Here is a 57,469-nt window from a genome sequence, read left to right as displayed (position 1 = left end):
GGACCGCACCATCACCGGGCGCGCCCAACTCGACTGGCTGAAGGCCGGGTTGAAGGCCTCCGACACCACCTGGCGGCTGGTCGGCAACTCGGTGATGATCGCGCCGTTCGTCATCGGCTCGCTCACCGCCGACCTGCTGAAGCCGCTGGCGAAGCTGCTGAGCCTCCCGCAGGACGGCCTCGCGGTGAACACCGACCAGTGGGACGGGTACACCGACGACCGCCGTGAACTGCTGGCCCACCTGACCTCGAACGCGATCCGCAACACCGTCTTCCTGACCGGTGACATCCACATGGCGTGGGCCAACGACGTCCCGGTCGACGCCGGCACCTACCCCCTCTCCGCCTCCGCCGCCACGGAGTTCGTCGTCACCTCGGTGACGTCCGACAACCTCGACGACATCGTGAAGGTCCCCGAGGGCACGGTCTCCGCGATCGCCGCACCGATCATCAAGGCCGCCAACCGCCATGTCCACTGGGTCGACACCGACCGCCACGGCTACGGCGTCCTGGACATCACCGCCGACCGCGCCCAGATGGACTACTACGTCCTCTCCGACCGCACGGACAAGAACGCGACATCCTCCTGGGAACGCTCCTACCGCACCCGCACGGGCACCCAGAAGGTCGAGCGGACGTACGACCCCGTATAGGTCACAGCGTCACAGCGTCTCAAGGAAGCCGAGCGCCACCCGCCAGGTGGCCTCGGCGGCCTCCTCGTCCCAGTCCGGGAGTTCGGGGTCGGTGTACAGATGCCCGGCACCCGCGTATCTGTAGATCTCCACGTCCGCCCCCGCTCTGCCGATCTGCAGGTACCAGGCGCTCAGCCAGTCGTCCGTCTCGAACGGGTCCGGCTCGGCCACATGCAGCTGGACCGGCAACTCGTCCACCGAGGCGTTGGCCGCGATGTCCGACGTGCCGTGCAGAAGCAGCAGCCCGCGGGCCTTGTCGTCGCCGAGGGCGAGGGTCTGCGCGATGGAGGCGCCGAGCGAGAACCCGGCGTACACCAGCCCTCTCTCCGAGTAGGGCGCGGCGGCCAGGACCGCCCTCTTCAGCAGCTCGTCCTTGCCGATCTCGTCCTTGAAGGCCATGCCCTCCTCGACCGTCTCGAACGTACGCCCGTCGAAGAGGTCCGGGGTCCACACCTCGTGCCCGGCGCCGCGCAGCCGGTCCGCGGCCTGGCGCACCGCGGGCCTCAGGCCGTAGGTCGAGTGAAAGAGCATGATGTTCATGAGGCCATGGTGCCAGCCGGGACTGACAACGCCCTCCGGCGGCCGTACCCCGTTCCCGCCCGAAGTCACATGTTCATGACCCCCCGGAGCCGGTTAGGTTCGCAGGCATGGAGAACGTGCTCCGCCCGCTGATCGTGATCGGTGGCTCGGTCGTGCTCACGCTGGCCATCGGCTGGCTCACCGACCTGCTGCTGCGCAAGGCCGACGAGCGGCACAGCGAGACCCCGTTGTGGGGCCTGCTGCGCCGCGGTCGCGTGCCCTACCAGCTCGTGCTGTGCGCGGCGATGCTGAGAGGGTCGTACGACCAGGCGCGGCTGCTGGACACGTACCGGGTCGGCATCGGCCAGGCGCTGACGCTGGTGCTGATCGGGGCCACCGCCTGGCTGGTGGTGCGCATCGCGGCCGCGATCGTCGATTCGTCGTACACCCGCTACGCGCGCGCCCACCACGACGCCGCACGGGTCCGCCGGGTGCGCACCCAGGTGTCGCTGATCATGCGGGTGGTCGCCGCGATCGTCGGTGTGGTGGCGGTGGCCGCGATGCTGCTGACCTTCCCGGCGATGCGCGCCGCGGGCGCCTCGCTGCTGGCCTCGGCCGGTGTGCTGGGCATCGTCGCCGGTGTGGCCGCCCAGTCGACGCTGAGCAATATGTTCGCCGGACTGCAGATCGCCTTCGGCGACATGGTGCGCCTCGGCGACACGGTCGTGGTGGACGGCGAGTGGGGCACGGTCGAGGAGATCACCCTGACCTTCCTGACCGTACGGACGTGGGACGAGCGCCGGATCACCATGCCGGTCTCGTACTTCACCTCGAAGCCCTTCGAGAACTGGTCGCGCGGCACCCCACAGATGACCGGCATCGTCTTCTGGCACCTGGACCACTCGGCGCCGATCGAGGCGATGCGCGAGAAGCTCCGCGACATCCTGCGCGAGTGCCCCGCCTGGGACGGCCGCGACTACGGCCTCGCGGTCACCGACTCGACCCCGAACACCATCCAGGTCCGCGCCCTGGTGACGGCCAAGGACGCGGACGACATCTGGACGGTACGGGTCACGGTCCGCGAACAGATGATCCGCTGGCTGTCCGAGCGCCACCCGTCGGCCCTGCCCCGGGTCAACACGGCCGACGCGGCCCTGCCACCGGGCCGCCGCCCGCCCCCGGACAGCTCCCCGGACGGCGCGGCCCGCAGGGCGCCCGAGACGCCCAGGACGGGGCGGGGCTGAGGTCTCACTGCCCGCGCTCGGCACCCCCGTTGACCTGGATCACCTGTGAGGTGACGTGCCCGGCGCCCGGCGACGCCAGCCAGTGCAGGGTTGCGGCTACGTCGCCGGGCGTGCCGGCGCGCTTGTTCAGCGTGTCGTCGATGAGCCGCGCACGCCGGGCCGGATCGATCTGCGGTCCGAAGAACTCGGTGTCCTCGATGTACCCGGGCGCGACCACGTTCGCGGTGATGCCCCGCGGCCCCAACTCCCGTGCCAGATCATGGGCGTACGGATGCAACGCCGCCTTGGCACCCCCGTACGCCCCGCTCCCCGACCCCCGGTAGGCGGCGATGGAGCTGACGAACAGCACCCGTCCGCCGGGAGAGGCCAGCCGGTCCTTCAGTGCCTCTGTAAGAAGCGCCGCGGTGAGAGTGTTGATACGGAAGTTCACGGTCCAGTTGTGCGCGACCCGTTCGAGAGGATCGTCGCTCTCGGCCCCGGGCTCCAGATGCCCGGCCCCACCGGCACTGTGCACCAGCACATCCACGGTCCCGAACTCCCGAGCCACGAAGTCGGCGACCCCGCGCACGGCGGCCGTGTCACTGAGGTCGGCCGCATAGGTCAACGCCCCAGGCACACCCGCCTTCTGCAACACCTCGACCCGCCGCCCGAGCAGAAGAACCTGGTCCCCATCACCGGCGAAAACCCGCGCCGCGGCAAGCCCGATGCCCGTACCGCCACCACTGACCACAACATTACGAGTCATGATCCGACCCTACGCACCACACCGGCCCAGGCACCGCACATTTACCCGCCTGCGCTGTTCGGCGCTGCAAAGGGCAACGCCCCAAGGGGCGCGGGGCCATATCCATTCACGGCACCGCCACGTGGGCGCTGCGCACGGCTACCTCAAACTCCGCACGTCAAGATGCCGGAGCACCCGATCCACCACCTCCGGATCCGCCCCCGGCTCGCTCCGCGCCGCCAGCACCTCGTGCCGCGCCGCACTCAGCAACTCCCCCTGAATCCGCCGCATCCGCTTCAGCCGCCGCACCCGCATCTCATGTGCCTCCCGCCGCTCCTCCTCCCCCATCTCCGGACTGATCCGCACCCCGATCTCGAAGGCCCGCCGCAACATCTGCTCGGCCAGCTCCTCCGGCAGTTCCTCGACCGCCTCGATCTCCCGCAGCCGCCGCTTCGCCGCCTTGGCGGCCCGCACCGCGAGCTCCCTCTCGAACTCCTTCTCGCGCTCCGTGTCGGCCTGCACCCCGAGCTTCTTCACCAGCCACGGCAGGGTCAGCCCCTGCAGGACCAGCGTCCCCATGATCACCCCGAAGGCGATGAACACGATCTCGTCCCGGTCGGGAAAGGCCGACCCGTCGTCCGTCTTCAGCGGAATCGCCAGCGCCAACGCCACCGAAGCCACACCCCGCATCCCCGACCACCACATGACGACGGTCTCCCGCCAGCTCATCGGGATCTCCTCCTCGGAGTCCCGTTTCGCGTGCAGCCGTTTGGTGAGCCAGGTCGCCGGCAGCAGCCACACCAGCCGTACGACGACCACCACGCCCACGATCGCCCCGGCCCAGCCCAGAAGCTCACCCCACCGCCCGGACGCGGTACGAATGGCGTTGTGCAGCTCCAGGCCGATCAGTCCGAAAGCCACGCCCGTGACGAGCGTGTCGACGATGTCCCAGAAGGTGTGCCCGGCGAGCCGCGTGAGCACGTCGTCGGGGTCGGTGGCGTACTCGGCGAGGAACAGGGCGGTGGTGAGCACGGCCAGCACGCCGGAGCCGTGCAGTTCCTCGGCGAGGACGTACGACGCGTACGGCACGAGCAGTGTCAGGCCGACCTGCAGGGTCGCGTCCCCCAGCAGGTCGAGGAGCTTGTTGGCGCCCCAGCCCAGGGCGACCCCGATCGCGACCGCGACCACGGCGGACAGCACCAGGTCGAGCGCGGCCCGCCCCGCGTGGAAGTCACCGCTGACGGCGGCGGCGACCGCGACGTGGTACAGCACGATCGCTGTCACGTCGTTGAACAGGCCCTCGCCCTCCAGGATGGAGATCAGTCGGCGCGGCAAACCGAGTTGGCCCGCCACCGCGGTCGCGGCGACCGGGTCGGGCGGCGCGACCAACGCCCCCAGTGCCACCGCGGCCGCCACCGGCAGCCCCGGCACGATGGCGTGGGCCACCACGGCCACGCACAGGGTGGTGACGAAGACCAGCGCCACCGCCAGCAGGAAGATCGGCCGCCGGTTCGCCGCGAACTGCCGCCAGGAGGTCCGCCGCACCGCCGCGTACAGCAACGGCGGCAGCAGCAGGGGCAGGATCAGATCCGGCGGCACGTTGACGTTGGGCACGAAGTCGGCCACCGCCAGCACGACCCCGAGCAGGGTCATCAACACCGGCGCCGGCAGCCCGAACCGGTCTCCCACCGGGACACTCACCACGGCCCCGAGCAACAGCACGAACAACAGGGCCAACTGATCCACGGTCAGCTCTCCGGGAAGATCGACGTACAGATGGCAGACCTCAAGCCTGCCACGACGCCGATCTCACCTGGACGTCCGGCCCTCCCGGCTACAGAGCGCGCCGCATCGCCCGGTGCGGGATCCCCGCCTCCGGGTACTCCGGTCCGTACGCCTCGTACCCGAGCCGCTCGTAGAAACCCAGCGCATGCGTCTGTGCGTGCAGATCCACCGCTGACAGCCCGCGCGCGCGTGCCGCGTCCTCGATGGCCCGCACCAGCGCCACGCCGACGCCCAGTCCGCGCGCCTCCTTGGCGACCGCGAGCCGCCCCAGCGACCCCACCGACAGGTCACCGTCGACCTTCGCCGCGGCCGCCTCCCCGTACAGCAGCCGCCCGGTGCCGAGCGGCACCCCGTCGTCCCGCACGGCCAGCACATGCACCGCCACGGCGTCGTACTCGTCGTACTCCAGATCCTCCGGCACACCCTGCTCGCCGACGAAGACCTCCTTGCGCACCGCGAAGCACGTCTCCAGGTCGGCGGGGTCTTCGGCGACCCGTACGTCGTAGGCGTGCGTCATCATCCGTACGTCTCCTCGCGGACCTGGTCCAGGGCCTTCTGCAGGTCGGCCGGGTAGTCGCTCTCGAACTCCACCCACTGCCCGTCCCCGGGGTGCTCGAAGCCGAGCCGTACGGCGTGCAGCCACTGGCGGGTCAGGTGCAGCCGCTTGGCGAGCGTCGGGTCGGCGCCGTAGGTGAGGTCGCCGACGCAGGGGTGGCGATGGGCGGCCATGTGCACGCGGATCTGGTGGGTGCGGCCGGTCTCCAGCTTCACGTCCAGCAAGGAGGCCGCGCGGAACGCCTCGATGAGGTCGTAGTGCGTGACGGAGGGCTTGCCGTCGGCCGTGACCGCCCACTTGTAGTCGTGGTTCGGGTGGCGGCCGATGGGCGCGTCGATGGTGCCGCTGGTGGGGTCGGGGTGGCCCTGTACGAGCGTGTGGTAGCGCTTGTCGACCGTGCGCTCCTTGAACTGCCGCTTGAGCGAGGTGTACGCCCGCTCCGACTTGGCGACCGCCATGAGGCCGGAGGTGCCGACGTCGAGCCGGTGCACGATGCCCTGGCGCTCGGCGGCACCGGAGGTGGAGATGCGGTAGCCGGCCGCCGCGAGGCCGCCGATGACCGTCGGCCCGGTCCAGCCCGGCGAGGGATGCGCGGCCACGCCGACCGGCTTGACGATCACGACCACGTCATCGTCGTCGTACACGATCTCCATGCCCTCGACGGGCTCCGCGACGATCTGCACGGGCGCGGGCGCCTGGGGCATCTCGACCTCCAGCCAGGCGCCGCCGTGCACCCGCTCGGACTTCCCGACCACCGAGCCGTCGACCGTGACCTTCCCCGCCGCGGCGAGTTCCGCGGCCTTGGTGCGGGAGAAGCCGAACATGCGGGAGATGGCGGCGTCGACGCGCTCGCCCTCCAGGCCGTCGGGTACGGGCAGGGTACGGATCTCGGGAATCGTGCTCACCCGTCGAGTATGCCGGACCCGGCCGACGGCCCCGAACGAGCCTGTGGAAAACCGGGGCCCGGTCCTGGGGCTCAGTCCTTGTGGACGGTGCCGTCCGGGTCCAGGCCCTTGAAGGACAGCAGCACGATCAGGATGCCGCCGCACACGATCGCCGAGTCGGCCAGGTTGAAGACCGCGAAGCCCTTGGGGGCGATGAAGTCGACGACCGCGCCCTCGAAGACGCCCGGCGAGCGGAAGATCCGGTCGGTGAGGTTGCCGAGCGCGCCGCCGAGGAGCAGGCCGAGCGCGATCGCCCAGGGCAGGCTGTAGAGCTTGCGGGCGAGCCGGGCGATCACCACGATCACGGCCGCCGCGATCACGGTGAAGATCACGGTGAAGGCCTCGCCGAAGCCGAAGGCCGCGCCCGCGTTGCGGATCGCCTCGAACTTCAGCCAGTCACCGATGATCTGGATCGGCGCGTGGTGCTCCAGCTTGGCGACCACGAGCAGCTTGCTGCCCAGGTCGAGGAGGTACGCGAAGGCGGCGACCGCGAACAGCACGGCGATCCGGCGCTTGCCCCTGGGCCCTACGGCCGCGTCCTGCCCCGGCTCGGTCCCCGCCGCCTCTGGGGTATCCGGCGTACCGATGATGCGCTCCGCCTCTGCCACGTGAGTCCCTCAACCTAGGTACCTGACTGAGGACGAGGGTACGGCACGCGTGCGTACGCCCTCAGTACCGGCGTTCCTGCTTCTGCTTGCACTCCACGCACAGGGTGGCCCGCGGGAACGCCTGCATACGGGCCTTGCCGATCGGGTTGCCGCAGTTCTCGCACAGGCCGTACGTGCCCTCGTCGAGGCGCACCAGGGCGTGCTCGGTCTGCGTGAGCATCTCGCGCGCGTTGGCCGCGAGGGCCAGCTCGTGCTCGCGCGTGATGTTCTTGGTGCCGGTGTCCGCCTGGTCGTCGCCCGCGCCGTCCCCGGAGTCCCGCATCAGGCCCTGGAGCGCGTCCTCGGACGACGTGATCTCGGCGCGCAGCCGCAGCGCCTCCGACTGCAGCTCGGCGCGCGCCTCCTCGACCTCCTCCGGGGTCCAGGGGTCCTCGCCGGGGCGCACCGCCAGCTCGCCCGGCTCCACCGCCGCGGCGAGCCGTGCCTTGGGTACGGCGGTCTTCGCCGCCGTGGCCGTGCCAGGAGTCTTCTTCGCAACCACCGTCGTGGCTCCCGTCTGCTCCGCGGCCTGCGCCGCGCCCGCCTTCTTGGCCGTGCTCTTGCTCTTCGCGACCGCCGACTCCTTGGCCGCGGTCTTCTTGGCCGCCGACTTCTTGGCCGCCGACTTCTTGGCCGCCGACTTCTTGGCCGCGCTCTCCTTGACCACGGTCTCCTTGACCACGGTCTTCGTGGCTGCCGCCTTCGTAGCTGCCGACTCCGTGGCCGCCGACTTCTTGGCCGCCGACTCCTTGGCTGCGGTCTCCTTGACCACGGTCTTCGTGGCTGCCGCCTTCGTGGCCCCGGACTTCGTAGCTGCCGTCTTCGTAGCTGCCGTCTTCGTAGCCGCCGCCTCCGTGGCCGCCGCCTCCGTGGCCGCCGCCTCCGTAGAGGTGCCCCTCGCGACCGCGCCCTTCTTGGCAGCGCCCTTCTTGGCCACGCCTTTCGCGGCCGCGGCCCCGTCGGCCGCCCCCTTCTCGGCACCCGCCGGTTCGGCGGCACGGGCGGAGGCGACGCTCTTGCGGGCTGCGGCCTTCTTGGCGACCGCCTTCTTCGCGGTCTTCGTCCCGGCCGTCTCCCTCACCGCCGCCTTCTTGCCGGCCGCCTTCTTGCCGGCCGCCTTTCTCCCGACCGCCGCCTCCGTGCCCGGAGGTCTCTCCGGGCCCTCTTCGGTGGCCTTCCTCGCGGGGGCCTTCTTGGCAGCCGCTGTCTTCTGGGCGGCGCTCCTTCCCGTACCCCTGGGCCCCGCGGCGGCCTTCGTCGCGCCCGTCTTCTTCGCGGCCCCGGCGGCAGCCGCCCGTACCGTCTTCACCGGCTTCGCGGTCGTCTCCCCCTCAGGCGCCCTCCCCGCCCGCGCACCGGCCGCTCCCCGCGCGCTCTTCTTGCCGCTCACATCCTTGGCCGCACCGCCGGAGGCACGGGTGGACCTGCCGGACGCCGACTGCTGTACGGCGGTCTTCTTCGCCACCATGGCCGCGGCCCCTTCACATATTGTGATCTTGCACGCGAATCGTGCTGGGACGATAAATCGACTTGAGCCCCGCGGCAACGGGGCGCACCGCCCGATTCGCCCGGCTCGCGCATGCCGCTCCACAAGCCTGCATCCGTTGTGCCCAGCTCCTCGCGGCATAATCCGCCGGACCGTGCGTCCCAGAATCCGAACACGCGTACCGCTCCATTCGGGTCATCTCCACCCCTACGGCACCCGGTCCCCGGGGGCCCCGAAAACCGGTCCGCCGCTGTCCGTGCGGCGCCGTACACTGGGCGGAGCGAGAAGCGAGGATGGGGACGAGTAGCGGCGTACGCAGCCCAGAGCGACCCGGGGACGGTGGAAGCCCGGGGGCGAGCGCGACGTGAAGATCACCCCGGAGCCGCCGGAAGAAAGCCGCGGCCGAAAGGCAGCGGCCGGTAGACCCGGCATCGCGACCCCAATGAGGGGGCTCACCGGAGCGTAGGGCGCACCGGGGAGCCAAGGAGGGTGGTACCGCGGGAGCGCGCCGAAAGCGGCGTACAGAAGACAGCTCTCGTCCCTCCGGACGGAAGGCAGCAAGTCCGCCGGAGGAAGCTCGCTGATGACAACGCCGACATACCGCCAGGTGCCCGCCCAGGTCGACCTGCCCGCGCTCGAGCACGCCGTGCTCGACTTCTGGCGCGAGCAGAAGATCTTCGCCAAGACCCTGGAGCAGTCCGAGGGCCGCCCCGAGTGGGTGTTCTACGAGGGCCCGCCCACCGCCAACGGCATGCCCGGCGCCCACCACATCGAGGCCCGCGTCTTCAAGGACGTCTTCCCTCGCTTCCGCACCATGCGCGGCTACCACGTGGCCCGCAAGGCCGGCTGGGACTGTCACGGCCTCCCGGTGGAGCTCGCGGTCGAGAAGGAGCTCGGCTTCAGCGGCAAGCAGGACATCGAGGCGTATGGCATCGCCGAGTTCAACGCCAAGTGCCGCGAGTCGGTGACCCGCCACACCGACGCCTTCGAGGCGCTCACGACCCGCATGGGTTACTGGACCGACCTGAACGACCCGTACCGCACCATGGACCCCGAGTACATCGAGTCGGTCTGGTGGTCGCTCAAGGAGATCTTCAACAAGGGTCTGCTGGTCCAGGACCACCGCGTCGCCCCCTGGTGCCCCCGCTGCGGCACCGGTCTCTCGGACCACGAGCTGGCGCAGGGCTACGAGACGGTCGTCGACCCGTCCGTGTACGTCCGTTTCCCGCTCACCTCCGGTCCGCTGGCCGGCCAGGCCGCGCTCCTGGTGTGGACGACGACCCCCTGGACGCTGGTATCCAACACGGCGGTCGCCGCGCACCCCGAGGTCACCTACGTCGTCGCGACGAACGGCCAGGAGAAGCTGGTCGTCGCCGAGCCGCTCGTCGGCAAGGCGCTCGGCGAGGGCTGGGAGACCACCGGGGAGTCCTTCACCGGCGCCGAGATGGAGCGCTGGACGTATCAACGTCCGTTCGAGCTGGTGGAGTTCCCGGAGCCCGCCCACTACGTGGTGAACGCCGAATACGTCACGACCGAGGACGGCACGGGTCTGGTCCACCAGTCCCCCGCCTTCGGTGAGGACGACCTCAAGGTCTGCCGCGCGTACGGGCTGCCGGTGGTGAACCCGGTGCGCCCGGACGGCACGTTCGAGGAGGACGTCCCCCTGGTCGGCGGCGTCTTCTTCAAGAAGGCGGACGAAAAGCTCACCGAGGACCTCCAGCAGCGCGGCCTCCTCTTCAAGCACATCCCGTACGAGCACAGCTACCCGCACTGCTGGCGCTGCCACACCGCGCTCCTCTACTACGCGCAGCCGTCCTGGTACATCCGCACCACCGCCATCAAGGACCGCCTCCTCCAGGAGAACGAGAACACCAACTGGTTCCCGGACACGGTCAAGCACGGCCGGTACGGCGACTGGCTGAACAACAACATCGACTGGGCGCTGTCCCGCAACCGCTACTGGGGCACCCCGCTGCCGATCTGGCGCTGCGAGGACGACCACCTCACCGTGGTCGGCGCCCGCGCCGAGCTCACCGAGCTGACGGGCACGGACCAGTCCGAGCTGGACCCGCACCGCCCGTACATCGACGACGTCACCTTCGCCTGCCCGAAGTGCCGGAAGACGGCCACGCGCGTGCCGGAGGTCATCGACGCCTGGTACGACTCGGGTTCGATGCCGTTCGCCCAGTGGGGATACCCGTACAAGAACAAGGAGTTGTTCGAGAGCCGGTACCCGGCGCAGTTCATCTCCGAGGCGATCGACCAGACGCGCGGCTGGTTCTACACGCTGATGGCCGTCGGCACCCTGGTCTTCGACAAGTCGTCGTACGAGAACGTGGTCTGTCTCGGCCACATCCTCGCCGAGGACGGCCGCAAGATGTCCAAGCACCTGGGCAACATCCTGCAGCCGATCCCACTGATGGACCAGCACGGGGCGGACGCGGTGCGCTGGTTCATGGCGGCCGGCGGCTCGCCGTGGGCGGCCCGCCGGGTCGGCCACGGCACGATCCAGGAGGTCGTCCGCAAGACGCTCCTCACGTACTGGAACACGGTCGCCTTCCAGGCCCTGTACGCCCGCACCTCCAACTGGGCGCCCAGCGAGGCCGATCCCGCCCCGGCGGACCGTCCGCTCCTGGACCGCTGGCTGCTGTCCGAGCTCCACGCGCTCACCGACCAGGTGACCCAGGCTCTGGAGGCGTACGACACCCAGCGCGCCGGCAAGCTGCTCTCGGCGTTCGTCGACGACCTGTCCAACTGGTACGTCCGCCGGTCCCGTCGCCGCTTCTGGCAGGGCGACAAGGCGGCGCTGCGCACCCTGCACGAGGTCGTCGAGACGGTCACCAAGCTGATGGCCCCGCTGACCCCGTTCATCACCGAGCGGGTCTGGCAGGACCTGATCGCGCCGGTGACCCCGGGCGCCCCGGAGTCGGTGCACCTGTCCTCCTGGCCGGAGGCGGACCTGACGACGATCGACCCCGAGCTGTCGAAGCAGATGGTCCTGGTACGGCGCCTCGTCGAACTGGGCCGGGCCACGCGCGCGGAGTCGGGCGTGAAGACGCGCCAGCCGCTGTCCCGTGCCCTCGTGGCGGCCGCGGGCTTCGAGGCTCTTGACCGCGAGCTGCACGCGCAGATCACGGAGGAGCTGAACGTGAGCTCGCTCGCGTCCCTCTCCGAGGTCGGCGGCAGCCTGGTCGACACGACCGCGAAGGCCAACTTCCGCGCCCTGGGCAAGCGTTTCGGCAAGCGGGTCCAGGACGTGGCCAAGGCGGTGGCGAACGCCGACGCGGCGGCGCTGTCGCTGGCGCTGCGCGAGGGCACGGCGTCGGTCGAGGTCGACGGTGAGACGGTCACTCTCGCTCCGGATGAGGTGATCATCACAGAGACCCCGCGTGAGGGCTGGTCGGTCGCCTCCGACTCGGGCGCGACGGTGGCTCTCGACCTGGAGATCACGGAGGAGTTGCGTCAGGCGGGTCTGGCCCGTGACGCGATCCGGCTGATCCAGGAGGCGCGCAAGAACAGCGGGCTGGATGTGGCCGACCGGATCGCGTTGCGGTGGGTGTCGACCGACACCGCTGTGATCGCTGCCTTGAGTGAGCACGCGGGCCTGATCGCCGACGAGGTTCTTGCGACGGACTTCGGTCAGGGTGAGGCGGACGACACGTTCGGTGAGCCGTTCACCGATGAGGGGCTGTCGCTTTCGTTCCGCCTTCGGAAGGTGTGATTCCCTCCGTCGGCGGCTGCGGGTCGTGGGGGCTGGTCGCGCACACGCGGCGGAAGCCGCATATCGATACGGCCCCGCGCCCCTCTGGGTCGGACCGGTCAAGCCGCGTCAAAGGGGCGAGCCCCGGACTTTCGTCCGGGGCTCGCCCCTTTGAACACTGCCGACGACTACGGCGTACTACTTACCGTGCCGCGGCCGTCAGTTGTCGTCCTCGTCGATCAGGAACCCGCGCATCGGCGAGGGAGCCTGACCCATCGGGCCGGGGCCCTGGGGGCGGACCGGGGCCATCGGCTGGGTCATGGCCGGGGTCATCTGCTGCTGGCCGCCGTAGGACGGAGCAGCGGGCGCCGGGGCGCCCATGCCCTGGTTGCCGCCGTAGGACGGGGCGCTCGCGCCGGCCGGGGCCATGGAGGGCGCCGGGGACGGCGGGAGGGACGCGGTGGCCGGGGTGCGCGGCGGAGCCAGCGAGTCGTCGGCCTGGGTCTCCAGCTGACGCAGCTGCGACTCCAGGTACGACTTCAGGCGGGTGCGGTACTCGCGCTCGAAGCCACGCAGATCCTCGACCTTGCGCTCCAGCGTGGCGCGGGCGGACTCCAGGGAGCCCATCGCGACGCGGTGCTTCTCCTGCGCGTCCCGCTCCAGCGCGTCGGCCTTGGCACGGGCGTCACGCTCAAGCCCCTCGGCGCGGCTGCGGGCCTCGCCGACGATCTTGTTGGCCTCGGAGCGAGCCTCGGCGATCGCCTGGTCGGCGGTCTGCTGGGCCAGCGAGAGGACACGGGCGGCGCTGTCGCCACCGGGGCCCTGACCGGGGCCGCCCATCGGACCGCCCATGGGGCCACCCATCGGGCCGCCCATCTGCTGCTGCATGGGCGGCTGACCGCCCATGGTGCCCTGGCCCATCGGACCGCCCATGGGGCCACCCATCGGACCCTGGCCCATCTGCCCCTGCATGGGGCCCTGGCCCATCGGACCCTGGCCCATCGGACCCTGGCCCATCGGACCGGGACCCTGCGGGCCACCCTGACCACCGCTGGGACCGGCGGGCAGCTGCGGCGCACCGCTCGGCAGCTGGGGCGGGCCTCCCATGGGGCCGCCCATCTGCTGCTGCGGCGGGCCCGATATGCCGGCCGGCACCGGAGCGCCGGGGCCTCGCATGCCCTGCGGGGGCATGCCCTGCTGCTGGTCCTGCGGACCAGGACCGCCGGGGCCCTCCGGAGGCTTGCGCATGTTCTGCTGGTTCTGGGCAGCAGCGCGCGTGGCCGCGGCCAGCTTGGCGCGCAGGTCCTCGTTCTCCCGGAGCAGGCGCGTCAGTTCGGCTTCGACCTCGTCGAGGAAGGCATCGACCTCGTCCTCGTCATAGCCTTCTCGGAGGCGGACGGTCGTGAACTGCTTGTTCCGCACGTCCTCGGGGGTCAACGGCATCTCTTCACCTCAACGTAGTCGTCGGCATTCGGCAAGACGGTAGGTCACATCGCTCACAGCCGGCTCACGATCGAGATCAGGATGTAGACGATGATCATCAGTACGAAGAAGGACAGGTCGAGCGCCACGCCCCCGAGACGCAGCGGCGGAATGAACCGCCGCAGAAGCTTGAGCGGTGGATCAGTGACAGTGTAGGTGGCCTCCAGAACGACCACCATCGCCTTGCCGGGTTGCCATGAGCGGGCGAACTGGAAGACGTAGTCCATGACCAACCGGAAGATGAGCACGATGAGGAAGCACATCAGCGCGATGTAGACGATCTCCAGGACCACGCCCATGTTCGGTGCTTCCCTCTCCCCTGTTTCCGTGCTGCTGGTACTGCTTTGTATCGCTGTTTCCGGTCGTGCGTCTCAGCTCTGGTTGAAGAACCCGCCCTCTGCGATACGGGCCTTGTCCTCCGCCGTGACATCGACGTTAGCAGGCGACAACAGGAACACCTTCTGCGTCACCCGCTCGATGCTGCCGTGAAGACCAAACACCAAACCGGCCGCAAAGTCGACAAGTCGCTTCGCGTCTGTGTCATCCATCTCAGTCAGATTCATGATCACCGGGGTGCCCTCACGGAAGTGTTCCCCGATGGTACGGGCCTCGTTGTAGGTCCGCGGGTGGAGTGTGGTGATCCGGTAAGGCTCTCGTTCCGACACGACCTTGGGCATGATCACCGGTGCGTTCTTCTCCAGGCTTGCGCGTTCTTGTGTGATGGACGCCACGGGCGCGATGCGCGCCGGACGGCCGGATTCCGCGGGTAGCGAAGCGGAACGGGCGACGGGTTCGCGCGGAGCGGGCGGTTGCACGATTCGCACCTCTTCGTCCCTTTGGGACTGATGTGCGATGTGCTGCTGGTGTGACGGCTCGTGCCGTCGATGGTCCCGCTCGGGCTCCGGGTCCAGTTCGGGCTCGAATTCGTCATCGGGGTCGAAGCCCCGGCCGTCGTACCCATCGTCCTCCACGAGGCCGAGGTAGACCGCCATCTTGCGCATCGCGCCGGCCATTCTCTGAGTCCTCCGCTCTGTGGTGGATCGGCTGACGACTGCCAAGTGCCCGCGATCCACGAGGTCGTTACGCCCGCCACTGGCGGCATTGACCATATTTTCTGCTGTGGTCCGACTTCCTGGCGACGTTACCCGAGCCTCGGGCGGACTCCGAGTACCGCAGTGCCGACGCGCACATGTGTCGCTCCGGCCGCCACAGCTTGTTCGAGGTCCGCACTCATTCCTGCCGAGACCATGTTCGCAGCCGGATGGGCTCGGCGCAGGTCGGTCGACAAATCCATCAACCGCTCGAACGCCGCAGGTTCGCGTCCCGCGTAGGGGCCGGTGAGCGGCGCGACGGTCATCAGTCCATCCAGCCGAAGCCCCGGCGCCGCCGCGATCGACTCGCCCAACTCTTCGATTCCGTCGGGTCCCACGCCCCCGCGCTCACCGCGCCCGCTCTCGTCCGCGTCGAGTGCCACCTGGATCAGGCAGCCGAGCTCGCGCTCCTGTCGTACCGCCTCCCTGGAGAGCGCGGTGACGAGCCGGGCGCGGTCGACCGACTGCACCAGGTCGGCGTAACCGACCACGGAACGAACCTTGTTGGTCTGCAACTGACCGACAAAATGCCAAGTCAGGGGCAGATCCGAGCATTCCGCGGCCTTGGGGGCCGCGTCCTGGTCCTTGTTCTCGGCCACGTGTCGCACACCGAGCTCCGACAGGATCCTCACATCGCTCGCCGGGTAGGTCTTGGTGACCACGATCAGGGTCACCTCCTCCCGCCCACGTCCGGCGGCCGCGCACGCGTCGGCGATACGACGCTCCACTTTTGCCAGGTTTTGAGCAAGTTCGTCTTTGCGGTCCGTCATGCCCTCAGTCCAGCCAGACATATCCCGCGAGTCGCCCCGTGCTGCGATCGCGTCGGTACGAGAAGTGATCGGCCGACTCCAGCGTGCACACCGGCGACTGCTCCCGGTCACGCACCCCGAACCGTTCGAGCTGCGCGTGCACTCCCGCGGTCACGTCGACCGCGGGGGTACCCCAACTCGTCTCCGAGTACGCCGCCGGCTCGACGGCGGCCACGTCGGCCCGCATCGCCTCCGGCACCTCGTAGCACCGGCCGCAGACGGCGGGGCCGGTGCGGGCGACGATCCGGGCGGGGTCGGCGCCGAGTTCCGTCATCGCGCGTAGCGCGGCCGGGACGACGCCGGCGACCATGCCGGGCCGGCCCGCGTGGGCCGCGGCGACGACTCCGGCGACCGGGTCGGCGAGCAGAACGGGCGTGCAGTCGGCGGTGAGGACGGCGAGCGCGAGACCCCGCCGCACCGTGACGACGGCGTCGACCTCGGGCACGGGACGGTCACCCCATGGTCCGTCGGCCACGGCGACGTCGTTGCCGTGCACCTGGTTCATCCAGACGACCCGATCCGCGTCGAGGCCGATGGACTTGGCCGCCAGCTCGCGATTGGCCCGTACGGCGTCGGGGTCGTCGCCGACCGCTCCGCCGAGGTTGAGCTCCTCGTACGGAACGGCGCTCACCCCACCCCACCGGTCGGTGAAGGCGAAGTGCGCGCCGCTCACGATGTCGCGCCGTCCTATCACTTCAGGAAGTCCGGCACGTCCAGCTCCTCGGCCGCGCTGTCGGTGTAGCTGCGCGAGGGCGGGACCGGCGGGGCGACCGGGAGGTCGGCGGTCGGCTCGGGAGCGGGCTCCAGGTCCTCCTTCGGCGTGACGCTGCCGAGCGAGCCGAAGGACGGGCGGGACTCGGACTGCCGTACCGGAGTGGGCTCGTCGCGGCGGGAGGAGGCCGAGGACGAACCCATCACGGTCTCCCGGCGGGCCGGGGGCTGGCCCCCGTCGAAGCCGGCCGCGATGACCGTGACCCGGACCTCGTCGCCGAGGGCGTCGTCGATGACCGCGCCGAAGATGATGTTGGCCTCGGGGTGGGCGGCCTCGCTGACCAGCTGGGCCGCTTCGTTGATCTCGAACAGACCGAGGTCGGAGCCGCCGGAGATGGAGAGCAGCACACCACGGGCGCCGTCGATGGACGCTTCGAGCAGCGGCGAGGAGATCGCCATCTCGGCCGCGGCCACCGCGCGGTCGTCGCCGCGGGCCGAGCCGATGCCCATGAGGGCCGAACCGGCCTCGGACATGACCGACTTGACGTCGGCGAAGTCGAGGTTGATCAGACCGGGCGTGGTGATGAGGTCGGTGATGCCCTGAACACCGGAGAGCAGGACCTGGTCGGCCGACTTGAAGGCGTCGAGGACCGAGACCTGGCGGTCCGAGATGGACAGCAGCCGGTCGTTCGGGATGACGATGAGGGTGTCGACCTCTTCGCGGAGCTCGGCGATGCCGTCCTCGGCCTGGTTGGCACGGCGCCGTCCCTCGAAGGTGAACGGGCGGGTGACCACACCGATGGTGAGGGCGCCCAGGTTGCGTGCGATGTTGGCCACGACGGGCGCGCCGCCGGTGCCGGTTCCGCCGCCTTCACCGGCCGTCACGAAGACCATGTCGGCCCCCTTGAGGACCTCCTCGATCTCCTCGCGGTGGTCCTCGGCTGCCTTGCGGCCGACGGCCGGGTTGGCTCCGGCGCCGAGTCCGCGGGTGAGTTCGCGGCCGACGTCGAGCTTGACGTCGGCGTCGCTCATCAACAGAGCTTGCGCGTCCGTGTTGATGGCGATGAACTCGACGCCCTTGAGACCGACCTCGATCATCCGGTTGATGGCATTGACACCACCGCCGCCGACACCGATGACTTTGATGACTGCGAGGTAGTTCTGCGGTGCTGCCACGTCGAAGGCCTCTCGCCTCGAGTTACGTGTCGTCGCTTCGCGGGGGATGCGATCCGACGACTGATGCCGAATGGGACGGTCCGTATCGCCGACCCGAACCCTAACGTTGAAGTTTAGGGTTACCAGTGTGACTGTTCGCTGGACTCTTCCGAACAGGACACTAAGTCGACAAGTGGCGCACGTTCAACGAACACGCCGAACCTCCCGTTTTTCTTTTCACCCTATGTGATCAGCCATAGCGGTGCCCAACCAGGGTGCTGGCCTGCGCTGATGTGCGTCAACTCCCTGATGACGCAGGGGCGGTGGGAACCGAGACGTCGAAGTGCCGCGCATCCGGCGCCGCTTTCATGAGAGCGGTGAGCATACGGGCCTTCATCGCACCACGTTCGGAACTCCCCCAGGCGACCGTCCGCCCGCCGTTCAACTCCAGCGAGATGTCGTCGTAGGAACGCACCTTGACGGTCCGGGTCTCGTGCCTGACTCCGGCCGGGAGCGAACCGGCGACCCGTACCGCCTCCCGCACCAGCCGATCCTCGCCGAAGCGGCGCAGGCTCGCGGCGGCGGAGCCGGAAGAGGACGGCCTCAATTCCAGTGCGGGAACGCCATTCGGGGCCCGAGAAACCGTGGCGAAACGGACACCCTCATGGTCCACTTCGACGAAGTTTCCGCCCTTTTGGACAATCAGAACCGGAGTGCGCTCAACCACTTTCAGGCCGATTCCATGGGGCCAGGAACGGACCACGTCAACCGTGTCAATTCGGGGCAGTTTTGTCCGGAGGCGTGTCTCGATCGCATCGGTGTCGACGGAAATCATCGGTGCCCCGACGGGCACTTCGGCGGCCTCGCGCACCTGTGTCGGCGTCAGAACGCCGGTACCGGAAACCGATACGCGTTCAACGCGCAGCCACTTCGATCCGTACAACAACCAGACGGAGCCGGCGCCGAGGAGGACGAGCGTGACGGCGAGGATGATGATCGTACGAAGGCGGAGGCGTGGCGGCCTCAACCGCCGGGCGAGAGGCGGGCCGGACGACTCCTGCTGGCGTTCACCGCGTTCCTCGGCGGTGGTCGGTCCGGCCACGCTCCCTGCCCTTCGCTTACATGGAAAAACCGTTCCTAGTGATGTGCACGGCTGGCGGCGATCGCCTCGTACACCATGCCGACGAGCAGGTCGTCGGCATCCCGGCGGCCGAACTCGGCGGCGGCGCGGGACATCTCGTACAGCCGGTGCGGGTCGGCGAGCACGGGCAGCACATTGCCCCGCACCCAGTCGGGCGTCAGTTCCGCGTCGTCGACCAGCAGCCCACCGCCGGCCTTCACCACCGGCTGGGCGTTCAGCCGCTGTTCGCCGTTGCCGATGGGCAGCGGGACATAGGCGGCCGGGAGTCCGACGGCGGAGAGTTCGGCGACGGTCATCGCGCCCGCGCGGCAGAGCATCATGTCGGCAGCGGCGTACGCGAGGTCCATCCGGTCCAGGTAACTTACCGGGATGTACGGGGGCATTCCCGGCATCTGCTGTACGTGCGGCAGTTCGTTCTTCGGACCGACCGCGTGCAGGATCTGGATGCCGGCCTGCTGGAGCCAGGGCGCGACCTGCTGGACCACCTCGTTGAGGCGGCGGGCACCCTGCGAGCCGCCGGAGACCAGCAGCGTCGGCAGGTTGGGGTCGAGCCCGAACATCGCGCGGGCCTCGGGGCGGGCGGCGGCCCGGTCGAGGGTGGCGATGGTGCGGCGCAGCGGGATGCCGATGTAGCGGGCGCCCCGGAGCTTGCTGTCGGGCGTGGAGACGGCGACCTGGGCGGCGTAGCGCGAGCCGATCTTGTTGGCCAGGCCCGGGCGGGCGTTGGCCTCGTGGATCACGATCGGCACGCCGAGGCGCTTGGCGGCGAGGTAGCCGGGCAGGGCGACATAGCCGCCGAAGCCGACGACCGCGTCCGCCTTGGTGCGCTCCAGGATCTGCTCGGTCGCCTTGATCGTGCCGCGCAGCCGGCCCGGGACGGTGATCAGCTCGGGCGTGGGCTTACGCGGCAGCGGTACGGCCGGGATGAGTGCGAGCTCGTAGCCTCGCTGTGGCACGAGCGTGGTCTCCAGACCGCGCTCCGTGCCCAGGGCCGTGATCCCCACGGTCGGGTCCTGCCTGCGCAGGGCGTCCGCGAGGGCGAGCGCGGGCTCGATGTGGCCGGCGGTCCCCCCACCGGCGAGTACGACATGCACCGAAATTCACCGCTCTCCGGACGGCCGCGCCGTAGGCGCACGCCGTCGCATCGTGTTCCATCTCCGAGGCCCCCGTGCCGACGCGGCGCCTCCCGCCCGCTTTCTGCCGAAGCGGGGTTGCCGCATCGAAAGCGCCGCCCGCGCACCGGGCTCGTCACGCGCGAAGGCGATCAGCAGTCCGATGGCGAACATGGTCGGCAACAGGGCGGATCCCCCGTAGGAGAACAGCGGGAGGGGGACACCGGCGATCGGCAGCAGGCCGAGCACCGCACCGATGTTGATCACGGCCTGGGCCGTGATCCAGGTGGTCACGCCTCCCGCGGCATACCTGACGAAGGGGTCCTCCGTGCGGCCGGCCACGCGGATACCCGCATAGCCTAGAGCCGCGAAGAGGGCGAGCACCGACAGCGTCCCCGCGAGGCCCAGTTCCTCACCGGTGACGGCGAAGATGAAGTCCGTGTGGGCTTCCGGGAGTTGGCCCCATTTTTCCACACTCGCGCCGAGCCCGGATCCGAAGATTCCGCCGGATGCGAGCGCGTAGATGCCGTGCACGGCCTGCCAGCAGTCGGCGACGCCGGACTTGGGCTCGGTGGCGCCGATGCAGGCGAGCCGGGCCATGCGGTTCGGGCTGGTCTTGATGAGGATCACACCGAGGGTGGCGGCGATCGACAGCACGCCGACGAACAGCCGCGTGGGGGCCCCGGCCAGCCACAACAGGCCGAAAAGGATCGCCGTGAGGATGATCGCCGTGCCCATGTCACCGCCGAGCATGATCAGTCCGAGCAGCAGAAAGGCGACCGGCACGAGCGGCACCAGCATGTGTTTCCACTGGTTGAGCAGGTTCTTGTCCTGCTTGCGGGCGAGCAGGTCGGCGCTCCACAGCACGAGGGCGAGCTTGCCGAACTCGCTGGGCTGGATCTGGAACGAGCCGCCGAGTGAGATCCAGTTCTGGTTGCCGTTGACCGACATCCCTATCCCCGGCACCTGCACCAGCACCATCAGGAACACGGCACCGGCCAGGATCGGGTAGGCCAGCGCCCGGTGCAGCTTGACCGGCATCCGGGAGGCGATCAGCAGCAGCACACCGCCGATGACGGCCGCGAGCAGCTGTTTGCGGAAGAAGTACGAACCCGGCAGCGACATCTGGAGCGCGGTGATCTGGGAGGCCGAGTAGACCATCACCAGACCGAGCACGGTGATCAGCAGGGAACCGCCGGCGATCAGGTAGTACGCGGTCAGCGGCCGGTCCCAGGCCCGTTTGGCGTTGAGATACGCGCGCCGCACGGGGTTGTCACGGGGCGACCGGGGAGCGGCGGGACGTCTGACGGCCCGCTGCACGGGCGGACGTCCGGTACGACTACTGGGCATCAGCGCCTCCGCATACCTCGGTCAGGCGCCGAGTCCGCGAACCGCCTCCGCGAACGCGTCACCGCGCTTGTTGTAGTTGGCGAACATGTCCATCGAGGCGCAGGCCGGTGCCAGCAGCACCGTGTCCCCCGCGACCGCGAGCCGCTTCGCCTCCTGGACAGCCGCGAGCATCGCCCCAGTGTCGGTCCGGTCGAGGTCGACGACGGGTACTTCCGGCGCGTGTCGCGTCAGGGCTTCCCGGATCAGGGCCCGGTCCTTGCCGATCAGCACGACACCGCGAAGTCGCTTTGCCGACTTGGCGACCAGCTCGTCGAAGGTCGCGCCCTTGGCGAGCCCGCCCGCGATCCAGACGATGGACTCGTACGCCGCCAACGAGGCTTCCGCCGCATGCGTGTTGGTGGCCTTGGAGTCGTCGATGTAGGCGACCCCGTCCACGTCGGCCACATGCGCGATGCGGTGCGCGTCCGGCGTGAAGTTCCGCAGCCCGTCCCGTACGGCCGCCGGGGGCACCCCGAACGCACGCGCGAGGGCCGCCGCCGCCAGGGCGTTGGCGATGTTGTGCGGGGCGGGCGGGTTGACGTCGGAGACCTCGGCGAGCTCCTGGGCGTTCTTCTGCCGGTTCTCCACGAAGGCGCGGTCGACCAGGATGCCGTCCACGACACCGAGTTGGGAGGGACCCGGGGTGCCCAGGGTGAACCCGATGGCCCGGCAGCCCTCCTCCACGTCGGCCTCGCGCACCAGGTCCTCGGTGGCCTTGTCGGCGACGTTGTAGACACAGGCGACCCGATTGCCCTCGTAGATACGGCCCTTGTCGCGCGCGTACGCCTCCATGGAACCGTGCCAGTCGAGGTGGTCGGGGGCGAGGTTCAGCACCGCCGCCGAGTGCGCGCGCAGGGAGGGCGCCCAGTGGAGCTGATAGCTCGACAACTCCACGGCGAGGACGTCGTACTGTTCCTTGCCGAGGACCACGTCGAGGAGCGAGACGCCGATGTTGCCGACGGCGGCCGTGCGCAGGCCCGCGGCCCTCAGGATCGACGCCAGCATCTGGACAGTGGTGGTCTTGCCGTTGGTGCCGGTGACGGCCAGCCAGGGGGCCGCGTCGGGTCCCCTCAGCCGCCAGGCGAGTTCGACGTCGCCCCAGATCTCCAGGCCGGCCGCGCGGGCCGCTTCGAAGAGCGGCTTGTCCGGCTTCCAGCCCGGCGTGGTGACGACGAGCTCGGTGCCCTCCGGCAGGGTCGCCCCGTCACCGAGGCGCACGGTGATCCCGAGCGTCTCCAACTCGGCGGCCTGCTCACGCGCGCGTGCGTCGTCGCCGTCGTTGACGACCGTGACGACCGCCCCGCGCGCGTGCAGCACCTTGGCCGCCGGGATGCCGGAGACGCCGAGCCCGGCGACGGTGACGTGCTTGCCCTGGAACTCCGAGGATTCAGGCACCGAGGAGGTCACTTTTCCGCTGCCCATCCCGCGTAGAAGAGGCCCAGTCCGACGATCACGCAGATGCCCTGGATGATCCAGAAGCGGACCACCACAAGTACCTCGGACCAGCCTTTGAGTTCGAAGTGGTGCTGGAGCGGTGCCATCCGGAAGACGCGTTTGCCGGTGAGCCGGAAGGAACCGACCTGGATGACGACCGACATGGTGATGAGGACGAACAGACCGCCCATGATGGCCACCAGCAGCTCCGTGCGGGAGAGAATGGCCAGGCCCGTGAGGACACCGCCGAGCGCGAGCGAACCGGTGTCGCCCATGAAGATCTTGGCCGGCGAGGTGTTCCACCACAGGAAGCCGAGGCAGGCGCCCATCAGCGCGGAGGCGATGACCGCGAGGTCCAGCGGGTCGCGCACCTCGTAGCAGGCGTTCGGGTTGGTCAGGGTCTGCGCGTTGGCGCAGGACTCCTGGAACTGCCAGACGCCGATGAAGGTGTAGGCACCGAAGACCAGCACCGAGGCGCCGGTGGCGAGGCCGTCCAGACCGTCCGTCAGGTTCACGCCGTTCGACATGGCGAGGATCATGAACAGCGCCCAGACCACGAAGAGCACCGGGCCGATGGTCCAGCCGAAGTCCGTGATGAACGACAGCTTGGTGGAGGCCGGGGCGTTGCCGCGGGCGTCCTGGAACTGCAGGGCGAGCACCGCGAAGCTGATGCCGACGATGAGCTGGCCGGCCATCTTCGCCTTGGCCCGCAGGCCCAGCGAGCGCCTCTTGACGATCTTGATGTAGTCGTCGAGGAAGCCGACCAGGCCCATGCCGCACATCAGGCCGAGCACCAGCACACCCGAGTAGGTCGGGGCGTAGCCGGTGATGACCTTGGAGAGGAAGTACGCGACCACGGTCGCCAGGATGAAGGCGATACCGCCCATGGTCGGCGTGCCGCGCTTGCTGGCGTGCTCGCGCGGGCCGTCGTCACGGATGTACTGGCCGTAGCCCTTGCGGGCGAGGAGCTTGATCAGCAGCGGGGTGCCGACCAGCGTCAGGAAGAGACCGATGACGCCCGAGAAGAGGATCTGCTTCATCATCGGGCATCAGCCCCACCCTCGGCACCGGTCTCGAGCAGTGCCTGCGCCACGCTCTCCAACCCCACCGACCGAGACGCCTTCACGAGTACGACGTCCCCCGGGCGCAACTCGCTGCGCAACAGGTCGACCGCCGCCTGTGCGTCGGACACGTGCACCGACTCCTCACCCCACGAACCCTCGTTATATGCGCCCAGTTGCAGCCAGGACGCTTCCCTGCCCCCGACCGCGACGAGCTTGCCGACATTGAGCCGGACAGCGAGCCGTCCGACCGCGTCGTGCTCGGCGAGCGCCTCGTCCCCGAGCTCGGCCATCTTGCCGAGCACCGCCCAGGTCCGCTTTCCCCTGCCCATGGCCGCGAGCGCGCGCAGGGCGGCTCGCATGGACTCGGGGTTCGCGTTGTAGGCGTCGTTGACGATGGTCACGCCGTCCGGTCGCTCGGTGACCTCCATACGCCAGCGGGAGAGGGAGCCCGCCTCGGAGAGCGCGGTGGCGATCTCTTCCGCGGACATGCCCAGCTCATGGGCGACGGCGGCCGCGGCGAGCGCGTTCGACACGTGGTGCTCACCGTACAGGCGCATGGTCACGTCGCTTGCACCGGAGGGTGTGTGGAGCCTGAAGGCGGGCTGTCCCGTGTCCGTGAGTCGTACGTTCTCGGCACGTACGTCCGCTTCGCCGGACTCTCCGAAAAGGATCACCTTCGCCTTCGTACGGGATGCCATGGCCCGTACGAGGGGGTCGTCCGCGTTGAGGATCGCGGCGCCGTCCTCCGGAAGAGCCTCCACGAGTTCGCCCTTGGCCTGCGCGATCTGCTCACGGCCGCCGAACTCGCCGATGTGGGCGGTGCCGACGTTGAGCACGAGTCCGATCCTCGGCGGGGTCAGCTCGGTCAGGTACCGGATGTGTCCGATGCCGCGGGCGCCCATCTCCAGCACGAGGAACTGGGTCTCCTCGGTGGCGGACAGGGCGGTCAGGGGCAGCCCGATCTCGTTGTTGAGCGAGCCGGGCGTCCACACCGTCGGCGCCTTGCGCTGCAGCACCTGGGCGATCAGGTCCTTGGTACTGGTCTTGCCCGCGGAGCCGGTGAGGGCCACGAGGGTCGCGCCGAGACGTCGTACGACATGACGCGCGAGGGCGCCGAGGGCGCTCTGGACGTCCTCGACGACGATCGCCGGCACACCGACCGGGCGCGACCCGAGGACGGCGACCGCGCCCGCCGCCACGACCTGCTCGGCGAAGTCGTGGCCGTCGACGCGCTCGCCGACGAAGGCGACGAAGAGGCTGCCGGGCTCCACCTCGCGGGAGTCCCGGACGACCGGAGCGGTGACCTGGACGGACGGATCCGGTATGTCATGCGTCTGCCCGCCGACGACTGAGGCGATCTCGGCGAGAGAGAGGGCGATCACAAGTTCATCCCTGGGTCTTCTGGATGGCTTCTCGAAGCACCTGGCGGTCGTCGAACGGACGGACCACCCCGGCGATGTCCTGGCCCTGCTCGTGTCCCTTGCCCGCGACCAGCACGGTGTCTGTGGGCCGCGCTCGGGCGACGGCTGCGGCGATCGCGGCGGCCCGGTCCTCGAAGACCTGGACCTCGCCGCGTTCGTGTGCTGGTACGGACGCCGCGCCCTCGAGCATGGTTGCGAGGATCGCGAGCGGATCCTCGGAGCGGGGATTGTCCGAGGTCAGTACGGCCGTGTCGGCGAGGCGGGCCGCGGCGGCGCCCATCGGCGCCCGCTTGGTCTTGTCCCGGTCGCCACCGCAGCCGAGCACGATGTGCAGCTTGCCCTCGGTGACCTTGCGCAGGGCGCGCAGGACCGACTCGACGGCGTCGGTCTTGTGGGCGTAGTCCACGACCGCGAGGTACGGCTGCCCGGCGTCCACACGCTCCAGGCGGCCCGGCACGCCCGGCACCGCGGCGATACCGTCGGCGGCGGCCTGCGGGTCGAGCCCGGCGGCGGCCAGGGCGACGATCGCGGCGAGGGTGTTGGCCACGTTGAAGGGGCCCGGCAGCGGCGCCTTGGCCTCGATCCGCTCACCCTCGGGGCCGATCACCAGGAACGTCGAGTCCATCGGGCCGACCCGCACGTCCTCGGCGCGCCAGTCGGCGTCCGGGTGGCCCTCGGCGGAGAAGGTGACGATCGGTACGCCGGCCTCGTGGACCAGTCTGCGGCCGTACTCGTCGTCGAAGTTGACGATGCCGAGTTTGCTGCGTTCCGGGGTGAACAGCCGTGCCTTGGCCCGGAAGTAGTCCTCCATGTCGGAGTGGAACTCCATGTGTTCCGGGCTGAGGTTGGTGAAGACGCCGATGTCGAAGACGCAGCCGTCGACCCGGCCGAGGACCAGCGCGTGGCTGGAGACCTCCATGGCGACCGCCTCGACCCCGCGCTCGCGCATGACCGCGAACAGGGCCTGCAGATCGGTGGCTTCGGGGGTGGTGCGCTCGGACTTGATGCGCTCGTCGCCGATGCGCATCTCGACCGTGCCGATGAGACCGGTGTTGCTCTTGGTCTTCAGACCGCCCTCGACCAGATAGGCGGTGGTGGTCTTGCCGGAGGTGCCGGTGATGCCGATCTGGAGCAGGTCACGGCCTGGGTGCCCGTAGATCGTGGCCGCCAGCTCGCCCATCTGTCCGCGCGGGTCGTCGACGACCAGGACCGGAAGGCCGGTCGCCGCGGCACGCTCGGCACCGGTCGGGTCGGTGAGCACGGCGACCGCGCCGAGGCCGGCGGCCTGCGTGACGAAGTCGGCGCCGTGCAGGCGGGCGCCCGGAAGGGCGGCGTACAGGTCGCCGGGGCGGACCGCGCGCGAGTCATGGGTGATGCCCGTGACCCCCGCGGTGCTGTCCGGCGCGGTGGCATCCAGCTGATCGGCGAGCTCCGCGAGGGGTGTTGCGGAGACCTGCACCGGCCTGGGCGGCCCCGGGTATGTCACGGATGCGCCCTTCTGGGTGGTTTGGGACTGATCAGCGTGTGGCACGGCGGTGAGCGTACCGGGCTCACCCGCCCGGGAGCGAAGCGAGGGGCCGGGCGTGCCCGGTACGCCGGAGTCGGAAGTGATCATGGTCACGGAGCGTTCCTGGCTGGTTGCGCTGATCAGGGTGTGAAGGTGACGGGCAGGTTCGCGGCCTTCGCGCCGGTGGGCGGGACCTGGAGGGTCTTCAGTGCGAACTCCATCACCTCCTTGAAGATGGGTCCGCAGATCTGGCCGCCGAAATAACTGCCCTTCGTGGCGTTCTGGATGGCGCAGTAGACGGTGACCCTCGGGTTGTCCGCGGGCGCGAATCCGGCGAACGACGACGTGTATCCGCGGTACTTGCCGGTGGCCGGATCCACGCGGTTGGCCGTACCCGTCTTGCCCGCGACCCGGTAGCCGGGGATGCGCGCCTTGATGCCCGTACCCTCCTGGTCGTCCACGACCGACTCCAGCATCTGGGCGAGCGTCTTCGCCGTCTTCGCGCTGACGACCCTTGTCTTCTTGGGCGTCGGGGCCGGTGCGAAGCGCCCGTCGGGTCCCTTTGTGCCGCGGACGAGCGTGGGTTCGACACGGACGCCGCCGTTGGCGATCGTCGAGTAGACGGAGGCCGCCTGCATCGCGTTGATGGACACGCCCTGGCCGAAAGGAATCGTGTACTGCTGCGAGGTCGACCACTTGTCGGGCGGGGCGAGGATGCCCTTGGTCTCGCCCGGGAAGTCGAGTCCGCTGTAGCTGCCGAGGCCGAACTTGCGCAGGTACGAGTAGAGGACCCGGTTGGCCTGCGCCTGGGTCTTGCCGAGCTGGCCGGTGGCTTCGATGGTGCCGATGTTGCTGGACTTGGCGAGGACGCCGTTGAGCGTGAGGTTCCAGGTCGCGTGGTCGATGTCGTCCTTGAAGAGGCGGTCGCCGCGGTGCAGCCGGTTCGGCACGACGACATGCGTCAGCGGGGTGGCGACGTTCTCCTGCAGTACGGCGGCCATCGACATGATCTTGGCGGTGGAGCCGGGCTCGTAGGCGTCCTCGACGGCCCAGTTGTGCAGGGCGTTCCCGTTCGCCTTGGAGAGGTCGTTCGGGTCGAAGCCGGGCGAGTTGGCCATGGCGAGGATCTCGCCGGTCCGGGTGTCCTGCACTATCACGTACCCGCGGTCCGCCCCGGACTTCTTCACCTGCTCGGTGATGGCGCTCTGGGCGGCCCACTGGATGTCGCGGTCGATGGTGAGCTCGACATCGCTGCCGGGCACGGCGGGCGTCTCCGTGGAGCCCGCGGTGGGCACCAGACGGCCGCCGGACTGGGCATAGCGGATCTTGCCGTCCTTGCCGGCGAGCTCCTTGTTCAGCTCCTGCTCCAGACCTCCGCCGCCCTTGCCGTCGGCGTTGACCCAGCCCAGTATCCCGGCGGCGAGGTCGCCGTTCGGGTACACGCGCTTGCTGCTGGGGGTGGAGAAGACGCCGGCGAGCACGTTGGCGGTGTCGGACTTCTTGGTCAGCGCGGCCTTCAGGTCCTTGATCTGCGACCAGACCTGCGGGGTCTGACGGCTGGCGAGCAGGACGTAGCGCAGCGCCTTGTTCTTGGGGCGGAGCTTCGTGACGAGCGAGTCCTGGTCGACGCCGAGGATCGGCGCGAGGAGCGCGGCCGCCTGCTCGGGCCCGTCGTCGACCTTCAGCTGTTTGCGGGTGAACATCGTGGGGTCGGCCGTGAGGTCGTAGGCGTCCACGCTGGTCGCCAGGGCCACGCCGCCGCGGTCGGTGATGCCGCCGCGCTCGGCGGGCAGGATCTGGCCGACGTAGCGGTTCTGGTCGGCCTTGGCGGCGTAGGTGCTGGCATCGACGGCCTGGACCTGGAGCAGCCGTACGACGAAGGCGATCAGTACGAGGGTGAGCGCGAGGGCGACCATGCGCAGCCGGGGGCGGGGGCTGCCCAGGCGCAGGGGCTTCGCAGCCGCGGGACGGGCCGGTGCCGGGCGGCGGGCGGCCGGGCGGGCGCCGGGGCCCGGGCGCCGCTGGCCGGCGGCGGGGCGGACGGGACGCGCGGGGCCGGGCACACGGCGGCGCGGCGGTTCCCTGTCGGACACTTCCGTCACCTGCCGGGGGTCGTGGTCGGGGTGGGCGTGGGAGCGGCCGCGGGGGTGGGGCTCGACGCGGTGGGGGTGGCCGGCGGGTGGGTGATCGTCTCCGGCGGGCGCAGGACCAGCGGGATCTTTACGGCGGACTGTTGAGCGGCGGCCGAGGGGACACCCTTCACCGTGCCGTTCGGGTCGAGGAAGGCGGGGTCGCCGCCGGGGACCATGCCGAGCTCGTGGGCACGGCGCTGGAGGGCCTCCGGGGCGGAGTAGGAGTCGATGTCCCGCTGGAGCGCCTGCTCCTCGTCGGTGAGGTTCTTGGTGTCCTTCTGGAGGTCGTCCAGCTTGAACGAGCCTTCGCTGAGCGCGGAGTTCAGCACCAGGAGCCCGATCAGGCCGCCGCCGAGGAGGAGCACGACGAGGAGGACGAAGGGGGTGCGGGCGGCCTGGCCACGGCTCTGCGGGCCGGGGAAGAGGCGCGCGAGACGGGCCGCGCGCCCCCTCAGTTCGGGTTTCCTGCTCACACGGCCCCCCGTTCGAGAAACCGACTCACTCGGCGTCCTCCCTGATGCGCTCGACCCCGCGCAGTCGCGCCGGCGCCGCCCGCCGGTTCTCGGCGACCTCTTCCTCGGTGGGAAGTTCGGCACCGCGCGTGAGCAGCTTGAGCCGGGGCTGGTACCGCTCGGGCACGATCGGCAGCCCAGGAGGCGCCGTATTGGCCGCGCCGGCCGCGAACACCTGCTTGACCAGGCGGTCCTCCAGCGAGTGGTACGACAGCACGGCGATCCGTCCGCCCACGGCGAGAGCCTTCACGGCGGCCGGGATCGCCCGCTCCAGGACGGACAGCTCGCCGTTGACCTCGATGCGCAGCGCCTGGAAGGTGCGCTTGGCCGGGTTGCCGCCGGTGCGCTTGGCGGCCTGCGGCAGCGCGTCCCGGATCAGCTCGACGAGCCGCGCGCTGTTGCTGAACGGCTCCTTGTCGCGCTCGCGCACGATCGCGCCGACGATCCGCTTGGCCTGCTTCTCCTCGCCGTACGCACGCAGGATCCGGACGAGTTCGCCGGCCGGGTAGGTGTTGAGGACCTCGGCGGCGCTGACGCCGGTCGTCTGGTCCATGCGCATGTCGAGCGGGGCGTCCTGGGCGTAGGCGAAGCCGCGGTCGGCCTCGTCGAGCTGCATGGAGGAGACACCGAGGTCGAAGAGAACGCCCTGCACGCGCGCGATGCCGAGCCGGTCGAGTACGTCCGGGAGCTCGTCGTAGACCGCGTGCACCAGGGTGGCGCGCTCACCGAAGGGCGCGAGGCGCTCGCCGGACAGGCGCAGCGCCTCCTTGTCGCGGTCGAGGGCGACCAGCCGGGCCTCGGGAAACCGCGTCAGCAGGGCCTCACTGTGCCCTCCCAGCCCGAGCGTGCAGTCGACGACGACCGCTCCGGGCCGCTCCAGGGCGGGGGCCAACAGGTCCAGGCACCGCTGGAGCATCACCGGGACGTGTCGACTCTGGCTCAAGGGGCCCTCTCAGGTCCGGCACGGCCGTACGCACCGCCGGGTCCCCGCCCGCTCGATGAAGGGGAGGCCTGCCGGCGCCGGAGGCGTCGGCCGGCCGGAGCGGGAGGAGGCCGAGCCGTACGTACGCGCCGCGCACGTGGGGAGAACCCGGAAAATCGCCGGGCCTCCGGGGTTTCAGTCCAGCAGGGAGAGCCTCGCCTCCCGCTTCGCGTCACTTTAGTCCACGCTGTCTCGCGGTCAATCAACCGGCCTGCGCGTCGCGGCCCGAGGTGCGTGCGAAGCGGCAAACCAGGGAAAATCCCTCTGACGGCTTCACTACCGCCACCCATGTGGGTTACCTCACAAGAGGACCGTGATGACGCTCTTTTCCCGCTCTCACACGCAGACCGGATCGCCTGTGACCAGTACCGTCATAGCTATGACGACTTCTGCATCCGTTTCCACCGAGTCCGAAGGCGCCATAGGCGGCGGCACCGTCACCGATCGTCTCGTCGAGGCGAACGAACAGTACGCCGCCGCTTTCACCGACCCGGGCATGGACGCCCGCCCCGTCCTGCACGTGGCGGTCGTGGCCTGCATGGACGCCCGTCTCGACCTGCACGCCGCGCTCGGCCTGGAGCTCGGCGACTGCCACACCATCCGCAACGCGGGCGGTGTGGTCACCGACGACGTGATCCGCTCGCTCACCATCAGCCAGCGCAAGCTCGGCACCCGCAGCATCGTGCTGATCCACCACACCGGCTGCGGTCTGGAGGCGATCACCGAGGACTTCCGCACCGAGCTGGAGATGGAGGTCGGCCAGCGCCCCGCCTGGGCCGTGGAGGCCTTCCGGGACGTCGACCAGGACGTACGCCAGTCCATGCAGCGCGTGCGCACCTCGCCGTTCCTGCTGCACGCCGACGACGTGCGCGGCTTCGTCTTCGACGTGAAGACGGGTCTGCTGCGCGAGATCGACCCGGCGTAGCCACAGTTTCGTCCGCCGAACCCGGCTCCGGCCCTTCTCGTTTTTCGCAAAACCCGCGCATGCTGGACGCCAAGCACCGTAAAACCCGACATATCGAAGCCACTTGTCCACAGTCGAGTGACACGAATCGGTAACGGCAGCAAGAATGCGGGTGTGGCGCCGTGCGGAACTTTTCACGCGTGGTGTCCGTGATTCGGGGTGGGCCGGTCCGCACAGCAAGCGTCGGCCCGGAGAAAGAACGGGCCGAGGAGGGCCGGGTGACGACCTATGACGATCGAGCGAGCCTTACAGATCTGACTGCCACTGTGGAGCGGGTCCGCAGTTCGGTGGAAGGAGTGATCGAGGGCAAGCCCGAGGTCGTACGGCTTTCGCTGACCGTACTGCTCGCCGAGGGACATCTTCTGATCGAGGATGTCCCTGGGGTGGGCAAGACCATGCTGGCCAAGGCGTTGGCCAAGTCCATCGACTGTTCGGTGCGACGCATTCAGTTCACGCCCGACCTGCTGCCCTCGGACATCACCGGTGTGTCCATCTGGGACCAGCAGCGCCGGGAGTTCGAGTTCAAGCCGGGCGCGATCTTCGCGCAGATCGTGATCGGCGACGAGATCAACCGCGCCTCGCCGAAGACGCAGTCCGCGCTCCTGGAGTCCATGGAGGAGCGCCAGGTCACCATCGACGGGACGACCTACGAGCTGCCCAGCCCCTTCATGGTGGTGGCCACGCAGAACCCGGTCGAGATGGAGGGCACCTACCCGCTGCCCGAGGCGCAGCGCGACCGTTTCATGGCCCGGGTCTCGGTGGGCTACCCCAGCGTGGAGGCCGAGCTGCAGATGCTCGACGTGCACGGCGGGGTCTCCCCGCTGGAGGATCTCCAGCCGGTGGCGCACGCGCACGACATCGTGAAGCTGATCGAGGCCGTGCGGGGCGTCCATGTCGCCGACGCGGTGCGGCGGTACGCGGTGGACCTGGTGTCCGCCACGCGCAACCACCCGGACCTCAGACTCGGCGCCTCCCCGCGCGCCACGCTGCACCTGCTGCGCGCGGCGAAGGCGTCCGCCGCCCTGAGCGGAAGGGAGTACGCCCTGCCGGACGACGTGCAGGCACTCGCCGTCGCCGTCCTGGCCCACCGTCTGCTGCCCACCGCCCAGGCCCAGCTCAACCGCCGCACCTCCGAGCAGGTCGTGCAGGAGATCCTGCAGCGCACCGCGGTGCCGGCGGCGCCCCAGCAGCAGAGCGGCTTCGGTGGCATCGGGCACGGCACACCGTCGTACGGCCAGCAGCCGCCGCGGAGGCTGTGATGACCTCCGGGGCGAGTGGGCCCGCGGATGTCGACCGGGGCGAGAAGGGCGGCATCCGTACCGCCCTCGCGGGCCTGACCACCCGCGGGCGCTCCTTCCTGGCCGCCGGCATCGCGGCCGCGATCTGCTCCTACGTCCTCGGCCAGAGCGACCTGCTGCGGGTCGGCCTGCTGCTCGCCGCGCTGCCCCTGGTCTGCGCGGGCTTCCTCTACCGCACCCGCTACCGGGTGGCCGGCAGCCGCCGGCTGGCCCCCGCGCGCGTGCCGGCCGGCAGCGAGGCCCGGGTCCATCTGCGGATGGACAACGTCTCACGGCTGCCCACGGGCCTGCTGATGCTCCAGGACCGGGTGCCCTACGTCCTCGGCCCGCGCCCCCGCTTCGTGCTGGACCGGGTCGAGCCGGGCGGCCGCCGCGAGGTCTCCTACCGCGTCCGCTCCGACCTGCGCGGCCGCTATCCACTGGGCCCGCTGCAGCTGCGCCTGAGCGACCCGTTCGGGATGTGCGAGCTGACCCGATCCTTCTCCTCGTACGACACCCTGACGGTGATCCCGCGCGTGGAGGCGCTGCCGCCGGTACGGCTGAGCGGCGAGTCGAAGGGGTACGGCGACGGGCGCCAGCGCGCGCTGGCGCTGGCCGGTGAGGACGACGTGATCCCGCGCGGCTACCGCTACGGCGACGACCTGCGGCGCGTCCACTGGCGCCTCACGGCCCGCTACGGCGAGCTGATGGTGCGCCGCGAGGAGCAGCCCCAGCGCGCCCGGTGCACGGTGCTGCTCGACACCCGGGGCCTCGCCTTCCAGGGCGCTGGACCGGACTCGGCCTTCGAATGGGCCGTCTCGGGAACGGCCTCGACCCTCATGCACATGCTCGAACGGGGCTTCTCCGTGCGTCTGTTGACGGACACCGGCACCTCGGTGCCCGGTGAGGGCGCCGACGGGTTCGCGGGCGCCAGCCAGGAGACCGCCGACTCGGCGGGGCTGATGATGGACACCCTCGCGGTGATCGACCACTCGGACGGCGCGGGTCTGTCGCGCGCGTACGACGTGCTGCGCGGCGGGAACGAGGGGCTGCTGGTGGCCTTCTTCGGCGACCTCGACGAGGAGCAGGCCACGGTGGTCGCCAAGATGCGGCAGCGTAGCGGGGGCGCGGTCGCCTTCCTGCTGGACAGCGACGCGTGGGTGCGGGAACCGACCGATGTGCCCGGGCCGTTGGACGTGCGTGAGGAGCGGCTGCGGTTGCTGCGGGAGGCGGGCTGGACGGCCCTGAGTGTGCCGCGCGGCGCCTCGCTGCACGAGCTGTGGCGGCAGGCTGACCGCGAGCGCGCGGGCCTGGCCGCAGCGGGCGGGACGAGCGGTGAGGGGGCGGGCTCATGAGCGGACGGGCACGACTGGCGCTGTGCGCCTGGGCGGCCACGCTGATGGCGTCCTGCGCGCTGCTGCCCCTGGTCACCCCGGCGACCTGGATCCTGCAGCTGGCCGTGATGCTGGGCGTGCAGACCGGTGTGGGCGCGGCGACCCGGCGGGTGCCGCTGGCCCGGCCGCTGACGGTGGCGGCGCAGGCGCTGGTCACGCTGCTGATGCTGACCCTGGTCTTCGCCCGGCAGCAGGCCCTCGCCGGGATCGTCCCGGGTCCGGAGGCGCTGAGGCACTTCGCCGATCTGTTCCGGCAGGGCGGCGACGACATAGCGCGGTACGCGATCCCTGCGCCCCTGGAGTCCGACGGCATCCGGCTGATGCTGTTCGGCGGGGTCATGGTCATCGGGCTCGCCGTGGACACCCTCGCGGTGACGTTCCGCAGCGCTGCCCCGGCCGGACTGCCGCTGCTGGCGCTGTACTCCGTCGCCGCGGGGCTGTCCGAGGGCGGCGCCGACTGGCTGTGGTTCCTGGTCGCGGCGGGCGGCTATCTGATGCTGCTGCTCGCCGAGGGCCGGGACCGGCTCTCGCAGTGGGGGCGGGTGTTCGGCGGGGCGCCGCGCACTCCGGGCGGAGAGCCCGGCCCGGTGGCGCCGATCCGCACCGGGCGGCGCATCGGCGTGCTCGCGCTGGGCCTCGCCCTGGTGGTGCCGGCCGTCCTGCCCTCGATGAGCGGCGGCCTGCTGGACGGCGCGCGCACGGGCGTGGGCGCGGGGAACGGCAGCGGGGGCACGATCTCCGCGGTCAACCCCCTGGTCTCACTGCGCGACAGTCTGAACGTGGACGAGGACCGCCAGGTCCTGTCCCTGAAGACCAACAGCAGCGACGTCGGGGACCTGTATCTGCGGATCGTGTCCCTGGACGACTTCGACGGAAGCACCTGGAAGCCGTCCAAGCGGCATGTCACCGGTGTGCCCGACCAGTTCCCGACCCCGACCGGCCTCGGCGCGGACGTCAAGCGCGCCGAGATCGAGACGCGGATCTCGGCCGCCGACTGGTACGCCCAGGACTGGCTGCCGATGCCCTACCCGCCCAGCGGGGTCCAGGTCGGCGGCAAGTGGCGTTACGAACCGGTGGGCATGACGCTGGTCGGCGACCACGGCCAGACCACCCGTGGCAAGACCTACCTGGTCAAGAGCCTCGACGTGCAGCCGACGGCACAGCAGCTGGCCGAGGCGCCGGAGCCGCCCAAGGCGCTGAAGGACGAGTACACCCACCTGCCGAAGTCGGTGCCCGGCGTGGTGGCGAAGACCGCCCGCCAAGTCACCGAAGGCGCCACGAACCACTACGACCAGGCGGTCAAGCTCCAGGACTGGTTCACGCTGACCGGCGGCTTCCAGTACAGCACCCAGGTGCAGGTCGGCACCGGCCCGAACGCGATCGCCAAGTTCCTGAAGGACAGGGAGGGCTTCTGCGTCCACTTCTCCTTCGCGATGGCGGCGATGGCCCGCAGCCTGGGCATCCCGGCCCGGGTCGCGGTGGGCTTCGCACCCGGTGCCCCGCAGTCGGACGGCTCGGTGTCGGTGGGCCTGAAGGACGCCCACGCCTGGCCCGAGCTGTACTTCGAGGGCGTGGGCTGGACCCGCTTCGAGCCGACCCCGAACCGGGGCGTGGCGCCCTCGTACACGCAGTCGGACACCCCGGGCAGCGGCCTTCCCGACGTGTCGCGGCCCACGCAGTCGGCGGGCTCGAACGCGTCGACGGCGCCGTCCGCGAGCACGAGTTGCGCGCAGGTGGACAAGAAGGAGGGGGCGTGCAACGGGGCTCTCTCGATCGGCACGGCCAAGCCGACCGACAGCGGTCCGCCCTGGTACCAGATCGCGGGGTGGATGCTGCTGGGGCTGCTGGCGGTCACCGTACCGCTGCTGCCCATGCTGTGGCGTGTGCGCCGGCGCTCGGTGCGGCTTGCCTCGGCCCAGCACACCGGCCGCGGTGTGCTCACGGCACGAAGCCGTGACGAACGGGGCACGGCAGTCACGGACGACGTCTCCCTGACGGCGGCCGGCCTGGCGGTCGAGGCGGACGCACGGTACGCCGCCGAGGTGGCCTCCGTGCACGTCCTGGCCGTGTGGCGCGAGCTGACCGACACGGCCTGGGACTACGGCATCGCGCCGGACGACGCGCTGACCCCGCGGAAGGCGGCGGCGCGGATCGTGCGGCTCGGACAACTGGACGCGGCGACGGCGGAGTCGGTGCACCGGGTGGCGAGCGCGGTGGAGCAGGTGCTGTTCGCACCGCAGCCGCAGGCGGTGCCCGGGCTGCCCGACGACGTCCGCAAGCTGCGGGCGGCGCTACGGGCCCACGTCAGCTGGACCACGCGGGTGCGTGCGGTCGTCGCACCCCGGTCGGCCGTCCGCGCGGTCTGGGACGTGATGGACCGCTGGGCGGCCTTCAAGTCCCGTACGGCGGACCGCTGGTCGAGTCTCGTACGGCGCCCGTCGAGTCAGCAGGGCGGCTGACGGTCCGAGCCTCTCGGCCCCGGCTCCGGGCTTCCCGGGCCGGGGCCGACCGCTGTGGTCCGGGACCCACGCCGCTGTGCGGGCATACGTGAGGGGGTGACCACCCGTGGGCGGTCACCCCCTCAGCTCTGTCTTGGGGAGCGCTAGTGGCCCTGCTCGTCCCGGCGGCGCTGCCAGCGCTGCTCGATGCGGTCCATCATGGAGCGCTTCTGCCGAGCCTGCCGACGCGCGTGCGGGGCGCCTGCGGCGGGCTGTTCGCCCGGCTTGGGGGCCTTGCGCCAGCCGGTCACGGCGAGAACCGCACAGCCCAGCATGACGAGGAAGCCCACCACGCTGAGCCAGACCTGCTTGGCGACCATTCCAGCCATGAGGAGCGCGATACCCACGAGGAAGCCGGCGACCGCCTGGTAGACCCGCCGCCGGGTGTACGTACGCAGCCCGCTTCCCTCGAGCGCCGACGCGAACTTGGGATCTTCGGCGTACAGCGCTCGCTCCATCTGCTCGAGCATGCGCTGCTCGTGCTCCGAGAGCGGCACGGAGTCCTCCTCATCGTGCAGTCGCCGGGGCGACCCGGGGGTCCCTTCAGGATAGGCAGGGAATCGCCCCCGTGAAACCCGCCCCTCTGCGCCAATTGGCCAACCGGATTCCGCCATGGACGTCCCGGCTCGCTGAATCTTCCATTCCCCAGCGACCGGCCCGTCATGCCGGGTGATCTCCTCCGATCATACGGCTCCGAGGCCCCGAACGGGGGGCCTGTGGCGTACTCCATGCGCAGCCAACGCCCTGATCAGCGGCTCGCCTCGACAGGGGGCTCAGGCCTCAGCGGCCCCCTGCGTCTCGCCGAGCACGTGGAGCTGGGTGGCGACGGAGTGGAAGGCGGGGAGTTCGGCCGCCGCCTCCTCCAGCTTGAGCAGCGCCTCCAGAGCGCCGGGCTCGGTGTCCACGAGGACGCCCGGGACGAGGTCGGCGAAGACCCGTACGCCGTGCACGGCGGCGGCCTTCAGGCCCGCGCCCTCGACCAGTGCGGTGAGCTGCTCGGCGGTGAAGCGGCGCGGCACGGGGTCGCCGTCGCCCCAGCGGCCGTCGGGGTCGCCGAGGGCCTGCCGGGCCTCCTTGAAGTGCCCGGCGAGGGCCCGCGCGAGCACGGCGCCGCCGAGACCGGCGGCGAGCAGACTGAGGACGCCCTCGGACCTGAGCGCGGCGACGGCGTTGCGCAGCCCTTCCGCCGGGTCGTCGACGTACTCCAGGACGCCATGGCACAGCACGACGTCGTAGCCACCGCGCTCGACCACGTCGAAGAGGCCGTGGGCGTCGCCCTGGACACCCCGGACGCGGTCCGCGACACCGGCCTCGGCGGCGCGGCGCTCCAGCGCGAACAGCGCGTTGGGGCTGGGGTCGACGACGGTGACCTGGTGGCCGAGGCGGGCGAGGGGCACGGCGAATTTTCCGCTGCCGCCTCCGGTGTCGAGGACGTCCAGCACCTGCCGGCCCGTGGCCTTGACCCGGCGGTCGAGGGCGTCCTGGAGGACCTCCCAGACCACGGCGGTACGGAGGGAGGCGCGGGGGCGCGTGGGGTCCGACACGGCAGTTGACTCCTCGGCGCGGCACCGCCTGTGGCACGGCGGAGCGAACGGTCTGCCTCCCCGACCGGGACACGGAGGGAAGGCTTCAGGCGCCCTCCACCCTATTGCCTGCGCCGCCCTGGCCGGTCATCACGGTCACATGCCCTACGGGGCGTCTCACACCGCGGACCACGACGCTCCGGCGGCCCGGGACACCCCGCAGGCGCGCGACGGACTGCACGGGCAGGTCGGCTCTCTCAGCCCGTGTCCGGTAAATCGCGGTCCGGCCCCGGACCCGGCTCCGCGCGATCCGCGTCCTGGCGGGGCTGTGGCAGCACCGGCTGGAGGACCAGCATGCGCTCGACGAGGCGCAGGAACATCGCCACGTCGCGTATCAGGTCGTCGGCGTCCCGGCGGGTGGCCGCGCCCTGGATGCCGGCCTCGGCCCGGGCGCGGCGCCGCGCCCCGGCGGCGAACAGCGCGCTCCACTCGGTGAGTTCGGGTGCTATCTCGGGGAGCACTTCCCAGGCGCTCCGGATCCTGGCCCGGCGTCGCTCCGAGGTCTCCGGGCGGCCTCGCGCGGCGAGTACGGCGGCGGCGGTCCGCAGGGCGGCGAGATGGGCCGTGGCGTAGCGCTCGTTGGGCGTCTCCAGGACGGCCGCCTCGTCCAGTCCGGCGCGGGCCTGGGCGAGCAGGTCGAGGGCGGCGGGCGGGGCGGCGGCCCGGCGCAGCACCGGGTGCACGTCGCTCGCCGGTCCGGTCAGTGAGGGGGCAGGGCCGGTGGCGCGGCGCCGACGGGCGGCTGCCGTGTGATAGCTGGCCATGACGAACCTCCTGTCGTCTGCATGACGGCATGCCCTCATACGGGGTGCCGTATGTGCCCATCGTGCGGTATGCCACTGACAATCCGTTCTGACCTGCGCTTTTGCTTCGATCGAAAGTTCGGGTTAGTTTTTGCACTGACCAGTCAGTTCAAATCAACTCCGTTCAACTCAGGGGGATCTGTGGACGCAGTGGGCGTCACAGCCGAGGGCTTCGGCCTTCAGGGCCCTCGCGGTTGGGCGTTCCGGGACGTCTCCGTCGAGGCACAACCCGGCTCGCTCATCGCGGTCGAGGGGCCGTCCGGATCGGGGCGCACCTGTCTGCTGCTCGCGCTCACGGGCCGGATGAGGGCGACCGAGGGGACGGCGACCGTGGGCGGGGCACGGCTGCCGAAGCAGTTGGCGGCCGTACGGCGCGTCAGCGCGGTGGCCAACGTCGCGGGGGTCACCGACCTCGACCCCGCGCTGACCGTCGGGGAGCACCTGCGCGAACGGGCACTGCTGCAGCGGCGGTTCGGCGACTCGCTGCGCGGCCTGCTGCGCCCCCGCGCCGAGCGCGCGCTGGAGGCGCGGCTGCGGATCGACTCCGCGCTCGCCGGCGCCGGGCTCGACCGCGCGTCCCTGCCCAAGGGGTCCCGGACCGCCGTACGCGATCTGGAGCGGCTGGAGGCGCTGCGGCTGTCCGTCGCCCTGGCGCTCATCGGCCGCCCGCGGCTGCTCGGCGTCGACGACGCCGACCTCAAGCTCTCCGACGCCGAACGGGCCGAGGCCTGGGCGCTGTTGAGGTCCGTCGCCGAGGCCGGGACCACGGTCGTGGCGGTGTGCAGCGAGGCTCCGGACGACACCGTCGTCATGGCGACCTCACCGACTTCCGGGAAGGAGAAGGCCGATGCGCACGCCGAGACTGGCCGCTCTTGAGCTCAGGCGCTTCGGCAGGGGGAAGCTGCCGCGCGCGGCGCTCGTCGCACTGCTGGTGCTGCCGTTGCTGTACGGCGCGCTGTACCTGTGGTCGTTCTGGGACCCGTACGGGCGTCTCGACCGCATCCCCGTGGCGCTGGTGAACGACGACAGGGGGGCACGCGCCGACGGGCAGCGGATCTCGGCGGGCGACGACCTCACCGAGGGGCTGCGCGACAGCGACGTGTTCGACTGGCACGAGGTGAGTGCCGCGCAGGCACGCGCGGGCGTGGAGGACGGCACGTACTACCTGTCGCTCACCATGCCGGCCGACTTCAGCGAGCGGATCGCCTCCAGCGCGGGCGACTCCCCCGAGACGGGCGCGCTCCAGGTGCGTACGAACGACGCGAACAACTACATCGTCGGGCAGATCTCGCGGACGGTCTTCAACGAGGTGCGCACGGCCGCGTCCACGAAGGCGTCGCGGTCCTTCCTGGACAAAATCTTCATCTCCTTCTCCGACATCCACGGCGCGACCGTGCGGGCCGCCAACGGCGCCGACCAGCTCAAGGGCGGCATCGGGAAGGCGAAGAAGGGCTCCGAGGACCTCGCCGACGGGCTGAAGGAGGCCCAGGACGGCAGCGGCAAGCTGGCCAAGGGGGTGGCGCGGCTCGACAAGGGTGCGGGTGACCTCGCGGACGGCTCGCGGCAGGTCGCCGACGGCACGCAGACGCTCGCCGACAAGGTCAACGCGGTCGACAGGAAAGTCGGCCCGTTCCTGAAGGACAACGAGAAGACCATCGGGGACACCGCCCGGTTGGTCGCCGACTCCGCCAAGGGCATCCGCGACAACCTCGACACCCTGGTGAAGACGGCGCCGGTGGCCGCCAAGGGGGCGCACACGGCCTCCGACGCCCTGAACGCCGTCTACAAGGCGCGCTGCGAGGACCCGGTGCTGCCGGACGCGGCCTGCGCCGACCTGAAGAAGGCCAGGACCGCGGCCGCCGATGTGGCGACGATCGCCGACGACCTCGACACGCTGATCCGCGACCAGGACGGCGACCTGAAGAAGCTGGACGGCAATCTCGCGACCCTCCAGAAGCAGGCCCAGGCGCTGGCCGACCGCGCACCGCACCTCTCCGAGGACCTCGCCGACGCCGTGGCCAAGATCAACAAGCTGAACGACGGGGCGGGGAAGGTCGCCGCGGGCGCCAAGAAGCTGCACTCCGGCCTGAGCACCGCCGGCACCGGCGCCTCGGCCCTGAACGCGGGCGTCGGCAAGCTCAAGACCGGCGCCGAGACGCTCAACGGCGGCATGTACAAGCTCGCCGACGGCTCCGGGAAGCTCGCGGGCGGGTTGCACGACGGCGCCGACAAGATCCCCGACTACGACAAGAAGGACCGCGACCGGCGCACCCAGGTGATGGCCGACCCGGTCCAGCTGGTCTCCAAGGACCTGCACAAGGCGCCCAACTACGGCACCGGGTTCGCCCCGTACTTCATCCCCCTGTCCCTGTGGGTGGGCGCGATGGTGGCGTACATGCTGATCGCGCCGATGAACCGGCGCGCGCTCGCCACGAGCGCCCCGGCCTGGCGGATCGCGCTGGCGGGCTGGCTTCCGGTGGTGGCCGTCGGCGTCCTGCAGACGGTGGCCCTGATGTCGGTGCTGCACTGGGCGATCGGCCTCCAGATGGCGCGGGCGGCCGACACGATCGGCTTCCTGTTCCTGGTGACGGCGTGCTTCGCGGCCATCGTCCAGTGGCTGAACGCACGCTTCGGGGCGGCCGGCCGGATCCTCGTACTCGCCCTGCTGATGCTCCAGTTGACCTCCGCGGGCGGCACCTACCCCGTGCAGACCAGCCCGGGTTTCTTCAACGCGATCCACCCCTTCCTGCCGATGAGCTACATCGTGGAGGCCCTCAGGAGACTCATCACGGGCGGCGGTCTCGGTCCGGTGTGGCACGCGTGCGTGGTGCTCGTCGCGTTCACCGCGGGCGCCCTCGCACTGACCGCGGTCTCGGCCCGCCGACGCCAGGTGTGGACGCTGGACCGGCTGCACCCGGAGCTGAGCCTGTGAGCGCGAGGGTGACATCCAGGGGAACGGCTCCTGTGACAATCAGGACCATGGAAAGCAGCAGCACCACGCCGGGCGGCGGCACCCGCCGCGAGGCCACCCGGCAGAAGCTCTACGAGGCCGCCGTCACGCTCATCGCCGAACAGGGCTTCTCCGCCACCACAGTGGACGAGATCGCCGAGCGGGCCGGGGTCGCGAAGGGCACGGTCTACTACAACTTCGCGAGCAAGTCCGTCCTCTTCGAGGAGCTGCTGCGGCACGGTGTGGGACTCCTCACCACCTCCCTTCGGGAGGCGGCCGAGCAGACGGCGCGGGACGGCGGCAGCAAGGTCGACGCCCTGGACGCGATGGTCCGGGCCGGTCTCGTCTTCATCGACCGCTATCCGGCCTTCACCCAGCTGTACGTGGCCGAGCTGTGGCGCACCAACCGGGCCTGGCAGTCCACGCTGATGGTGGTCCGGCAGCAGGCGGTCGCAGTGGTGGAGGGCGTGCTGCGGGAGGGCATGGAGAACGGCGAGTTCAGCGACGAGATCGATGTACCGCTGACCGCGTCCGCGCTGGTCGGCATGGTCCTGGTGGCCGCCCTGGACTGGCAGTCCTTCCAGCCGGAGCGCTCCCTGGACGACGTCCACGCGGCCCTGTCCCGGTTGCTCCAGGGGCGCGTGAGCGGCCGCGACGCAGGCTGAGCCCACACGAAAGCGCCGGTCCGTTGTGGCCGCGTCCCCCGCGGGCCACCTCGAACCGGCGCCTTCTCGTGCTCCCCCGTTGTTACTTCCCCCGTGTCCCCCCCCGTTGGGACCCCCGTCTCGGTCGTTCCCCCGGGTTCCCCCGTGCCTCGCTCCCGCCGACCGCAGCCGGCGGAAGGAGCGGATCGTGGGCGGCTCCGTTCCGGCGCCCCGTGTCGCCGGTACCGGAGCCGTGCCCCTTTCCGTGACTCCACTCTCTCGTTCGCGCAGGTCGCCCCCCATCCGCGCGCGTACTCAACTCACTCACTAGGTACGGATACTCAGTCGTGCGCGCTCACCCCCAGGACGCTCCGTTGCCGAGTGGTTACGATCGCCTCCGTGTCGGTACTCCCTCTCGTCTTCACCAGCGGCTGGGCCAGCGGTATCAACGCGTACGCGGTGGTGCTGCTCCTCGGCGTCTTCGGTGCGACCGGGGTGAGCCACGACGTCCCGGCCACCCTGCAGCGTCCTGAGGTCCTCGTCACAGCGGGCGTGCTGTTCCTGTGCGAGGCGGTCGCGGACAAGATCCCGTACGTCGACTCGGTCTGGGACTCGGTGCACACGGTGATCCGGCCTGTCGCGGGCGCCTGGGTCGGCGCGCTGCTCGCCGGCCACGGCGGCTCGCTCGACGACGTGGTCGCGGGCCTGGTCGGCGGTTCGACCGCGCTGGCCAGCCACACCGTCAAGGCCGGGACGCGCATGGCGGTCAACACCTCGCCGGAACCGTTCAGCAACGTGATCATCAGTCTCGCCGAGGACCTCGGGGTCGGCGGGATCGTGACGTTCGCCATGTTCCACCCCGGTGCGGCGGCCGTGATCGCGGGCGCTCTGCTGGTGACCGGGCTGGTGGTGCTGGTCTTCCTGATCTCGCGGATCCGGCGGTTCTGGAGCCGCAGAGCCCAGCGGCGGGAGGAACGGCGGCCGGCCGCGCAGGTCGGACGACCACCCGTGCCGTGACTGTCAGTGGCGGTCGATAAAGTCGCCGGCATGGGACGGATTGCGGTGATCGGCGCCGGCATGGGCGCCATGGCGGCTGCCGCCCGGCTGGCCGTCGCGGGCCACCGGGTGACGGTGTACGAGCGTGCGGAGACGTACGGCGGTGCGGTGCGCCGCTTCGAGCGGGACGGGTTCGGCTTCGACACCGGTCCCGGGCTGCTGACCCTGCCCGCGGTCTGGCGCGATCTGTTCCTCAAGACCGGCAAGCAGCCGCTGGAGGAGTGCGTCGGGCTGGTCCAGGTCGACCCGTCCTCGCGGCACGTCTTCGCGGACGGCACGGAGGTGGCACTGCCGAACGCCTCGCGCGCGGGGGTCGTCGCCGCCCTGGAAGCAGCGCTGGGGGCGGGCGCGGGCGAGCGCTGGGGCGACTTCCTGATGCGGGCGCGCGAGGCCTGGGACCGCACCCGCCGGCCGCTGCTGGAGGAGCCGCTGTGGCCCAACTGGTCGGTGCTGGCGGAGCGGGAGCCGTATCCGGCGGTGGCGCACAAGAGGCTGCTGCGGACCCGGAGGGCGGCGACGCTCCACGAGATCGGTGCCTGGGAGCTGCGGGATCCCCGTCTCGCGGCGCTGCTGGACGGGTACGCCCTCGCGCACGGTGTGGACCCCGGCACCGCTCCGGCGAGCGCGGCCGTGCTGCCGTACATGGAGCACGCCTTCGGCACCTGGTATGTGCGAGGTGGCATAAGGGAGTTGGCGCGGGCGGTCCACGAGAGGTGCCTGGCGCGGAAGGTGGAGTTCGTCTTCGGCGCGGAGGTCACCGGGGTCCTGGAAAAGGACGGGCGCGCGGCCGGGGTGGAGCTGGCCGACGGCACGGTGGCGGAGGCGGACACGGTCGTCGGGGCGGGGCCCTGGCGGTTGCGCGGACTCGTGGCGGGCCGGGAGCTGTACGGGTCGAAGGATCTCGCGCCCGACGCCGAGGACCTGCACCCGGGCCGGGTCGTGGTGTGCCTCGCGCTGCGCGGCGCACGGGAGACGGGGGCCGTGCACCGCACGGTGGTGCACGCACCGGAGGCGGGGGAGGAGCTGTCTCTGTTCGGGCCCGGGGCGACACCTGAGCGGCCCACGGTCCGGGTCGACCGCCCGGACGACCCGGCCCTGCGCCCCGACGCCGGGCACGAGTCCATGGTGCTGACGGCGACGACGGCCTCCGGGGCGGCGTACGACTGGGCCGCACCCGGCGCCGCCGACGCCTTCGCCGACCGGATGGTGGCCGCCGCCGAGAGGGCGGTACCGGGGCTGCGTGAGCGGATCCTGTGGCGCGAGGTGCGCACGCCCGTGCACACCGAGCGGGAGACGGGGGCCGAGGGTGGTGCCGTCCCGCCGCCCTCGCTGGCCGGCCCGGAGGGAGCCCTGCACCCGTCCAACACCACCACCCTCCCCGGCCTGTTCACCGTCGGCGGCTGGTCCCACCCCGGCGGCGGGCTCCCCCACGCGGGAATGTCGGGCGCGCTGGTGGCCGGGCTGATCGTGGAGGGGGCGGAGTTCAGGGGGTCTCAGTGAGAAGTCGGCGCTGAGGATCCTCAGAAGCGGTACTGCTGCTCGTCAGAAGCGGTACTGCTGCTCGTCGTACCCGTTCCCTTGGCCTTGACCTTGGCCCTGGCCGTTGTCCTGGTACGGGTACTGCTGCTCCTGCGGGAGTTCGCCGCCGTAGGTCTCGTCGGTGCGCTGCTGCGGGACCCACACCCCGCCCGCCGGGGTCTCGCCGCCGTAGGTGCCGGTGCCGTACTGGCCCTGGGCGTAGCCCTGCTGGTCGTACTGGCCGTAGCTCGCGTCGTAGCCGCCGCCGTAGGTCTGGGTGCCGATGTACGGGTCGGAGTAGGCGGCGTACTGCTGCTGGCCGGTGGTGTCGTAGCCGTACTGCTGCTGGTTGTAGCCGGAGTAGTCGTAGCCGTAGGCCTGGTCGGCGCCCTGGGCGGCGGTCGCGTACTGGTCCTGGGGCTGGCCCGCGCCCGCGTAGGACGGGTCGGCGGCGGCGTTGTACGCGGTGTCGCTGTATATGCCGTACGAGCCGGTGTCGTCGGGCAGGGGCTGCGGCTCGTAGATCGCGGTGGTCTCGGCGGCCGTGGGCTGGCCCGCGTGGGAGGGGGTGAAGACGTCGTCGCGGTCGTAGTCGTCGTCCGCGCCGTAGGACGCGCCCTCCTGGGCGTAGGGCCGCTCGTCGCCGTAACCGGCGTCCTCGAGGTCGGAGACCTCCAGACTCGGGTCCTGGCGGTCCGCCCGGCCGCGGCGGCTCTTGCCGCCCGCGCCGAGGCCCTCGGCCTCGGGACGCTTGACGGCCCATCCCGCCGAGAAGCCGCGGCGGAAGGACAGGGTGACGTACGTCTGGCCGACGGCGAACGCTGCAGCGCCGAGGCCGATGACGATGACCGACGGAATCAGCACACCCAGCACGACGCCCAGGAAGCCGACGAAGGCGAGCAGCCGCCAGCGCAGTCGCGCCTTGTACTGCAACAGCACCTCGCCGAGCAGCCACAGCGCGACAATGCCGAACGCGATGTAGAGGACCGTCCAGCCCATGTACGCCCCTCTCCCAGTCGCCGCTACGCAGTGTGTCGTATATCCGTGCGGCCGGTCTAGGCCTGCGGCGGATGGTGCAGGCCCAGGTTCTCGTAGATTTCCAGCGTCGCCGTGGAGTTGTTGAGCGTGATGAAGTGCAGTCCGGGCACTCCCTCGGCCAGCAGCCGCGCGCAGAACTCCGTGGCGAATTCGATGCCAATGGAGCGTACAGCGGCCGGATCGTCTTGTGCTGTGAGGATCCGCTCTTTCAGGACGGACGGGATCTGCGCGTTGCTGAGCTGCGGCAACCGCTCCAGCATCCGCACGCTGGTGACCGGCATCACCTCGGGGATGACCGGGGTCTCGCACGCGGCGGCGGCCACCCGGTCGCGCAGGCGCAGGTACGACTCCGGCTGGAAGAACATCTGCGTGATGGCGTAGTCGGCGCCGGCCCGGCACTTGTCGACGAAGTGGGCGACGTCCGTGTCCCACTCGTCGGAGCGCGGGTGCATCTCCGGGAAGGCCGCGACGCCGACGCAGAAGTCGCCCGACTCCTTGATGAGGCGGACGAGCTCGGCGGCGTAGGTCAGCCCCTTGGGGTGGGCCACCCAGTCGCCCATGGGGTCGCCGGGCGGGTCGCCGCGCACGGCGAGGATGTTGCGGATACCGGCGTCCGCGTACTGGCCGATGATGTTGCGCAGCTCGGCGATGGAGTGGTTGACCGCGGTGAGGTGGGCGACGGGCGTCAGCGTGGTGTCGGCGACGATCTGCTCGGTCTCCTTGACCGTGCCCGCACGGGTGGAGCCGCCGGCGCCGTACGTCACGGAGACGAAGTCGGGGGCGACCGCCTCGACCCTGCGCAGCGCGCTCCACAGGTTCCGCTCGCCCTTGGGCGTCTTGGGTGCCGAGAACTCGAAAGAGTACGTCGCCTTGCCCGTGGTGAGCATGTCGCGCACGGTACGTGCGCGATCAGTCCTGGTGGATGCGGTTCCTAGGGCCATACCCGCAGGTTAGTCAGGGGCTGGCGGTCCCCCAACCGAACTCTGGAAATTTGCCCGTTTTGTCGAGTTGTTGTCCACCCATCGGACAACCGTGCCCGTTATGCGCTCCCCGGGCCCCTCGCTCCCCGGGCCCCTCTACGCGCCGCAGCTATACGCTCCGCAGCCGCTTCGCGAACTCCGCCGCCGCCGCGCCCGGGTCGGCCGCCCCGGTGATCGCGCGGACGACCACGACCCGGCGGGCGCCGGCCTCCAGTACCTCGTCGAGGTTGCCGAGGTCGATGCCGCCGATGGCGAACCAGGGCAGGCCGGTGCCGAGGTCGGCGGTGAAGCGGACCAGGTCGAGGCCGGGCGCGTGGCGGCCGGGCTTGGTGGGGGTGGGCCAGCAGGGGCCGGTGCAGAAGTAGTCCACGCCCTGCTGGGCGGCGGCCTCGGCGGCCTCCGCCTCCGCGTGCGTGGAGCGGCCTATCAGGACGTCCTCGCCGAGGATCGCGCGGGCCGCGGGGACCGGGAGGTCGCCCTGGCCGAGGTGGAGTACGTCGGCGGCGGCCGCATGGGCGACGTCCGCGCGGTCGTTGACCGCGAGGAGCTTGCCGTGGCGGGCGCAGGCGTCGGCGAAGACCTTCAGGTGCTCCAGCTCCTCGGCCGCCTCCATGCCCTTGTCGCGCAGCTGCACGATGTCGACGCCGCCGGCCAGGACGGCGTCCAGGAACTCCGGCAGGTCGCCCTGGGTCCTGCGGGCGTCCGTGCAGAGGTAGAGCCGGGCGTCGGCGAGCTGGGCGCGAGCGTCGGTGCCGGACGTGACGGGCATGCGGGTCCCCCGTGTCGGTGGTGTACGGGCCGCGGACCGGTGCGGTCGGCCGCGACCGGGCCGTAGTGAACCACAGGCGTGGCTCGGCGGGCCGCAGTGGATCGCGGCCGTGGCAGGTGCCGGCCACGGCCCGTACGCCGGACGGTGTTCGGATCAGGCTGCTGCGATCAGACGGCGAGCGCCTGGGCCCGGCGCTTCACCTCCGTGCCGCGATTCTCGCTGAGGGCCTGCGCGGGGGTGCCGGGCAGGCTCTCGTCGGGGGTGAAGAGCCATTCCAGCATCTCTTCGTCGGAGAAGCCGTCGTCCCGCAGGAGCGTCAGGGTGCCGGTCAGGCCCTTGACGACCTTCTGCTCGGCCCCGTCGATGAAGGCGGCGGGGACGTGCAGCGCGCGGTTCTCACCACGGCGTACGGCGATGAGCTGACCGTCCTTGATCAGCTGCCGTACACGCGTCACGTCGACGCCGAGCAATTCGGCGATGTCGGGGACGGTGAGCCAGGCGGGGACGAGAGCATCGATCTTTGCGTCAATCTCGGTCACAGAACAAAGCCTGCCATCTGCCACCGACAGTCGGAAGCCGGGACCGTCCGACCAGGGTGGTCGTTTCCTAGGCCGTGGCCGCCTTCAACGGCTTCGCCGGGTCCGCCAGCAGTTCGGTGTTCATCGCCGTGCCCGCCTCGATCAGGCGTCGGCCCTGGGCCAGGTCCCGCGGTCGGCCCACCGCCAGCAGGGCGACCAGGCGGTTCTCGCGCAGCCAGCAGACCGACCAGGCGGGTCCGGACGGGTCGCCGCGCCAGACGGTCCGTTCGGCGGACAGGTGGTGGCCGGCGTACTGGACGAAGCGGCCGAACTGCTCCGACCAGAAGTACGGGACCGGGTCGTAGACCGCCGGGGGCTCCCCCGTGGCCTCGCCGATGATGTTCGCGGCGACCGTGCGGGGGCCCTGGAGGGCGTTGTCCCAGTGGTGGACCAGCAGCCGCTCGCCGTACCGGCCGGAGGGGAAGGAGGCGCAGTCGCCGACCGCGTAGACGTCCGGTGCCGAGGTGCGCAGGTGGTCGTCGGCCAGGACCTCCCGGTGCGCCCCGAGCTCGACGCCGGAGCCGGCCAGCCAGGCGGTGGCCGGGCGGGCGCCGATGCCGACCACGACCGCGCCCGCGGGCGCGCGCGTGCCGTCGTCGAGGACGACCGCGCCGGGCTCGACGCGCTCCACGCGCGCGTGCGTCCGCAGCACGACGCCGGCGTCGTCGTACCAGGCGGCCATGGGCGCGGCCACCTCGGCGGGCAGGGCGCCCGCGAGCGGCCGGTCCGCGGCCTCGACGACGGTCACCGCGCAGCCCGCCTCGCGCGCGGCGGTGGCGAACTCGGCGCCGATCCAGCCCGCGCCGACCACCACGATGTCGTGCTGCCGGGCGAGCACGGGCCGCAGCCGCTCGGCGTCGTCCAGGGTGCGCAGCAGATGCACGCCGGGCACGCCCTCGGCGCCCGGCAGCGTGATCGGTTCGGCGCCGGTGGCGAGGACCAGGACGTCGTACGGGACCGGCCCGCCCTCGGTGTCCAGCTCGTGCTCGCCGGGGCGCACGCCCAGCACCTCGCGCCCCAGCCGCAGCTCGATGCCGAGCGCCTCGAAGTCGACGTCGAAGGCGGAACCCTCCGACTTGCCGAGCAGGACGGCCTTGGACAACGGCGGCCGGTCGTACGGCTGGTGGGGCTCGGCGCCGATCAATGTGACGGTGCCCTGGAAGCCCTGTTCGCGCAGGGCGACCGCGGTCTGTACGCCGGCCATGCCCGCGCCGACCACCACCACCCGGCGCTGCGACTGCGTCGTCTGCTCGCTCACCTGATCACCATAGTCAACTGACAATTCGTCAGTCAGGGGTCGTGTTCAGTGACCTGTTCCACAACACTGGTGCCGCTGCCCGGCTGCGACTCCCACTCCCAGGCCTCCTCCAGCCGTACCCGCCCGTCCGGCAGCTCCACGACCGTCGACACGCAGTGTCCCGAGGACGTCGTCCCGTCGTGCTTGAACTGTACGTACCGGAAGTCCAGCCGGTCACCTGCCCGAGTACCCACCAGATGCCCGCGTACGACGTCCCCGCCCGCGTACTCGGCCCAGATCTCGCCGTCCTTCTCGTGGTAGGTGAACCGCGTCCGGGTACCCACCTGACCTGGAGCCTGGTCGGCGACGGGCGCGAGGACGAGGCCGTCCAGCGAGCGGGGCATGGCGGGAGGCTCCCTTACAGAGGCGTCGGCGGTCGGGCTAGGGTGGCCAACGTACAAGCACTCGCGGGAGCCCGGACGCACCGGGCTGAGAGGGAGGCTGGCGGCCTCCGACCGTACGAACCTGATCCGGGTCATGCCGGCGAAGGGAGGGGCTGGACGCCCATGTCGTCACGTACGTCAGACGTCCTCGTCATCGGGGGCGGAATCATCGGCCTGGTCACGGCCTGGCGGGCCGCTCAGCGCGGGTTCGCCACGGCCGTCGTGGACCCCGAGCCGGGCGGTGGGGCCGCCCAGGTGGCCGCCGGCATGCTGGCCGCCGTCACGGAGCTGCACTACGGCGAGCAGACCCTGCTCGGGCTGAACCTCGCCTCGGCCCGCCGCTACCCCGACTTCGCGGCCGAGCTCACCGACGCCACCGGCCACGACCTCGGCTACCGCCGGTGCGGCACCCTCGCCGTCGCCCTGGACGCCGACGACCGCGCCCATCTGCGTGAACTGCACGCGCTGCAACGGCAGTCGGGCCTGGAGTCCGAGTGGTTGTCCGGGCGCGACTGCCGGCGCCTGGAGCCGATGCTCGCGCCGGGCGTGCGCGGGGGGCTCAGAGTCGCCGGCGACCACCAGATCGACCCGCGGCGCCTGGCAGGCGCGCTCGTGGCCGCGTGCGAACGGGCGGGAGTCGTGTTCCACCGCGTGTGGGCCGAGCGCTTTCACGTCGTACGGGACCGGGCCGCCGGCGTCACGACGACCGACGGCGCCGAGCTGGGTGCGGGCCAGGTGGTGCTGGCCGCCGGGAGCCTCAGCGGGCGACTGCCGGGCGTCCCGGACGACGTCCTGCCGCCCGTACGGCCCGTGAAGGGACAGGTGCTGCGGCTGACCGTGCCGAAGCGGCACGCGCCCTTCCTGAGCCGTACCGTGCGCGCTGTGGTCCGTGGCAGCCATGTCTACCTGGTGCCGCGCGAGAACGGCGAGCTGGTGATCGGCGCGACCAGCGAGGAGCTGGGCTGGGACACCACGGTCACCGCGGGCGGGGTCTATGAGCTGCTGCGGGACGCCCACGAGCTGGTCCCCGGCATCACCGAGCTGCCCCTGACGGAGACACGGGCCGGTCTGCGCCCCGGTTCCCCCGACAACGCGCCCCTGCTCGGCCCGACCGAACTGGACGGCCTGCTGCTGGCCACCGGCCACTACCGCAACGGCGTGCTGCTCACTCCCGTCACCGGCGACGCCATGGCGCACGCCCTGGCCACCGGTGAACTCCCGGACGTGGCCCGCCCGTTCACGCCGAAGCGCTTCGGGCGCGTGGAGCAGCCCGCATGAACATCTCCGTCAACGGAGAGTCGCGGGAGTTCGCTCCCGGCACGGCTCTCGACACCGTCGTTCGCACGCTGACCCCGGCCCCGTCCGGAGTGGCCGCCGCCCTGAACGAAACCGTCGTCCCCCGCGCGCAGTGGCCCGCGACGTCCCTCTCCGAGGGGGACCGCGTCGAGGTCCTCACCGCCGTCCAAGGAGGCTGACCCATGGCCGACGACCCCTTTGTCCTCGGCGGCACGTCCTTCGCGTCCCGTCTGATCATGGGCACCGGCGGCGCCCCGAGCCTGGAGGTGCTGGAGCGGGCGCTCGTCGAGTCCGGCACCGAGCTCACGACCGTCGCGATGCGCCGGGTGGACCCGTCGGTGCACGGTTCCGTGCTGTCCGTCCTCGACCGGCTCGGCATCCAGGTGCTCCCGAACACGGCCGGCTGCTTCACCGCCGGCGAGGCCGTCCTCACCGCCCGTCTCGCACGCGAGGCGCTCGGCACCGACCTGGTGAAGCTGGAGGTCATCGCCGACGAGCGCACCCTCCTGCCGGACCCTATCGAGCTGCTGGACGCCGCCGAGACCCTGGTCGACGACGGCTTCACCGTGCTGCCGTACACGAACGACGACCCGGTGCTCGCCCGCAAGCTGGAGGACGTCGGCTGCGCGGCGATCATGCCGCTCGGCTCGCCCATCGGCTCCGGGCTCGGCATCCGCAACCCGCACAACTTCCAGCTGATCACCGAGCACGCGCGCGTACCGGTGATTCTGGACGCGGGCGCCGGCACGGCCTCGGACGCGGCGCTCGCGATGGAGCTCGGGTGCGCGGGTGTGATGCTCGCCTCGGCCGTCACCCGGGCGCAGGAGCCACAGCTGATGGCCGAGGCGATGAGGCACGCGGTGGAGGCGGGCCGACTGGCGTACCGGGCGGGGCGGATTCCGCGCCGCCACTTCGCCGAGGCCTCCTCACCGCACGAGGGGCGCGCGCACCTGGACCCCGAACGCCCCGCGTTCTGAACGCGCGTTCGACAAGACCCTGGTGCCGGTGCGACGTCCGTCACAGCTCGGCTGCAGTACCGCCCCGATCTCACCCGAACCGGCAGCCCTGTCAGTCACGGCTCGTACACTCACCTGCGTGGATACGACCCTTCAGGACCCCCTGGTCGGGCAGGTGCTCGACGGCCGCTATCGCGTGGACGCGCGGATCGCGGTCGGCGGGATGGCCACGGTCTACCGGGCCGTGGACACCCGCCTCGACCGCGTGCTCGCGCTGAAGGTGATGCACCCCGCGCTCGCGGCGGACGGCACCTTCGTCGACCGGTTCATCCGGGAGGCCAAGTCGGTCGCGCGCCTGGCGCACCCGAACGTGGTACAGGTCTTCGACCAGGGCACCGACGGGTCGTACGTCTATCTCGCCATGGAGTACGTCGCCGGGTGCACCCTGCGCGACGTACTGCGCGAGCGCGGGGCGCTGCAGCCGCGCGCCGCCCTGGACATCCTGGAGCCGGTGCTCGCCGCGCTGGGCGCCGCACACCGGGCCGGGTTCGTGCACCGGGACATGAAGCCGGAGAACGTGCTGATAGGGGACGACGGCCGGGTCAAGGTCGCCGACTTCGGGCTCGTGCGCTCCGTGGACACGGTCACCAGCACCACCGGCGCCGTGCTCGGCACCGTCTCCTACCTCGCGCCCGAGCAGATCGAGCAGCCCGGCGCCGCCGACGCCCGCGTCGACGTGTACGCGTGCGGTGTCGTCCTGTACGAGATGCTGACCGGCGACCGCCCGCACGACGGGGACTCCCCCGCCGTGGTGCTCTACAAGCACCTGCACGAGGACGTCCCGCCCCCGTCGGCGGTCGTCCCGGGGCTGCCGTACGAGCTGGACGAGCTGGTCGCGTCGGCCACCGCCCGCACCCCCGACATCCGCCCGTACGACGCGGTGGCGCTGCTCGCGCACGCCCGCGAGGTGCACGCCGCCCTCAGCGCGGACCAGTTGGACGCGGTGCCGCCGCAGGCGATCGCGGCCGACAACCGCACCATCTCCGAGGACCGTACGAGCGTCATCCCGCGCTCCTTGACCGTGCCCCGCCCGCTGCCGGTCAACGAGGACGACGGACCGGCCGGGACGCTGCGCACCAGCCGACTGGAGAGCCCTCCGCCGCTGCCGCCGCGCCGACGTGGCGCGCGTGCCCGGCGCGGACCGCTCGCGATCGTCGTCGCCGTCCTGCTGATCCTCGGCGTGGGCACGGGTGTGTGGTACATCAACTCCGGCCAGTTCACCAAGGTCCCGCCGGTCCTGGCGAAGACCCAGACCCAGGCGAAGAAGCGGTTGGGCGACGCCGGACTCGACCTCGGTACGGTCAAGCACGCCTACAGCGACACGGTCGCGCGGGGCACGGTCATCAGCTCCGACCCCGAGCCCGGCACCCGTATCCGTGACAACGCGCGCGTGTCGATCACCATCTCCGACGGTCCCGAGACCGTGCAGGTGCCCGACGTGGCGGGCCGGACGCTGGCCGAGGCGCGGGCCCGGCTGAAGAAGGACGGGCTCGAACCGGGCATGGTCACCCGGGAGTTCAGCGACGACGTGCCCAAGGGCTCGGTCATATCGACGGACCCGGGGGCGAACACCAAGCGGCACGCGGGCTCGGCGATCGCGCTGACCGTCAGCAAGGGCAGCGCGGTGGACGTCCCTGACGTCACCGGCGAGGACCTGGCGACCGCGAAGTCCGACCTGGAGGGCGCGGGCTTCACGGTGAAGGTGGCCGCCACCCGGATCAACTCCGAGTACGACAAGGGCCAGGTCGCCGCGCAGACCCCGCAGGGCGACAGCCAGGCCGCCGAGGGCGACACGGTGACGCTCACGCTCTCCAAGGGCCCGGTCATGGTCGAGGTCCCGGACGTCACCGGCGACAGCGTGGAAGACGCGCACACGGCACTGGAGGGCGCCGGCTTCAAGGTCGACGAGGACCGCGGCCTGCTCGGGCTCTTCGGCGACACTGTCAAGGGCCAGTCCGTGAAGGGCGGCCGGACGGCGCCCAAGGGGTCGACGATCACGATCAAGATCCGGTGACGGAGCAGGTCGTAGCGCATGACACCCTGAACGGGTGAAGAGCCAGCACCCGTTCCCGTCCCGCAATCCGGTCGGCGGTCATGTCCCGGTGGCCGGCGGGTTGAACTCCGTCGGTCTGACCTACGCCCGTGACCTCGGGGCCGAGACCGTGCAGGTCTTCGTGGCCAACCCGCGCGGCTGGGCCACGCCGGCCGGGAATCCGCGGCAGGACGAGGAGTTCCGGGCGGCGTGCGCGGCCGAGTCGATCCCGGCGTACGTCCATGCGCCGTATCTGATCAACTTCGGCTCGCACACCGAGGCGACCGTCGAGAGGTCGGTGGAGTCGCTGCGCCACTCGCTGCGGCGCGGGCGGGAGATCGGGGCGCTCGGCGTGGTCGTGCACACGGGCAGTGCGACCGGCGGCCGGGAGCGTGCCGTGGCGCTGCAGCAGGTGCGCGAGCACCTGCTGCCACTGCTGGACGAGCTCACCCACGACGACGACCCGTTCCTGCTGCTGGAGTCGACGGCCGGACAGGGCGCCTCGCTGTGCTCGCGGACCTGGGACTTCGGGCCGTACTTCGAGGCGCTGGACGCCCACCCGAAGCTCGGGGTCTGCCTGGACACCTGCCACATCTTCGCGGCAGGCCACGACCTGACCGGCCCGTCCGGCATGCACCAGACCCTCGATCTCCTGGTGGACACGGTCGGCGAGGGCCGGCTGAAGCTGATCCACGCCAACGACTCCAAGGACGTCGTCGGCGCCCACAAGGACCGGCACGAGAACATCGGCTCCGGTCACATCGGCGAGGACCCGTTCCGGGCGCTGATGACCCACCCCGCCACCGAGGGCGTACCGCTGGTCATCGAGACGCCGGGCGGCAAGGAGGGACACGCGGCGGACGTGGAGCGGCTGAAGAAACTGCGGGATTCATAATGCGTTGAGGAATACCCCTAGGGGGTATACGGTTCCTGCTCGGTGCAGGAACCGTTACCTGACGTTGGGGGCACCCATGCAGCACGAGGCGCACGCAGCACACGCTCACCACCACACGGACCACGAGGCCCACCAAGCCCACGAGGGCCACGCACACCACCACCAGCAGACCGGCGCCACCTGGGCCATGGCCGCCCAGGCCACCCTCCACTGCCTCACCGGCTGCGCCATAGGCGAGGTGCTGGGCATGGTGATCGGCACCGCGTTCGGCTGGGGCAACCTCGCGACGACCGTCCTGGCGATCGTCCTGGCCTTCTTCTTCGGCTACTCGCTCACCCTGCGCGGGGTACTGAAGGCCGGCGTCGGCTTTCGCACCGCCTTCCGGGTGGCGCTGGCCGCGGACACCCTGTCCATCGCCGTGATGGAGCTGATCGACAACGGCGTGATCGTGCTGTGGCCGGACGCGATGGACGCCCAGCTCGGCGACCTGCTGTTCTGGGGCTCGCTCGCGATCTCACTGGTGATCGCCTTCGTGGTCACCACCCCGGTCAACAAGTGGATGATCGGCCGCGGCAAGGGCCACGCCGTGGTGCACGAGTACCACTGAGGGTCAGAGCTCGGGGCCCTCACCGGGCCCCTCCTGGTAGGAGTAGCGCTGTTCCTTCCAGGGGTCGCCGATGTTGTGGTAGCCGCGCTCCTCCCAGAAGCCGCGACGGTCGGCGGTCATGTACTCGATGCCACGGACCCATTTGGGGCCCTTCCAGGCGTACAGATGGGGGACGACCAGGCGCAGCGGGAAGCCGTGTTCCGCCGTGAGGAGCTCGCCGTCCTTGTGGGTGGCGAAGAGGGTGCGGTCGGAGGCGAAGTCCGCGAGGCGGAGATTCGAGCTGAAGCCGTACTCCGCCCACACCATCACATGGGTGACGGCGGGCGCGGGCGGGGCGGTCTCCAGGATCGCACGGGCCGGAATACCGCCCCACTCGGCGCCGAGCATGCTGAACTTGGTGACGCAGTGCAGATCGGCGACGACCGAGGTGTACGGCAGCGCGGTGAACTCCTCGTGGGTCCAGCAGTGCTTCTCGCCGTCCGCGGTGGCGCCGAAGACCCTGAACTCCCAGCGCTCCGGGCGGAACTTGGGGACGGGCCCGTAGTGCGTGACCGGCCAGCCGCGCTGTAGCCGCTGACCTGGCGGAAGCTCGGGCTGAGCTGCTCCTCCCGAATCGTGTTCTCCCGATTCACGCTCCACCGGCTGACCCATGACTCCATCCTGACAGACCCGGACCGGTGCGCTTGACCGGCCCCTCCCAAACTCGGGCAAATGCGACTAGGCGTGCACTTACTTACTAAGCGAAGACTTACTGGACGATCTTCGTCGCCAGTGCAATCATGCGGCGCAACCTGCCAGTTCCCCCCGGTCGGAAGGAGCCTCTGCGATGCAGGGCGACCCCGAGGTCATCGAATTCCTCAACGAGCAGCTCACCGGCGAGCTCACCGCGATCAACCAGTACTTCCTGCACGCGAAGATGCAGGAGAACTTCGGCTGGACCAAGCTCGCGAAGTACACCCGCCACGAGTCGTTCGACGAGATGAAGCACGCGGAGGTGCTCACCGACCGGATCCTCTTCCTGGAGGGCCTGCCGAACTACCAGCGCCTCTTCCATGTGCGCGTGGGGCAGACCGTCAAGGAGATGTTCGAGGCCGACCGGCAGATCGAGGTCGAGGCGATCGACCGCCTCAAGCGGGGCATCGAGGTCATGCGCAACAAGGGCGACATCACGTCCGCGAACATCTTCGAGTCGATCCTCGAGGACGAGGAGCACCACATCGACTATCTGGACACCCAGCTGGAGCTGCTGGAGAAGCTCGGTGAGGCCCTGTACATCGCGCAGCTGATCGAGCAGCCCGAGAGCTAGGCGGCTTCCTCGAGGCCCGAGATCCCGGAGAGCACCGGCTTGCCCTGCTCGGCGAGCTCACGGCCCGGGCAGGTGCCCCGCCCCAGCAGGGCCTGAATGCGCCGCACACAGGAACCGCAGTCGGTGCCCGCCTTGGAAGCGGAGGCTATCTGGCGGGGGGTGCAGGCACCGTCCTCCGCATGCTTCTTCACCTGTTGTTCGGTGATACCGAAGCAACTGCAGACGTACACGCGGTTCACCTCCCGACCGAATCGATCTGTCTTGCCGTCCCGATTGATCGGTGAGGCTAACCTAACCTTACCCGGCACGCCGGAGCCGCAAAAGTGGAGTGGGGCGCGGATCGTATG

The 57,469-nt window shown here is 70.7% G+C and carries 53 protein-coding genes and 1 riboswitch (1 of these 54 cut by a window edge); of the genes, 19 read left to right on the top strand and 34 right to left on the bottom strand.

What is annotated here, in order from left to right; genetic code table 11:
* Positions 1-652 carry the end of an alkaline phosphatase D family protein gene (locus tag ACWC09_RS35665; protein ID WP_450855130.1) on the top strand. The gene continues 1,010 nt to the left of window position 1, outside the view, so the window shows 652 of its 1,662 coding nt (coding positions 1,011-1,662); its start codon lies beyond the left edge, outside the window; the stop codon is at positions 650-652.
* A 9-nt stretch (positions 653-661) separates the two neighbouring features.
* Here ACWC09_RS35665 and ACWC09_RS35660 read toward each other — a convergent pair whose 3' ends face one another.
* Entirely contained in the window at positions 662-1,231 is a 570-nt protein-coding gene (locus ACWC09_RS35660; protein ID WP_450855129.1) for a dienelactone hydrolase family protein, read from the bottom strand.
* 107 nt (positions 1,232-1,338) lie between these two features.
* Here ACWC09_RS35660 and ACWC09_RS35655 point away from each other — a divergent pair, with 107 nt between their 5' ends.
* The gene (locus tag ACWC09_RS35655) at positions 1,339-2,454 is read left to right on the top strand and encodes a mechanosensitive ion channel family protein (RefSeq protein WP_450855127.1); all 1,116 of its coding nucleotides are present in this window, start codon (positions 1,339-1,341) and stop codon (positions 2,452-2,454) included.
* Between the two features lie 4 nt (positions 2,455-2,458).
* On the opposite strand, the gene ACWC09_RS35650 is transcribed toward ACWC09_RS35655, so the two are convergent.
* From ACWC09_RS35650 to ACWC09_RS35625, 6 genes are all read right to left on the bottom strand, one after another.
* A complete protein-coding gene (locus ACWC09_RS35650) occupies positions 2,459-3,199 on the bottom strand; it encodes an SDR family NAD(P)-dependent oxidoreductase (protein ID WP_450855126.1) in 741 nt (246 codons plus the stop codon).
* A 138-nt stretch (positions 3,200-3,337) separates the two neighbouring features.
* Positions 3,338-4,924: a Na+/H+ antiporter gene (locus ACWC09_RS35645; protein ID WP_450855124.1), complete on the bottom strand. Its 1,587-nt coding sequence runs from the start codon at positions 4,922-4,924 to the stop codon at positions 3,338-3,340.
* An 88-nt stretch (positions 4,925-5,012) separates the two neighbouring features.
* Positions 5,013-5,483 (bottom strand): GNAT family N-acetyltransferase, encoded by a 471-nt coding sequence (locus tag ACWC09_RS35640; protein WP_450855122.1) that lies wholly within the window; start codon positions 5,481-5,483, stop codon positions 5,013-5,015.
* Positions 5,480-6,424 (bottom strand): RluA family pseudouridine synthase, encoded by a 945-nt coding sequence (locus tag ACWC09_RS35635; protein ID WP_450855121.1) that lies wholly within the window; start codon positions 6,422-6,424, stop codon positions 5,480-5,482. Before ACWC09_RS35635 ends, ACWC09_RS35640 begins: the two co-directional genes overlap by 4 nt.
* 71 nt (positions 6,425-6,495) lie before the next feature.
* Entirely contained in the window at positions 6,496-7,071 is a 576-nt protein-coding gene (gene lspA / locus ACWC09_RS35630) for a signal peptidase II (RefSeq protein WP_450855119.1), read from the bottom strand.
* A gap of 61 nt (positions 7,072-7,132) precedes the next feature.
* Entirely contained in the window at positions 7,133-8,578 is a 1,446-nt protein-coding gene (locus tag ACWC09_RS35625; RefSeq protein ID WP_450855118.1) for a TraR/DksA family transcriptional regulator, read from the bottom strand.
* A 601-nt stretch (positions 8,579-9,179) separates the two neighbouring features.
* On the opposite strand from ACWC09_RS35625, the gene ileS reads away from it, so the two are divergent.
* Positions 9,180-12,317 (top strand): isoleucine--tRNA ligase, encoded by a 3,138-nt coding sequence (gene ileS / locus ACWC09_RS35620; protein ID WP_450855117.1) that lies wholly within the window; start codon positions 9,180-9,182, stop codon positions 12,315-12,317.
* Positions 12,318-12,515: 198 nt separating this feature from the next.
* Here the strand turns inward: ileS and ACWC09_RS35615 are convergent, their stop codons facing one another.
* The 16 genes from ACWC09_RS35615 to rsmH all read right to left on the bottom strand — a co-directional run bounded on the left by ACWC09_RS35615 (position 12,516) and on the right by rsmH (position 30,199).
* The gene (locus ACWC09_RS35615; RefSeq protein ID WP_450855116.1) at positions 12,516-13,739 is read right to left on the bottom strand and encodes a DivIVA domain-containing protein; all 1,224 of its coding nucleotides are present in this window, start codon (positions 13,737-13,739) and stop codon (positions 12,516-12,518) included.
* 53 nt (positions 13,740-13,792) lie between these two features.
* Positions 13,793-14,077 carry a YggT family protein gene (locus ACWC09_RS35610; protein ID WP_360954826.1) on the bottom strand — a complete coding sequence of 95 codons (285 nt, stop codon included), beginning with the start codon at positions 14,075-14,077 and terminating at the stop codon, positions 13,793-13,795.
* Positions 14,078-14,149: 72 nt separating this feature from the next.
* Complete coding sequence (locus ACWC09_RS35605) at positions 14,150-14,791, bottom strand: cell division protein SepF (RefSeq protein ID WP_450855115.1); 642 nt, start codon at positions 14,789-14,791, stop codon at positions 14,150-14,152.
* A 128-nt stretch (positions 14,792-14,919) separates the two neighbouring features.
* The gene (locus ACWC09_RS35600) at positions 14,920-15,639 is read right to left on the bottom strand and encodes a YggS family pyridoxal phosphate-dependent enzyme (protein ID WP_450855113.1); all 720 of its coding nucleotides are present in this window, start codon (positions 15,637-15,639) and stop codon (positions 14,920-14,922) included.
* Positions 15,640-15,643: 4 nt separating this feature from the next.
* Positions 15,644-16,372, bottom strand: coding sequence for a peptidoglycan editing factor PgeF (pgeF, locus tag ACWC09_RS35595; protein WP_450855112.1), 729 nt, complete (start codon positions 16,370-16,372; stop codon positions 15,644-15,646).
* On the bottom strand, positions 16,369-17,565 hold the full coding sequence (ftsZ, locus tag ACWC09_RS35590; RefSeq protein ID WP_450855111.1) for a cell division protein FtsZ: 1,197 nt from the start codon (positions 17,563-17,565) through the stop codon (positions 16,369-16,371). Before ftsZ ends, pgeF begins: the two co-directional genes overlap by 4 nt.
* Before the next feature lie 277 nt (positions 17,566-17,842).
* Positions 17,843-18,646, bottom strand: a complete 804-nt coding sequence (locus ACWC09_RS35585; RefSeq protein WP_450855109.1) for a cell division protein FtsQ/DivIB — start codon at positions 18,644-18,646, stop codon at positions 17,843-17,845.
* A gap of 35 nt (positions 18,647-18,681) precedes the next feature.
* Entirely contained in the window at positions 18,682-19,779 is a 1,098-nt protein-coding gene (gene murG / locus ACWC09_RS35580; protein ID WP_450855107.1) for an undecaprenyldiphospho-muramoylpentapeptide beta-N-acetylglucosaminyltransferase, read from the bottom strand.
* A 6-nt stretch (positions 19,780-19,785) separates the two neighbouring features.
* Positions 19,786-21,147 carry a putative lipid II flippase FtsW gene (ftsW, locus tag ACWC09_RS35575; RefSeq protein WP_450855106.1) on the bottom strand — a complete coding sequence of 454 codons (1,362 nt, stop codon included), beginning with the start codon at positions 21,145-21,147 and terminating at the stop codon, positions 19,786-19,788.
* Positions 21,148-21,168: 21 nt separating this feature from the next.
* A complete protein-coding gene (gene murD / locus ACWC09_RS35570) occupies positions 21,169-22,608 on the bottom strand; it encodes a UDP-N-acetylmuramoyl-L-alanine--D-glutamate ligase (protein ID WP_450855105.1) in 1,440 nt (479 codons plus the stop codon).
* Entirely contained in the window at positions 22,590-23,663 is a 1,074-nt protein-coding gene (gene mraY, locus ACWC09_RS35565) for a phospho-N-acetylmuramoyl-pentapeptide-transferase (protein WP_450855103.1), read from the bottom strand. Before mraY ends, murD begins: the two co-directional genes overlap by 19 nt.
* On the bottom strand, positions 23,660-25,066 hold the full coding sequence (locus ACWC09_RS35560; RefSeq protein ID WP_450855102.1) for a UDP-N-acetylmuramoyl-tripeptide--D-alanyl-D-alanine ligase: 1,407 nt from the start codon (positions 25,064-25,066) through the stop codon (positions 23,660-23,662). The genes mraY and ACWC09_RS35560 overlap by 4 nt, the downstream gene beginning before the upstream one ends.
* Positions 25,067-25,070: 4 nt before the next feature.
* Positions 25,071-26,591 carry a UDP-N-acetylmuramoyl-L-alanyl-D-glutamate--2,6-diaminopimelate ligase gene (locus ACWC09_RS35555; RefSeq protein WP_450855101.1) on the bottom strand — a complete coding sequence of 507 codons (1,521 nt, stop codon included), beginning with the start codon at positions 26,589-26,591 and terminating at the stop codon, positions 25,071-25,073.
* A 161-nt stretch (positions 26,592-26,752) separates the two neighbouring features.
* On the bottom strand, positions 26,753-28,705 hold the full coding sequence (locus tag ACWC09_RS35550) for a peptidoglycan D,D-transpeptidase FtsI family protein (protein WP_450855099.1): 1,953 nt from the start codon (positions 28,703-28,705) through the stop codon (positions 26,753-26,755).
* Positions 28,706-28,710: 5 nt separating this feature from the next.
* Positions 28,711-29,217, bottom strand: a complete 507-nt coding sequence (locus ACWC09_RS35545) for a septum formation initiator family protein (RefSeq protein ID WP_450855097.1) — start codon at positions 29,215-29,217, stop codon at positions 28,711-28,713.
* A gap of 25 nt (positions 29,218-29,242) precedes the next feature.
* Complete coding sequence (rsmH, locus tag ACWC09_RS35540; protein ID WP_450855095.1) at positions 29,243-30,199, bottom strand: 16S rRNA (cytosine(1402)-N(4))-methyltransferase RsmH; 957 nt, start codon at positions 30,197-30,199, stop codon at positions 29,243-29,245.
* 355 nt (positions 30,200-30,554) lie between these two features.
* Here rsmH and ACWC09_RS35535 point away from each other — a divergent pair, with 355 nt between their 5' ends.
* The 4 genes from ACWC09_RS35535 to ACWC09_RS35520 all read left to right on the top strand — a co-directional run bounded on the left by ACWC09_RS35535 (position 30,555) and on the right by ACWC09_RS35520 (position 36,332).
* On the top strand, positions 30,555-31,163 hold the full coding sequence (locus ACWC09_RS35535; RefSeq protein ID WP_450855094.1) for a beta-class carbonic anhydrase: 609 nt from the start codon (positions 30,555-30,557) through the stop codon (positions 31,161-31,163).
* A gap of 257 nt (positions 31,164-31,420) precedes the next feature.
* Positions 31,421-32,461, top strand: a complete 1,041-nt coding sequence (locus tag ACWC09_RS35530) for an AAA family ATPase (RefSeq protein ID WP_450855092.1) — start codon at positions 31,421-31,423, stop codon at positions 32,459-32,461.
* The gene (locus ACWC09_RS35525) at positions 32,461-33,834 is read left to right on the top strand and encodes a DUF58 domain-containing protein (protein WP_450855090.1); all 1,374 of its coding nucleotides are present in this window, start codon (positions 32,461-32,463) and stop codon (positions 33,832-33,834) included. Before ACWC09_RS35530 ends, ACWC09_RS35525 begins: the two co-directional genes overlap by 1 nt.
* Positions 33,831-36,332, top strand: a complete 2,502-nt coding sequence (locus ACWC09_RS35520) for a transglutaminase TgpA family protein (protein WP_450855088.1) — start codon at positions 33,831-33,833, stop codon at positions 36,330-36,332. The genes ACWC09_RS35525 and ACWC09_RS35520 overlap by 4 nt, the downstream gene beginning before the upstream one ends.
* Positions 36,333-36,475: 143 nt before the next feature.
* Here the strand turns inward: ACWC09_RS35520 and ACWC09_RS35515 are convergent, their stop codons facing one another.
* The 3 genes from ACWC09_RS35515 to ACWC09_RS35505 form a co-directional block, all read right to left on the bottom strand.
* Positions 36,476-36,868, bottom strand: coding sequence for a DUF3040 domain-containing protein (locus ACWC09_RS35515; protein ID WP_356345645.1), 393 nt, complete (start codon positions 36,866-36,868; stop codon positions 36,476-36,478).
* A 276-nt stretch (positions 36,869-37,144) separates the two neighbouring features.
* The gene (locus ACWC09_RS35510; RefSeq protein ID WP_450855086.1) at positions 37,145-37,915 is read right to left on the bottom strand and encodes a methyltransferase; all 771 of its coding nucleotides are present in this window, start codon (positions 37,913-37,915) and stop codon (positions 37,145-37,147) included.
* 236 nt (positions 37,916-38,151) lie between these two features.
* Positions 38,152-38,718, bottom strand: coding sequence for an SAV_6107 family HEPN domain-containing protein (locus ACWC09_RS35505; protein WP_450855085.1), 567 nt, complete (start codon positions 38,716-38,718; stop codon positions 38,152-38,154).
* Between the two features lie 180 nt (positions 38,719-38,898).
* Between ACWC09_RS35505 and ACWC09_RS35500 the strand changes: the two genes are divergently transcribed.
* The 5 genes from ACWC09_RS35500 to ACWC09_RS35480 all read left to right on the top strand — a co-directional run bounded on the left by ACWC09_RS35500 (position 38,899) and on the right by ACWC09_RS35480 (position 44,907).
* Positions 38,899-39,633, top strand: coding sequence for an ATP-binding cassette domain-containing protein (locus ACWC09_RS35500; RefSeq protein ID WP_450855084.1), 735 nt, complete (start codon positions 38,899-38,901; stop codon positions 39,631-39,633).
* Entirely contained in the window at positions 39,605-41,689 is a 2,085-nt protein-coding gene (locus tag ACWC09_RS35495) for a YhgE/Pip family protein (protein ID WP_450855082.1), read from the top strand. Before ACWC09_RS35500 ends, ACWC09_RS35495 begins: the two co-directional genes overlap by 29 nt.
* Positions 41,690-41,736: 47 nt before the next feature.
* Positions 41,737-42,372 (top strand): TetR/AcrR family transcriptional regulator, encoded by a 636-nt coding sequence (locus ACWC09_RS35490; RefSeq protein WP_450855080.1) that lies wholly within the window; start codon positions 41,737-41,739, stop codon positions 42,370-42,372.
* A 378-nt stretch (positions 42,373-42,750) separates the two neighbouring features.
* The gene (locus ACWC09_RS35485; RefSeq protein ID WP_450855078.1) at positions 42,751-43,368 is read left to right on the top strand and encodes a DUF4126 domain-containing protein; all 618 of its coding nucleotides are present in this window, start codon (positions 42,751-42,753) and stop codon (positions 43,366-43,368) included.
* Between the two features lie 30 nt (positions 43,369-43,398).
* Positions 43,399-44,907 carry a phytoene desaturase family protein gene (locus ACWC09_RS35480; protein WP_450855076.1) on the top strand — a complete coding sequence of 503 codons (1,509 nt, stop codon included), beginning with the start codon at positions 43,399-43,401 and terminating at the stop codon, positions 44,905-44,907.
* Between the two features lie 42 nt (positions 44,908-44,949).
* Here the strand turns inward: ACWC09_RS35480 and ACWC09_RS35475 are convergent, their stop codons facing one another.
* The 6 genes from ACWC09_RS35475 to ACWC09_RS35450 form a co-directional block, all read right to left on the bottom strand.
* The gene (locus ACWC09_RS35475; RefSeq protein WP_450855075.1) at positions 44,950-45,924 is read right to left on the bottom strand and encodes an SCO2102 family sporulation regulator; all 975 of its coding nucleotides are present in this window, start codon (positions 45,922-45,924) and stop codon (positions 44,950-44,952) included.
* A gap of 56 nt (positions 45,925-45,980) precedes the next feature.
* A complete protein-coding gene (gene metF, locus ACWC09_RS35470) occupies positions 45,981-46,904 on the bottom strand; it encodes a methylenetetrahydrofolate reductase [NAD(P)H] (RefSeq protein WP_450855074.1) in 924 nt (307 codons plus the stop codon).
* 148 nt (positions 46,905-47,052) lie between these two features.
* Entirely contained in the window at positions 47,053-47,712 is a 660-nt protein-coding gene (thiE, locus tag ACWC09_RS35465) for a thiamine phosphate synthase (protein ID WP_450855073.1), read from the bottom strand.
* A 167-nt stretch (positions 47,713-47,879) separates the two neighbouring features.
* The gene (locus tag ACWC09_RS35460) at positions 47,880-48,251 is read right to left on the bottom strand and encodes an Rv2175c family DNA-binding protein (protein WP_450855071.1); all 372 of its coding nucleotides are present in this window, start codon (positions 48,249-48,251) and stop codon (positions 47,880-47,882) included.
* A 67-nt stretch (positions 48,252-48,318) separates the two neighbouring features.
* A complete protein-coding gene (locus ACWC09_RS35455) occupies positions 48,319-49,548 on the bottom strand; it encodes an NAD(P)/FAD-dependent oxidoreductase (protein ID WP_450855070.1) in 1,230 nt (409 codons plus the stop codon).
* A gap of 32 nt (positions 49,549-49,580) precedes the next feature.
* Positions 49,581-49,931, bottom strand: a complete 351-nt coding sequence (locus ACWC09_RS35450; protein ID WP_450855069.1) for a hypothetical protein — start codon at positions 49,929-49,931, stop codon at positions 49,581-49,583.
* 53 nt (positions 49,932-49,984) lie between these two features.
* Positions 49,985-50,096, top strand: a riboswitch (TPP riboswitch).
* Between ACWC09_RS35450 and thiO the strand changes: the two genes are divergently transcribed.
* The 6 genes from thiO to ACWC09_RS35420 all read left to right on the top strand — a co-directional run bounded on the left by thiO (position 50,094) and on the right by ACWC09_RS35420 (position 55,816).
* Complete coding sequence (gene thiO, locus ACWC09_RS35445) at positions 50,094-51,248, top strand: glycine oxidase ThiO (protein WP_450855068.1); 1,155 nt, start codon at positions 50,094-50,096, stop codon at positions 51,246-51,248. It overlaps the preceding riboswitch by 3 nt.
* On the top strand, positions 51,245-51,445 hold the full coding sequence (gene thiS / locus ACWC09_RS35440; protein WP_450855066.1) for a sulfur carrier protein ThiS: 201 nt from the start codon (positions 51,245-51,247) through the stop codon (positions 51,443-51,445). Before thiO ends, thiS begins: the two co-directional genes overlap by 4 nt.
* A gap of 3 nt (positions 51,446-51,448) precedes the next feature.
* Positions 51,449-52,243, top strand: coding sequence for a thiazole synthase (locus tag ACWC09_RS35435; RefSeq protein WP_450855064.1), 795 nt, complete (start codon positions 51,449-51,451; stop codon positions 52,241-52,243).
* A 118-nt stretch (positions 52,244-52,361) separates the two neighbouring features.
* Positions 52,362-54,296, top strand: coding sequence for a Stk1 family PASTA domain-containing Ser/Thr kinase (gene pknB / locus ACWC09_RS35430; RefSeq protein ID WP_450855063.1), 1,935 nt, complete (start codon positions 52,362-52,364; stop codon positions 54,294-54,296).
* 34 nt (positions 54,297-54,330) lie between these two features.
* Complete coding sequence (locus ACWC09_RS35425; RefSeq protein ID WP_450855061.1) at positions 54,331-55,209, top strand: deoxyribonuclease IV; 879 nt, start codon at positions 54,331-54,333, stop codon at positions 55,207-55,209.
* Between the two features lie 76 nt (positions 55,210-55,285).
* Complete coding sequence (locus tag ACWC09_RS35420) at positions 55,286-55,816, top strand: DUF4396 domain-containing protein (RefSeq protein ID WP_450855059.1); 531 nt, start codon at positions 55,286-55,288, stop codon at positions 55,814-55,816.
* Positions 55,817-55,819: 3 nt separating this feature from the next.
* Here ACWC09_RS35420 and ACWC09_RS35415 read toward each other — a convergent pair whose 3' ends face one another.
* Positions 55,820-56,467, bottom strand: a complete 648-nt coding sequence (locus tag ACWC09_RS35415; RefSeq protein ID WP_450855058.1) for a sulfite oxidase-like oxidoreductase — start codon at positions 56,465-56,467, stop codon at positions 55,820-55,822.
* Between the two features lie 175 nt (positions 56,468-56,642).
* Here ACWC09_RS35415 and bfr point away from each other — a divergent pair, with 175 nt between their 5' ends.
* Positions 56,643-57,122: a bacterioferritin gene (gene bfr / locus ACWC09_RS35410; RefSeq protein WP_450855057.1), complete on the top strand. Its 480-nt coding sequence runs from the start codon at positions 56,643-56,645 to the stop codon at positions 57,120-57,122.
* On the opposite strand, the gene ACWC09_RS35405 is transcribed toward bfr, so the two are convergent.
* Positions 57,119-57,361: a (2Fe-2S)-binding protein gene (locus tag ACWC09_RS35405; RefSeq protein WP_450855137.1), complete on the bottom strand. Its 243-nt coding sequence runs from the start codon at positions 57,359-57,361 to the stop codon at positions 57,119-57,121. The genes bfr and ACWC09_RS35405 overlap by 4 nt on opposite strands.
* Positions 57,362-57,469 lie beyond the last annotated feature (108 nt).

The organism is Streptomyces sp. NPDC001617 (assembly GCF_053596855.1).
Note: the sequence above shows the minus strand (reverse complement) of the source record. Positions and strands in the feature narration are given on the sequence as shown.

Bases quoted from the DNA above. Each gene is read 5' to 3' on its own strand.
- ACWC09_RS35660 (WP_450855129.1), bottom strand. From the start codon at position 1,231: ATGAACATCATGCTCTTTCACTCGACCTACGGCCTGAGGCCCGCGGTG.
- ACWC09_RS35655 (WP_450855127.1), top strand. From the start codon at position 1,339: ATGGAGAACGTGCTCCGCCCGCTGATCGTGATCGGTGGCTCGGTCGTG.
- ACWC09_RS35650 (WP_450855126.1), bottom strand. From the start codon at position 3,199: ATGACTCGTAATGTTGTGGTCAGTGGTGGCGGTACGGGCATCGGGCTT.
- ACWC09_RS35640 (WP_450855122.1), bottom strand. From the start codon at position 5,483: ATGATGACGCACGCCTACGACGTACGGGTCGCCGAAGACCCCGCCGAC.
- ACWC09_RS35625 (WP_450855118.1), bottom strand. From the start codon at position 8,578: ATGGTGGCGAAGAAGACCGCCGTACAGCAGTCGGCGTCCGGCAGGTCC.
- ileS (WP_450855117.1), top strand. From the start codon at position 9,180: ATGACAACGCCGACATACCGCCAGGTGCCCGCCCAGGTCGACCTGCCC.
- ACWC09_RS35615 (WP_450855116.1), bottom strand. From the start codon at position 13,739: ATGCCGTTGACCCCCGAGGACGTGCGGAACAAGCAGTTCACGACCGTC.
- ACWC09_RS35610 (WP_360954826.1), bottom strand. From the start codon at position 14,077: ATGGGCGTGGTCCTGGAGATCGTCTACATCGCGCTGATGTGCTTCCTC.
- ACWC09_RS35605 (WP_450855115.1), bottom strand. From the start codon at position 14,791: ATGGCCGGCGCGATGCGCAAGATGGCGGTCTACCTCGGCCTCGTGGAG.
- ACWC09_RS35600 (WP_450855113.1), bottom strand. From the start codon at position 15,639: ATGACGGACCGCAAAGACGAACTTGCTCAAAACCTGGCAAAAGTGGAG.
- ftsW (WP_450855106.1), bottom strand. From the start codon at position 21,147: ATGCCCAGTAGTCGTACCGGACGTCCGCCCGTGCAGCGGGCCGTCAGA.
- murD (WP_450855105.1), bottom strand. From the start codon at position 22,608: ATGGGCAGCGGAAAAGTGACCTCCTCGGTGCCTGAATCCTCGGAGTTC.
- mraY (WP_450855103.1), bottom strand. From the start codon at position 23,663: ATGATGAAGCAGATCCTCTTCTCGGGCGTCATCGGTCTCTTCCTGACG.
- ACWC09_RS35535 (WP_450855094.1), top strand. From the start codon at position 30,555: ATGACGCTCTTTTCCCGCTCTCACACGCAGACCGGATCGCCTGTGACC.
- ACWC09_RS35525 (WP_450855090.1), top strand. From the start codon at position 32,461: ATGACCTCCGGGGCGAGTGGGCCCGCGGATGTCGACCGGGGCGAGAAG.
- ACWC09_RS35520 (WP_450855088.1), top strand. From the start codon at position 33,831: ATGAGCGGACGGGCACGACTGGCGCTGTGCGCCTGGGCGGCCACGCTG.
- ACWC09_RS35505 (WP_450855085.1), bottom strand. From the start codon at position 38,718: ATGGCCAGCTATCACACGGCAGCCGCCCGTCGGCGCCGCGCCACCGGC.
- ACWC09_RS35495 (WP_450855082.1), top strand. From the start codon at position 39,605: ATGCGCACGCCGAGACTGGCCGCTCTTGAGCTCAGGCGCTTCGGCAGG.
- ACWC09_RS35490 (WP_450855080.1), top strand. From the start codon at position 41,737: ATGGAAAGCAGCAGCACCACGCCGGGCGGCGGCACCCGCCGCGAGGCC.
- ACWC09_RS35480 (WP_450855076.1), top strand. From the start codon at position 43,399: ATGGGACGGATTGCGGTGATCGGCGCCGGCATGGGCGCCATGGCGGCT.
- ACWC09_RS35475 (WP_450855075.1), bottom strand. From the start codon at position 45,924: ATGGGCTGGACGGTCCTCTACATCGCGTTCGGCATTGTCGCGCTGTGG.
- metF (WP_450855074.1), bottom strand. From the start codon at position 46,904: ATGGCCCTAGGAACCGCATCCACCAGGACTGATCGCGCACGTACCGTG.
- thiE (WP_450855073.1), bottom strand. From the start codon at position 47,712: ATGCCCGTCACGTCCGGCACCGACGCTCGCGCCCAGCTCGCCGACGCC.
- ACWC09_RS35450 (WP_450855069.1), bottom strand. From the start codon at position 49,931: ATGCCCCGCTCGCTGGACGGCCTCGTCCTCGCGCCCGTCGCCGACCAG.
- thiO (WP_450855068.1), top strand. From the start codon at position 50,094: ATGTCGTCACGTACGTCAGACGTCCTCGTCATCGGGGGCGGAATCATC.
- thiS (WP_450855066.1), top strand. From the start codon at position 51,245: ATGAACATCTCCGTCAACGGAGAGTCGCGGGAGTTCGCTCCCGGCACG.
- ACWC09_RS35435 (WP_450855064.1), top strand. From the start codon at position 51,449: ATGGCCGACGACCCCTTTGTCCTCGGCGGCACGTCCTTCGCGTCCCGT.
- ACWC09_RS35420 (WP_450855059.1), top strand. From the start codon at position 55,286: ATGCAGCACGAGGCGCACGCAGCACACGCTCACCACCACACGGACCAC.
- ACWC09_RS35415 (WP_450855058.1), bottom strand. From the start codon at position 56,467: ATGGGTCAGCCGGTGGAGCGTGAATCGGGAGAACACGATTCGGGAGGA.
- bfr (WP_450855057.1), top strand. From the start codon at position 56,643: ATGCAGGGCGACCCCGAGGTCATCGAATTCCTCAACGAGCAGCTCACC.